The sequence below is a fragment of the Gemmatimonadales bacterium genome, from assembly GCA_035502185.1.
Taxonomy (GTDB): Bacteria; Gemmatimonadota; Gemmatimonadetes; order Gemmatimonadales; family JACORV01; genus Fen-1245.
Genome location: DATJUT010000063.1, coordinates 1 through 55,615, shown reverse-complemented (window position 1 = coordinate 55,615; position 55,615 = coordinate 1). Strand labels below are relative to the sequence as shown.

At 72.2% G+C, this 55,615-nt stretch carries 59 protein-coding genes (1 of these 59 cut by a window edge); 32 read left to right on the top strand and 27 right to left on the bottom strand.

Going from position 1 to position 55,615, the window contains the following annotated elements:
* The 7 genes from VMF70_08540 to VMF70_08510 form a co-directional block, all read left to right on the top strand.
* Window positions 1-1,214 carry the 3' portion of a radical SAM protein gene (locus tag VMF70_08540; GenBank protein HTT68062.1) on the top strand. It extends 181 nt beyond the left edge of the window, so 1,214 of the gene's 1,395 nt are visible here — the last part of the coding sequence; the start codon falls outside the window, past its left edge; it ends in the stop codon at window positions 1,212-1,214.
* A gap of 1 nt (window position 1,215) precedes the next feature.
* Window positions 1,216-2,418 (top strand): FAD-dependent monooxygenase, encoded by a 1,203-nt coding sequence (locus VMF70_08535; GenBank protein HTT68061.1) that lies wholly within the window; start codon window positions 1,216-1,218, stop codon window positions 2,416-2,418.
* 53 nt (window positions 2,419-2,471) lie between these two features.
* Window positions 2,472-2,948: a flavin reductase family protein gene (locus VMF70_08530; GenBank protein ID HTT68060.1), complete on the top strand. Its 477-nt coding sequence runs from the start codon at window positions 2,472-2,474 to the stop codon at window positions 2,946-2,948.
* On the top strand, window positions 2,945-3,682 hold the full coding sequence (locus VMF70_08525) for a methyltransferase domain-containing protein (GenBank protein HTT68059.1): 738 nt from the start codon (window positions 2,945-2,947) through the stop codon (window positions 3,680-3,682). Before VMF70_08530 ends, VMF70_08525 begins: the two co-directional genes overlap by 4 nt.
* Complete coding sequence (locus VMF70_08520; GenBank protein ID HTT68058.1) at window positions 3,679-4,146, top strand: SRPBCC family protein; 468 nt, start codon at window positions 3,679-3,681, stop codon at window positions 4,144-4,146. The genes VMF70_08525 and VMF70_08520 overlap by 4 nt, the downstream gene beginning before the upstream one ends.
* Window positions 4,143-5,387 carry a beta-ketoacyl-ACP synthase II gene (gene fabF, locus VMF70_08515; protein HTT68057.1) on the top strand — a complete coding sequence of 415 codons (1,245 nt, stop codon included), beginning with the start codon at window positions 4,143-4,145 and terminating at the stop codon, window positions 5,385-5,387. The genes VMF70_08520 and fabF overlap by 4 nt, the downstream gene beginning before the upstream one ends.
* 81 nt (window positions 5,388-5,468) lie before the next feature.
* A complete protein-coding gene (locus VMF70_08510) occupies window positions 5,469-6,149 on the top strand; it encodes an aquaporin (protein ID HTT68056.1) in 681 nt (226 codons plus the stop codon).
* Window positions 6,150-6,200: 51 nt separating this feature from the next.
* Here the strand turns inward: VMF70_08510 and VMF70_08505 are convergent, their stop codons facing one another.
* The 6 genes from VMF70_08505 to VMF70_08480 all read right to left on the bottom strand — a co-directional run bounded on the left by VMF70_08505 (window position 6,201) and on the right by VMF70_08480 (window position 9,844).
* The gene (locus VMF70_08505) at window positions 6,201-6,725 is read right to left on the bottom strand and encodes a hypothetical protein (protein ID HTT68055.1); all 525 of its coding nucleotides are present in this window, start codon (window positions 6,723-6,725) and stop codon (window positions 6,201-6,203) included.
* 177 nt (window positions 6,726-6,902) lie between these two features.
* On the bottom strand, window positions 6,903-7,601 hold the full coding sequence (ccsA, locus tag VMF70_08500; GenBank protein ID HTT68054.1) for a cytochrome c biogenesis protein CcsA: 699 nt from the start codon (window positions 7,599-7,601) through the stop codon (window positions 6,903-6,905).
* A complete protein-coding gene (locus VMF70_08495) occupies window positions 7,598-8,278 on the bottom strand; it encodes a heme exporter protein CcmB (protein HTT68053.1) in 681 nt (226 codons plus the stop codon). Before VMF70_08495 ends, ccsA begins: the two co-directional genes overlap by 4 nt.
* Complete coding sequence (gene ccmA / locus VMF70_08490) at window positions 8,271-9,002, bottom strand: heme ABC exporter ATP-binding protein CcmA (GenBank protein HTT68052.1); 732 nt, start codon at window positions 9,000-9,002, stop codon at window positions 8,271-8,273. Before ccmA ends, VMF70_08495 begins: the two co-directional genes overlap by 8 nt.
* Before the next feature lie 93 nt (window positions 9,003-9,095).
* A complete protein-coding gene (locus VMF70_08485) occupies window positions 9,096-9,407 on the bottom strand; it encodes an STAS domain-containing protein (protein ID HTT68051.1) in 312 nt (103 codons plus the stop codon).
* Window positions 9,408-9,637: 230 nt separating this feature from the next.
* Window positions 9,638-9,844, bottom strand: a complete 207-nt coding sequence (locus tag VMF70_08480; protein HTT68050.1) for a cold-shock protein — start codon at window positions 9,842-9,844, stop codon at window positions 9,638-9,640.
* Window positions 9,845-10,011: 167 nt separating this feature from the next.
* Here VMF70_08480 and acs point away from each other — a divergent pair, with 167 nt between their 5' ends.
* Both acs and VMF70_08470 read left to right on the top strand, forming a co-directional pair.
* Complete coding sequence (gene acs / locus VMF70_08475) at window positions 10,012-11,976, top strand: acetate--CoA ligase (protein ID HTT68049.1); 1,965 nt, start codon at window positions 10,012-10,014, stop codon at window positions 11,974-11,976.
* 2 nt (window positions 11,977-11,978) lie between these two features.
* Window positions 11,979-12,401, top strand: a complete 423-nt coding sequence (locus tag VMF70_08470; protein HTT68048.1) for a universal stress protein — start codon at window positions 11,979-11,981, stop codon at window positions 12,399-12,401.
* Here the strand turns inward: VMF70_08470 and VMF70_08465 are convergent.
* The 3 genes from VMF70_08465 to VMF70_08455 are packed head-to-tail and all read right to left on the bottom strand — an operon-like array spanning window position 12,385 to window position 13,813.
* Window positions 12,385-12,816, bottom strand: a complete 432-nt coding sequence (locus VMF70_08465) for a vitamin K epoxide reductase family protein (protein HTT68047.1) — start codon at window positions 12,814-12,816, stop codon at window positions 12,385-12,387. The two genes, VMF70_08470 and VMF70_08465, sit on opposite strands and share 17 nt — an antisense overlap.
* Before the next feature lie 8 nt (window positions 12,817-12,824).
* Window positions 12,825-13,532, bottom strand: a complete 708-nt coding sequence (locus VMF70_08460) for a thioredoxin domain-containing protein (GenBank protein HTT68046.1) — start codon at window positions 13,530-13,532, stop codon at window positions 12,825-12,827.
* Window positions 13,508-13,813 carry a hypothetical protein gene (locus VMF70_08455; GenBank protein ID HTT68045.1) on the bottom strand — a complete coding sequence of 102 codons (306 nt, stop codon included), beginning with the start codon at window positions 13,811-13,813 and terminating at the stop codon, window positions 13,508-13,510. Before VMF70_08455 ends, VMF70_08460 begins: the two co-directional genes overlap by 25 nt.
* Window positions 13,814-13,886: 73 nt before the next feature.
* Between VMF70_08455 and VMF70_08450 the strand changes: the two genes are divergently transcribed.
* Window positions 13,887-15,071, top strand: coding sequence for a phospholipase D-like domain-containing protein (locus tag VMF70_08450; protein HTT68044.1), 1,185 nt, complete (start codon window positions 13,887-13,889; stop codon window positions 15,069-15,071).
* Between the two features lie 72 nt (window positions 15,072-15,143).
* Window positions 15,144-15,416 carry a hypothetical protein gene (locus tag VMF70_08445; GenBank protein ID HTT68043.1) on the top strand — a complete coding sequence of 91 codons (273 nt, stop codon included), beginning with the start codon at window positions 15,144-15,146 and terminating at the stop codon, window positions 15,414-15,416.
* Between the two features lie 41 nt (window positions 15,417-15,457).
* On the opposite strand, the gene VMF70_08440 is transcribed toward VMF70_08445, so the two are convergent.
* Genes VMF70_08440 through VMF70_08425 form a run of 4 tightly spaced genes read right to left on the bottom strand, consistent with a single transcriptional unit; the run spans window position 15,458 to window position 17,359 of the window.
* Complete coding sequence (locus tag VMF70_08440) at window positions 15,458-15,928, bottom strand: hypothetical protein (protein HTT68042.1); 471 nt, start codon at window positions 15,926-15,928, stop codon at window positions 15,458-15,460.
* A complete protein-coding gene (locus VMF70_08435; protein ID HTT68041.1) occupies window positions 15,906-16,319 on the bottom strand; it encodes an OsmC family protein in 414 nt (137 codons plus the stop codon). The genes VMF70_08440 and VMF70_08435 overlap by 23 nt, the downstream gene beginning before the upstream one ends.
* Window positions 16,320-16,856 (bottom strand): hypothetical protein, encoded by a 537-nt coding sequence (locus VMF70_08430; protein HTT68040.1) that lies wholly within the window; start codon window positions 16,854-16,856, stop codon window positions 16,320-16,322.
* Between the two features lie 11 nt (window positions 16,857-16,867).
* Window positions 16,868-17,359 (bottom strand): CDP-alcohol phosphatidyltransferase family protein, encoded by a 492-nt coding sequence (locus VMF70_08425; GenBank protein HTT68039.1) that lies wholly within the window; start codon window positions 17,357-17,359, stop codon window positions 16,868-16,870.
* A gap of 77 nt (window positions 17,360-17,436) precedes the next feature.
* Between VMF70_08425 and VMF70_08420 the strand changes: the two genes are divergently transcribed.
* Complete coding sequence (locus tag VMF70_08420; GenBank protein ID HTT68038.1) at window positions 17,437-17,895, top strand: cyclic nucleotide-binding domain-containing protein; 459 nt, start codon at window positions 17,437-17,439, stop codon at window positions 17,893-17,895.
* 33 nt (window positions 17,896-17,928) lie between these two features.
* Here VMF70_08420 and VMF70_08415 read toward each other — a convergent pair whose 3' ends face one another.
* On the bottom strand, window positions 17,929-20,025 hold the full coding sequence (locus VMF70_08415; protein ID HTT68037.1) for an acetate--CoA ligase family protein: 2,097 nt from the start codon (window positions 20,023-20,025) through the stop codon (window positions 17,929-17,931).
* An 81-nt stretch (window positions 20,026-20,106) separates the two neighbouring features.
* Here VMF70_08415 and VMF70_08410 point away from each other — a divergent pair, with 81 nt between their 5' ends.
* Window positions 20,107-21,198 carry an Ig-like domain-containing protein gene (locus tag VMF70_08410; protein ID HTT68036.1) on the top strand — a complete coding sequence of 364 codons (1,092 nt, stop codon included), beginning with the start codon at window positions 20,107-20,109 and terminating at the stop codon, window positions 21,196-21,198.
* A 77-nt stretch (window positions 21,199-21,275) separates the two neighbouring features.
* Here VMF70_08410 and VMF70_08405 read toward each other — a convergent pair whose 3' ends face one another.
* The 3 genes from VMF70_08405 to VMF70_08395 form a co-directional block, all read right to left on the bottom strand.
* Window positions 21,276-22,397, bottom strand: a complete 1,122-nt coding sequence (locus VMF70_08405; protein HTT68035.1) for a tetratricopeptide repeat protein — start codon at window positions 22,395-22,397, stop codon at window positions 21,276-21,278.
* A gap of 214 nt (window positions 22,398-22,611) precedes the next feature.
* On the bottom strand, window positions 22,612-24,717 hold the full coding sequence (locus tag VMF70_08400; GenBank protein HTT68034.1) for a S46 family peptidase: 2,106 nt from the start codon (window positions 24,715-24,717) through the stop codon (window positions 22,612-22,614).
* 124 nt (window positions 24,718-24,841) lie between these two features.
* Window positions 24,842-26,329, bottom strand: coding sequence for a hypothetical protein (locus tag VMF70_08395; protein HTT68033.1), 1,488 nt, complete (start codon window positions 26,327-26,329; stop codon window positions 24,842-24,844).
* Between the two features lie 25 nt (window positions 26,330-26,354).
* On the opposite strand from VMF70_08395, the gene VMF70_08390 reads away from it, so the two are divergent.
* Window positions 26,355-27,380, top strand: a complete 1,026-nt coding sequence (locus tag VMF70_08390; GenBank protein HTT68032.1) for a zinc-dependent alcohol dehydrogenase family protein — start codon at window positions 26,355-26,357, stop codon at window positions 27,378-27,380.
* A 33-nt stretch (window positions 27,381-27,413) separates the two neighbouring features.
* Here VMF70_08390 and VMF70_08385 read toward each other — a convergent pair whose 3' ends face one another.
* Entirely contained in the window at window positions 27,414-27,794 is a 381-nt protein-coding gene (locus VMF70_08385) for a DUF1634 domain-containing protein (GenBank protein HTT68031.1), read from the bottom strand.
* Window position 27,795: 1 nt separating this feature from the next.
* Complete coding sequence (locus VMF70_08380; GenBank protein HTT68030.1) at window positions 27,796-28,635, bottom strand: sulfite exporter TauE/SafE family protein; 840 nt, start codon at window positions 28,633-28,635, stop codon at window positions 27,796-27,798.
* A 59-nt stretch (window positions 28,636-28,694) separates the two neighbouring features.
* On the opposite strand from VMF70_08380, the gene VMF70_08375 reads away from it, so the two are divergent.
* Both VMF70_08375 and VMF70_08370 read left to right on the top strand, forming a co-directional pair.
* A complete protein-coding gene (locus tag VMF70_08375; protein HTT68029.1) occupies window positions 28,695-29,702 on the top strand; it encodes a YpdA family putative bacillithiol disulfide reductase in 1,008 nt (335 codons plus the stop codon).
* 29 nt (window positions 29,703-29,731) lie between these two features.
* The gene (locus VMF70_08370) at window positions 29,732-30,883 is read left to right on the top strand and encodes a hypothetical protein (protein ID HTT68028.1); all 1,152 of its coding nucleotides are present in this window, start codon (window positions 29,732-29,734) and stop codon (window positions 30,881-30,883) included.
* 18 nt (window positions 30,884-30,901) lie between these two features.
* On the opposite strand, the gene VMF70_08365 is transcribed toward VMF70_08370, so the two are convergent.
* Window positions 30,902-31,309, bottom strand: coding sequence for a hypothetical protein (locus tag VMF70_08365; protein HTT68027.1), 408 nt, complete (start codon window positions 31,307-31,309; stop codon window positions 30,902-30,904).
* 103 nt (window positions 31,310-31,412) lie between these two features.
* Here VMF70_08365 and VMF70_08360 point away from each other — a divergent pair, with 103 nt between their 5' ends.
* From VMF70_08360 to VMF70_08335, 6 genes are read left to right on the top strand one after another with little or no spacing between them, the layout of a single operon-like run.
* A complete protein-coding gene (locus tag VMF70_08360) occupies window positions 31,413-32,351 on the top strand; it encodes an ion channel (GenBank protein HTT68026.1) in 939 nt (312 codons plus the stop codon).
* A gap of 10 nt (window positions 32,352-32,361) precedes the next feature.
* The gene (locus VMF70_08355) at window positions 32,362-33,111 is read left to right on the top strand and encodes a rhomboid family intramembrane serine protease (GenBank protein ID HTT68025.1); all 750 of its coding nucleotides are present in this window, start codon (window positions 32,362-32,364) and stop codon (window positions 33,109-33,111) included.
* Window positions 33,112-33,126: 15 nt separating this feature from the next.
* Window positions 33,127-35,316 carry a transferrin receptor-like dimerization domain-containing protein gene (locus VMF70_08350; protein HTT68024.1) on the top strand — a complete coding sequence of 730 codons (2,190 nt, stop codon included), beginning with the start codon at window positions 33,127-33,129 and terminating at the stop codon, window positions 35,314-35,316.
* A 26-nt stretch (window positions 35,317-35,342) separates the two neighbouring features.
* A complete protein-coding gene (locus VMF70_08345) occupies window positions 35,343-36,935 on the top strand; it encodes an FAD-binding oxidoreductase (protein HTT68023.1) in 1,593 nt (530 codons plus the stop codon).
* A 22-nt stretch (window positions 36,936-36,957) separates the two neighbouring features.
* Window positions 36,958-38,568 (top strand): glycerol-3-phosphate dehydrogenase/oxidase, encoded by a 1,611-nt coding sequence (locus VMF70_08340; GenBank protein HTT68022.1) that lies wholly within the window; start codon window positions 36,958-36,960, stop codon window positions 38,566-38,568.
* A 1-nt stretch (window position 38,569) separates the two neighbouring features.
* Window positions 38,570-39,490 (top strand): proline dehydrogenase family protein, encoded by a 921-nt coding sequence (locus VMF70_08335; GenBank protein ID HTT68021.1) that lies wholly within the window; start codon window positions 38,570-38,572, stop codon window positions 39,488-39,490.
* On the opposite strand, the gene VMF70_08330 is transcribed toward VMF70_08335, so the two are convergent.
* On the bottom strand, window positions 39,487-40,716 hold the full coding sequence (locus VMF70_08330) for an LssY C-terminal domain-containing protein (protein HTT68020.1): 1,230 nt from the start codon (window positions 40,714-40,716) through the stop codon (window positions 39,487-39,489). The two genes, VMF70_08335 and VMF70_08330, sit on opposite strands and share 4 nt — an antisense overlap.
* A gap of 101 nt (window positions 40,717-40,817) precedes the next feature.
* On the opposite strand from VMF70_08330, the gene VMF70_08325 reads away from it, so the two are divergent.
* Window positions 40,818-42,248 (top strand): ATP-binding protein, encoded by a 1,431-nt coding sequence (locus tag VMF70_08325; GenBank protein ID HTT68019.1) that lies wholly within the window; start codon window positions 40,818-40,820, stop codon window positions 42,246-42,248.
* Here the strand turns inward: VMF70_08325 and efp are convergent, their stop codons facing one another.
* The 3 genes from efp to VMF70_08310 all read right to left on the bottom strand — a co-directional run bounded on the left by efp (window position 42,249) and on the right by VMF70_08310 (window position 44,466).
* Window positions 42,249-42,806: an elongation factor P gene (efp, locus tag VMF70_08320; protein HTT68018.1), complete on the bottom strand. Its 558-nt coding sequence runs from the start codon at window positions 42,804-42,806 to the stop codon at window positions 42,249-42,251.
* 127 nt (window positions 42,807-42,933) lie between these two features.
* Window positions 42,934-43,599: a hypothetical protein gene (locus tag VMF70_08315; protein HTT68017.1), complete on the bottom strand. Its 666-nt coding sequence runs from the start codon at window positions 43,597-43,599 to the stop codon at window positions 42,934-42,936.
* A 75-nt stretch (window positions 43,600-43,674) separates the two neighbouring features.
* Window positions 43,675-44,466, bottom strand: a complete 792-nt coding sequence (locus VMF70_08310) for an HD-GYP domain-containing protein (protein HTT68016.1) — start codon at window positions 44,464-44,466, stop codon at window positions 43,675-43,677.
* Between the two features lie 361 nt (window positions 44,467-44,827).
* On the opposite strand from VMF70_08310, the gene VMF70_08305 reads away from it, so the two are divergent.
* The 6 genes from VMF70_08305 to VMF70_08280 all read left to right on the top strand — a co-directional run bounded on the left by VMF70_08305 (window position 44,828) and on the right by VMF70_08280 (window position 49,170).
* Window positions 44,828-45,370, top strand: coding sequence for an RNA polymerase sigma factor (locus VMF70_08305; protein HTT68015.1), 543 nt, complete (start codon window positions 44,828-44,830; stop codon window positions 45,368-45,370).
* Window positions 45,367-45,999 carry a hypothetical protein gene (locus VMF70_08300; protein ID HTT68014.1) on the top strand — a complete coding sequence of 211 codons (633 nt, stop codon included), beginning with the start codon at window positions 45,367-45,369 and terminating at the stop codon, window positions 45,997-45,999. Before VMF70_08305 ends, VMF70_08300 begins: the two co-directional genes overlap by 4 nt.
* Window positions 45,999-47,441, top strand: a complete 1,443-nt coding sequence (locus VMF70_08295; protein HTT68013.1) for a HEAT repeat domain-containing protein — start codon at window positions 45,999-46,001, stop codon at window positions 47,439-47,441. The genes VMF70_08300 and VMF70_08295 overlap by 1 nt, the downstream gene beginning before the upstream one ends.
* Window positions 47,438-48,232, top strand: a complete 795-nt coding sequence (locus VMF70_08290; protein HTT68012.1) for a HEAT repeat domain-containing protein — start codon at window positions 47,438-47,440, stop codon at window positions 48,230-48,232. Before VMF70_08295 ends, VMF70_08290 begins: the two co-directional genes overlap by 4 nt.
* A 204-nt stretch (window positions 48,233-48,436) precedes the next feature.
* A complete protein-coding gene (locus VMF70_08285) occupies window positions 48,437-48,781 on the top strand; it encodes a metalloregulator ArsR/SmtB family transcription factor (protein HTT68011.1) in 345 nt (114 codons plus the stop codon).
* A complete protein-coding gene (locus VMF70_08280) occupies window positions 48,778-49,170 on the top strand; it encodes a VOC family protein (protein ID HTT68010.1) in 393 nt (130 codons plus the stop codon). Before VMF70_08285 ends, VMF70_08280 begins: the two co-directional genes overlap by 4 nt.
* A gap of 60 nt (window positions 49,171-49,230) precedes the next feature.
* Here VMF70_08280 and VMF70_08275 read toward each other — a convergent pair whose 3' ends face one another.
* From VMF70_08275 to VMF70_08265, 3 genes are all read right to left on the bottom strand, one after another.
* The gene (locus VMF70_08275) at window positions 49,231-51,864 is read right to left on the bottom strand and encodes an ABC transporter permease (GenBank protein HTT68009.1); all 2,634 of its coding nucleotides are present in this window, start codon (window positions 51,862-51,864) and stop codon (window positions 49,231-49,233) included.
* Window positions 51,861-52,196 carry a PadR family transcriptional regulator gene (locus VMF70_08270; GenBank protein ID HTT68008.1) on the bottom strand — a complete coding sequence of 112 codons (336 nt, stop codon included), beginning with the start codon at window positions 52,194-52,196 and terminating at the stop codon, window positions 51,861-51,863. Before VMF70_08270 ends, VMF70_08275 begins: the two co-directional genes overlap by 4 nt.
* Window positions 52,197-52,354: 158 nt before the next feature.
* Complete coding sequence (locus VMF70_08265; protein ID HTT68007.1) at window positions 52,355-53,275, bottom strand: LysR family transcriptional regulator; 921 nt, start codon at window positions 53,273-53,275, stop codon at window positions 52,355-52,357.
* A gap of 65 nt (window positions 53,276-53,340) precedes the next feature.
* Between VMF70_08265 and VMF70_08260 the strand changes: the two genes are divergently transcribed.
* The 3 genes from VMF70_08260 to VMF70_08250 form a co-directional block, all read left to right on the top strand.
* On the top strand, window positions 53,341-54,330 hold the full coding sequence (locus VMF70_08260) for an aldo/keto reductase (GenBank protein ID HTT68006.1): 990 nt from the start codon (window positions 53,341-53,343) through the stop codon (window positions 54,328-54,330).
* Window positions 54,330-54,743, top strand: coding sequence for a cupin domain-containing protein (locus VMF70_08255; GenBank protein HTT68005.1), 414 nt, complete (start codon window positions 54,330-54,332; stop codon window positions 54,741-54,743). Before VMF70_08260 ends, VMF70_08255 begins: the two co-directional genes overlap by 1 nt.
* A gap of 28 nt (window positions 54,744-54,771) precedes the next feature.
* Window positions 54,772-55,615, top strand: an 844-nt coding sequence (locus tag VMF70_08250; protein HTT68004.1) for an alcohol dehydrogenase catalytic domain-containing protein, incomplete at its 3' end; no start/stop codon positions are given.

The window sequence follows — 55,615 nt, the reverse complement described above, 5'->3', positions numbered from 1 at the left end:
CGGTCCGCAACATCGACAACTCGGACCTGGTCGCCACGGAGCACTACGTGCCCGCGGCAGCTCGCCTGGTCGAGATCGTGCGACGCGAGGCGACGGCACCGGTCGTGGGCGGCGGCGCCGCGTTCGGCGTCGCGCCGCTGGGCCTGGTGGCGGCGCTCGACCTCGACGCGGGCGTCGCCGGCGACGGCGAGGCCGTGGCGCCGCGGCTGTGCGAGACGGTGGCCGCGGGCCGCGCCGGCGCCCCGCTGCCGGGGGTGGCCTGGCGCGGCGCCGTTCGGCTCGTGCCGCCGGCGCCGCCGGCCGACCTGGACGCGCTGCCGCCGTACGAGCCGTGGCGCTGGACCGACCTGGCGCGCTACGTGCGCCACGGGGCGACGGTGCCCGTCCAGACCAAGCGCGGCTGCGTGTTCGGCTGCGTCTACTGCACCTACCTCAACGTCGAAGGCAAGGGCTACCGGCTGCGGAGCCCGCGGGCCGTGGTGGAGGAGATCGAAGCCCTGGCGCGGCACGGCGTGCGCCGGGTGGACTTCGTGGACTCCACCTTCAACAGCCCGCTGCACCATGCCGTCGCGGTCGCCGAGGAGCTGGCGCGCGCACGGACCGGCGTCGGGGTGGACACGACGAACTTCACGCCCGCCGTCTCGTCGCCCGAGCTGTTCGCCGCGATGCGCCGTGCGGGATTCCGCTGGATCGGCATCACCGCCGAGAGCGCGTCCGACCCCGTGCTGGAGCGCCTCGACAAGGGGTTCGACGCCGCCCGCCTGCGCGCCTGCGCCGCTCGCGCGCAGCAGGCGGGGATCCGCGTGCTGTGGATCTTCCTCGCCGGCGGTCCCGGCGAGACGCCCGGCACGCTCGAGGAGACGCTGCGGTTCGCGGCCGAGCGCCTGGCGCGGGGCGACGCCGTCTACCTGACCGTGGGGCTGCGCATCTACCCGGGCACCCGGCTCGCGGCCATCGCGGCCGCGGAGGGCCTGGTGGCCTCGGACGATCCGCTGCTCGCGCCGCGCTTCTACCTGTCGCCCGCCCTGCCGCTCGGCCCCGCGCTGGCGCGCCTGCGCGCATTCGCCGCCGCCCACCCGCGGTTCCTGTTCTCGGCCGACAGCCGCAACCCGGCGCTGCCGCGGCTGGTGCGGCTCGCCAGCCTGCTGGGCCTGCCGCGCCCGCACTGGCGCTACCTGCACCTGTTCCGCCGCCTCGCGGGCGCGCGGGCCTAGGGTGCGCGACCTGCTGGTCGTGGGGGGCGGACCGGCGGGCGCGGCGACCGCAGCCTGGGCCGCGCGGGCCGGCCTCGACGTGCTGCTGGCCGAGCGGCACGTCTTCCCGCGCGAGAAGGCGTGTTCCGAGTACCTCAGCCCGGAGGCGACGCGGGACCTGGACGCGCTCGGCGTGCTGGACGCGCTCGAGGCGGGCGGTGCCGCACGGCTCACCGGGATGCGGATCGTGGCCGACGACGGCTCGGAGGTCCTGGGCCGGTTCCCGACGGCGCCCGGGCTCCGTCCCTACCGGCCGTACGGGATCGCCCTGCCGCGCTCGCGGCTCGACGCCGCCGTGCTCGGCGCCGCGGCGCGCGCGGGGGCGGGCGTGCTCGAGGGCGTCGCGGTCGAGCAGCTCGTGGTCGAGGACGGGGTCGTGTGCGGCGCCGTGCTTCGGCGCGGCGACCGCCGCTGGGAGGAGCGCAGCCGGGCCCTCGTCGGGGCCGACGGGCTGCACTCGCGGGTCGCGACGCGGCTGGGACTGTCCCGTCGCCGCGGCCCGCGGCGCCTCGCGCTCGTGGCGCACCTCGCCGACGTGGACGGGATGGCCGACTACGGCGAGATGTTCGTGCGCCGCGGCCGCTACGTGGGACTGGCGCCGATCGGCGGCGGCCTGGTGAACGCGGCGGCGGTGGTGCCCGCGGGTGAGGCCGGCGCGATCGCGCGGGACCCGGCCGCGTTCCTCCGTGCGGAGCTGGGTGCCTTTCCCGAGCTGCGGCGGCGCCTGGCCCGCGCGCGGGAGGTGCGGGAGACGATGGCGGCGGGCCCGTTCGCGCGCAGCTCCCGCCGCGCGGTCGCGGACGGCGCCCTGCTCGTGGGCGACGCCGCGGACTTCTTCGATCCCTTCACCGGCGAGGGGATCTTCGCGGCGCTGCGGGGCGGCCGGCTCGCCGCCGAGGCCCTCGCCGCCGCGCTCGCGGCGGGCGCGGCCACGCGCGCGGCGTTGCGCCCGTACCGCCGGGCGAGGCGCCGCACCTTCCTCGGCAAGTGGGCGTTCGAGCGGGTGGCCGCGCTCTCGGCCACGCGGCCGGCCCTGATGCGGCGCTTCGCGCGCCACCTGGCACAGCGACCCGCGGTCGCCGACCTGTGGGTCGGCGTGGCCGGCGATTACGTCTCGCCCGGCGCCCTCCTCGCCCCCCGGGCCCTCGCCGCGCTTATCCTATAGGTAGCGGGATTGCACCGCGGCCCCTTCCATAACTGCGTACCGGGACGACGCCCATGCCGCTCGACGAAGCCGCCTTTCGCCGTACCATGAGCCAGCTGGCGACCGGGGTGACGGTCGTGACCGTGCGGGTGGCGAGGGGACGCGCCGTCGGGATGACGGCCAGCTCCGTGACCTCGCTGTCGCTCGCCCCCCCGATGCTGCTGGTGTGCGTCGGCCGCGACTCCGAGATCCACGACGTGCTGCTCGAGGCCGAGCGGTTCGGCGTGAACGTGCTGGGGGCCGACCAGATCGAGCTCGCGCGCCGCTTCGCGGACCGGGATCGCCAGCTGCTCGAGGAGCGCGAGCTGGTGGCCTCGCCGGGGGGCGCTCCCCTCATCCCGCACTCGCTGGCGCGCATCGAGTGCCGGCGCCGGGGCCAGCTCGATGGCGGCGACCACACCATCGTCACCGGAACGCTGGAGTGGTCGGAGGTGAGCGAGGGAAGACCGTTGTGCTATTTCGGCGGCCGGTACGCCGAGCTGGCCCGGTGAGGGACGCGTCACGCGAGTGGCACGGCGCCGCCCGCCGCTCCGAGCTGCTGGACGATCCGGCGGCCGACGGCGCCACCGTGCTCGCCTCGCTCCGGGACGTGGCGCGCGCCAATCGCTTCCTCGGCGGCACCGCCGCCGTGCTGCGGAGGCTGGACGAGCTGCTCCGCCCCGTGCCGGCGGGCGCGGCGCTCACCCTGCTGGACGTGGGCACCGGCGCCGGCGACATCCCGCGCGCCGCGCGCGCGCGCGCGGCCCGCTTCGGGCTCGGCCTGCGCCTGCTGGCGGTGGAGCGTCACCCGGCGGCGGCACGGCACGCCGCGGCCGGCGGAGACGTGACGGCTCTGCTCGCGGACGCGGCGGCGCTCCCGCTGGCCTCCCGGTCGGTGGACCTGGTGCTCTGCTCGCAGCTGCTGCACCACTACCGGGGCCCCGCGCTGACCGCGATCGTCGCCGAGCTCGGGCGGGTGGCCCGGCTCGGCGTCGTCATCGCCGAGCTCGTCCCGAGCCGGATCGCCGCGCTCGGCCTGTGGCTCGCCTCCTATCCGCTCGGCTTCCGGCCGGTGAGCCGGCGCGACGGGGTGACGAGCGTGCTGAGAGGCTTCACCGGGCCGGCGCTTCGGCAGGCGTGCACGGATGCCGGGGTGGACGCGGAGGTGCGCCTCCATCCCCTGTTCCGGGTCACGGCCGCCTGGAGCGAGCGTGCTGGCGGCGGCGCGGGGCGGGCCGGCCGATGATTCAGGTGGACCGGCGCGAGGTGCGCGCCCCGCTCGCGCGCGTGTTCGACTGCGCGGCCGACGTGGAGCGCTGGCCCGAGTGGCTCGAGCACTACCGCTGGGTGCGCTTCCTGGAGCGTCGCGCCGACGGCGGCGTGGTGGAGATGGCGGCGTGGCGGCGGTTCGGCCCGGTGCGCTGGCCGACGTGGTGGGTGTCCGAGATGCGCATCGATCCCGACGCGCCCGTGGTGCGCTACCGTCACGTGCGCGGCATCACCCGCGGCATGGACGTGGAGTGGAGCTTCGTTCCCGGCGCCGGGGACGGCGTCGCGGTGACCATCACCCACCGCTGGGGCGGGCCGCCGTGGCCGCTGGTGGGGCGGGCCGCGGCGGGTCTCGTGATCGGCCCGGTGTTCATTCACGCCATCGCCCGCCGCACCCTGGCGGGCATCGGCCGCGTGGCCGAGCGCGGAGGCGCGCCGTGAGCGAATCGAGACGCGTGGTGGTAACCGGCGTCGGCTGCGTGACGCCCATCGGGACCGGGGCCGACGGACTGTGGGACGGGCTCCGGGCGCGCCGCTCGGCCGTGCGCACCATCACGCGCTTCGACCCGACCCCGTTCCGCAGCCGCATCGCCGCCGAGATCCCCGACTTCCGCCCGCTCGACTTCCTCGAGCAGCGCCGGGCCCGCCGCCTCGACCGATTCTCGCAGCTGGCGGTGGTGGCGGCCCGCCTCGCGCTCGCCGACGCCGCGCTGGTCCTCGAGCGCGAGGACCGGGACCGCGTGGGCGCGAGCATGGGCTCGGCGCTCGGGGGCGTGGGGTACGCCGAGCAGCAGTTCGCCGCGTTCACCGGCGGCGGGATCCGGGAAGTGGACCCGATGCTGGCGCTGTCGGTGTTCGCGGGCGCGGCGAGCTGCAACATCGCGATCGAGCTGGGCGTGACCGGCCCGAATTCGACCAACGCGATGAGCTGCGCGTCGGGCACCATCGCGGTGGGCGACGCGTTCCGCGCGATCCAGGGCGGGCGCGCCGACGTGATGCTGGCCGGCGGCGCCGAGGCACCGCTGGCGCCGCTGTGCTACGGCGCCTTCGCGGTCATCCGCGCCATGAGCACGCGCAACGAGGAGCCGGCCGAGGCCTGCCGCCCGTTCGACGCGGCGCGCGACGGCTTCGTGATGGGCGAGGGCTCGGCCGTGCTGGTGCTCGAGGAGCGGGGCCGCGCGCTGGCGCGCGGCGCACCGCTGCTGTGCGAGGTGCTCGGCACGGCGGTCACCAACGACGCCTTCCACATGACGGCGCCGCGCCCCGACGGCCGCGAGGCGGCGCGCTGCATCGGCCTCGCGCTGGCGGATGCCGGGGTGGCGCCGCACGAGGTGGACTACGTCAACGCGCACGGCTCGTCGACGCCGCTCAACGACAAGACCGAGACCCTGGCGATCCGCGACGCCTTCGGCGACCACGCCGGGCGGCTGGCGGTGAGCGGCACCAAGGCCTACTACGGCCATCCGCTGGGCGCCTCCGGCGCGATCGAGGCGGGGCTGACCGCCCTGGCGCTGGCGCGCGGATGGCTGCCGCCGACCCTCAACCTCCGCGACCGCGATCCCGAGTGCGACCTGGACTACCTCGCCGGCTCAGGAGCGGAACGCGGCGCGGAGGTGGCGGTGTCCAACTCGTTCGGCTTCGGCGGCATCAATGCGGCGCTGGTGCTCCGGCGCGCCAGCTGAGCGCTTGCGCGTGCGGGAGCGCCCCGGTCATATTGGCGCCGCCGCGCAGTTTCACCACCCACTACGATGCGAGGGACCGAGATGCGCCAGACCCTGCGTCCGCTGATCGCGGAGTTCATCGGCGTCTTCATGCTGACGTTCATCGGCGGCGGGGCGGTGATCGTCAACGCGTACCGGGACGGCACCCTGGGCACGGGCGGCATCGCGGCGGCGTACGGCCTCGCGCTCGCCGTCGCCGTCACGGTGACCATGAGCATCTCGGGCGGCCACATCAACCCCGCCGTCACGGTGGGCCTGTGGTCGGTCGGCCGCATCGACGGCCGAAAGGCCGGCCTGTACGTCGTGGCCCAGCTGCTCGGCGCGATCTTCGCGGCGCTGGTCCTCAAGGGCCTGTTCCCCGCCGGTGCCGCCGAGGTGCAGTACTACGGCGCGCTCAAGCTCGGCCCGGATACCGGACTGCTCGCCGCGATCCTCATCGAGGCGGTGCTCACCTTCTTCCTGGCGCTGGCCGTGATGGGGACCGTGGTGGACCCGGCGGCGCCGAAGGTCGGCGGCTTCGGGATCGGGCTGACGCTGTGGATGTGCGTGCTGGTGGGCGGCCAGCTCACGGGGGCCGCGCTCAATCCGGCGCGCGCCTTCGGGCCGGCGCTCGTTGCCGGTTACTGGCTCGGCCAAATCGCCTACTGGATCGGGCCCATCCTCGGGGCCGTCGTCGCGATGCAGGTCTACGAGAGGTTTCTGCTCAGGAAGGACGCCGCCTAGCCGCGGCGGCTCCGGCGCCCGGCCGGGCGGGCGCCGCGCGGCCCGCGCCGCCTAGCCGGGCGCGGCGTTCAGCGCCACCAGCACGACGTGCAGCCGCCGCTCGTAGCCCTGGAGCGTCTGCACGATCGGATTGCCGATGACCCGCACGTCCCGCCGCATCCCCTTGGCCGGCGCCGAACCCCGCGCCAGCCGCGACAGCCGCGCGGCGCAACCGGCGGCCGTGCGGCTCACCGCCGGTAATCCGACCCGATAGCCGTCGAACGCCGTCTGCACGTTGGGCTGGAAGGCGCAGTGGCGGCACACCTTCCGCACCGCGACGGTCGCCGTCGAGTCCAGGCCCCGGCACGCCCGGCGCAGGTAGTCTCCCATGCTGAGCACCTCGGCATCGGTGCTGTTGAACACCGCCCGCCGGTACACGTCGAGCGCGCTGCGCACGTCGGCCACGCCCTTCGCCACGACGGCGATCGCCGACCGGCTGGTGTCGAAAGCGGCACGGCGCACCTGGAGCGCGCGCTCCCTCGCCGTGGTGGGCTGCTGCAGCGCGGACGCGAATGCGAGCATCGCCAGGATGGACATGGGCGGAACAGTCGAAACGCGGCGGCCGGGAGTCAAGGGCGCTCGGCGCGCCTCGCCCGCGCCGACGGGAAGCTCAGCGGCCCCGGCTCCTCCACAACAACCAGGCGCTGTACGACAGGTAGATGACGGCGGCGGCGACGTACGCCGCGATCATGTAGCCGCCGTTGGCGGGAGGCATCAGGACTCCGCCTGGCTCTGCGCCTGCGCGTCCCGGAGGCGGGCCCACGAGTAGCGGCGGACCAGCAGGGCGACGAAGAAGATCGTGAACACCGTGAACGACAGCAGCAGGGTGAGCAGCATCGAGCCGGGGAGCTGCGGCCGCGAGGTCTGCAGCACCACCGGCTTGGGGTGGAGGGTCCGGAACAGCAGCACGCTGACGTGGATGAACGGCACCAGCAGGGCGCCGAGAATGCCGAGCACCGCCGAATAGCGGGCCCGCCGTCCCGGCTCGTCCACCGCTCCCCGCAGCACCAGGTAGCCGAGGCAGATGAACCACAGGAACAGCGTGAGCGTGAGCCGCGCGTCCCAGGTCCACCACGCGCCCCAGATGGTCTTGCCCCAGATCGGCCCGGTCACCAGCACGGTGGTGAGGAAGACGGTGCCCACCTCCGCCGACGAGGCGGCCAGCAGATCGAGGCGCGCGTCCTTGAGGAACAGGTACAGCAGGCTGCACACACCGACGATGCCGCAGGCCAGGAACGCCACCCATGCGCTCGGCGCGTGGATGTAGAAGATCTTCTGCGCCAGACCCTGGGTGGCCTCCTCGGGCGTGAAGACCAGCGCCCGCACGTACACGCCGGCCACCAGCACCAGGGCCACGGCCATCCACGCGCCGCTCCGGCGCAGGGCGCGCTCGGCCGCGGGGATCGCGGTCATTCCTCGACCGTCGTTTCGAACACGAGGGTGCAGATCACGAAGAAGGTGATGTCGTAGGCCGTCAGCAATTTAAGCCAGGGCGCCCACTCGGCGAAAGGACGGGCCGCGAAGATCTTCGCGCTCATCGAGGCGGCCGCGCTCACCGGGGTCACCAGGAACGGCAGCACCAGCACCAGCAGCATCATCTCGCCGAAGCGGGTGTTCACCGCCATCGAGCTCATCAGCGTGCCGACCGTCACGAAGCCGATCGTGGCCAGGGCGATCACCAGCACCAGCGGCCCGAGCACGCCCAGGAGCGGCACGTTGAAGAACAGCGCGAACAGCGGCAGCGCGATGGCCTCGACGGCCCCGACGAACACCAGGTTCGCCGCGGTCTTGCCCAGGAACAGCGCGGTGCGGCTCGCGGGCGACAGCAGCAGGCCGTCGATCGCCCGGTTCTCCTTCTCGAGGCTGAACGCGCGATTCAGCGCGAGCACGCCCGCGAACGAGAAGGTGATCCACAGGATGCTGGGGGCGAGATCGATGGTCGCGACCGCCGTCGGGTCGCGGGCGAAGTTGAAGATCGCCAGGACCAGCGCCGTGAAGACCAGAGCCGACAGGAAGGCGGTGCGGCTGCGGAACTCGAGCAGCTGGTCCTTGGCGGCGATGGCCCAGGCCTGGGCCAGCAGGCTACGCATCGCGCGAGGTGGCCTCGGCGTAGCGCGCGCGGTAGGCGGCCAGGTCGCCGTCCCGCGCGCCGAGCGACACGAACCTCCCCGCCACCTGGATCGCCACGTGCGACGCCAGCTCGAGCCCCTCGTCGATGTTGTGGGTCACCAGAACCATGGTGCGGTGCTCGGCCCGCAGCCGGGCCAGCAGCGCGCGCAGCGTCGCCGCCGCGCGCTGGTCGAGCCCGCTGAACGGCTCGTCGAGCAGCATCACGTCCGGATCGTGGAGCAGGGCCCGCGCGATGGCGAGCCGCTGCACCATCCCGCGGCTGAACGTCCCCACCAGGTCGCCAGCCCTGACCTCCAGCCCCACGCCCGCCAGCGCGCGCGCCACCGCGGCCCGCGGCTCGGCGAGCGAGTAGAGCCGCGCGTAGAACCGGAGGTTCTCCGCTGCGGTCAGTCCGTCGTACAGCAGGGAGTGATGCGAGATCAGCCCGACGCGGCGCCGATGGGCGGCGTCGCCCCTGACCAGCCGGGCGCCGCCGAAGCTCACGCCGCCGGCGTCCGGCTTCAGCAGGCCGGCGAGCACCCGGAGCAGCGTCGTCTTGCCGGCCCCGTTGGGGCCGAACACCGCCAGCGACTCGCCCGCGCGCAGGGCGAAGTCCACACCCCTGAGGGCCCGCACGTGGCCGAAACGCTTCGCGAGCCCGGCGACCTCCAGCAGCGGCGCGGCGCCGTCAGCCGTCGCCGGCACCGGAATCCGCGGGCAATCGTGTCCGGAGCCGCATCGTGGAGCGCAAATATACTCCTGCGCCCGGTCACGAGCAGCGCGCCACCGCCCGCCCGCTCAGCGCCCCGGCGGCTCGAACTCGAAGCGATCCTCCAACCGGGTCAGCGCGAGGAGGAACCGCAGCTCCTCCGATGCGCCTCGCAGGCACACCGTCCAGCGGCGCTCGGCCGCGTGCTCGCGCACCAGCACCAGCGTGCCCAGGCCGGCGCTGTCCACCTTCCTGGTCCGCTCCAGATCCACCACGATCCGCCGGCTCCCGACGGGCCCGGTCGCCGGATACCTGGACACGGCGGCCAGCGCCTTGCGCCGGAAGGCACGGCGTGATGCGCGGTCGAGGACCGCGGGTGCGCGCACGAGGAGCTCGCTCACGCCACAGCAGAGATGGAGGATTAGTGCCGCGGTGGCGATCTTCTGCCATCTTCATTCGGACAAACGACTTAGGGTGTGATCAGACCGCCAGTTGGGACGCTCTTGCCTGTTGCGGTTCGCAACACTGCTGGACAATGCCATCACCCCGCCTGCACTCCGGGCCGCAGGGGGAAACGCTGAGGGCCCGGGCGGTCGGCCCGGGCCCCCACGCTTCGGCCGGTTCTGGCGACTCAGATCTTGGTGACGTTCGCGGCCTGCAGTCCCTTGGGCCCCTCCCGGACCTCGAACTCCACCTTGTCGTTCTCCTTGAGGGACTTGAATCCCTCCGCCTGAATCGCCGAGTAGTGGACGAAGACGTCCGGGCCACCCTCCCGCTCGATGAACCCGAACCCCTTGGCATCGTTGAACCACTTGACCCGGCCGGTGATGCGAGACATACCTAACTCCTCTGACGGGTGGCGCGAATCACGAATCCCATGCCGCCTGCGAGGAGCGCAGGCTGTCTGAGATCCGTAAATGAGCGCCATACCATAAGACTTTTCCTCCTTTAAGCGCAAGAGTCGTAGACACTTCGGCCCAGAGGCCCAGAAAGGGAGCCCCTGAAATGACGGACGTCCTTCGCATCGACACGTTGCTCGAGGAAACCCGGGTATTCCCGCCGGCGGAGTCGTTCCGAGCCGAGGCGAACTGCTCCAGTCCAACGCTCTACGATTCGGCCTCGCGGGACCCCGAAGGATTCTGGGCGTCGCATGCCGAGCAGCTCGTGTGGTCGCGGCACTGGGACCGGGTCCTGGACTGGGAGCCGCCGCACGCCAAGTGGTTCGTCGGGGGCGAGCTCAACGCGTCGGTCAACTGCCTCGACCGGCACGTGGCGACCGCGCGGCGCAACCAGGCGGCGCTGATCTGGGAGGGCGAGCCCGGGGAGAAGCGCACGATCACCTACTGGGAGCTGTACCGCCAGGTCAACAAGTTCGCCAACGTGCTGAAGAAGCTCGGCGTGCGACGCGGCGACCGGGTGGCGATCTACATGCCGATGATCCCCGAAGTCGTGGTCGCGATGCTCGCCTGCGCGCGCATCGGGGCGCCGCACTCGGTGGTGTTCGGCGGCTTCAGCGCCGAGAGCCTGCGCGACCGGATCAACGACGCCGGGGCGGTGCTGCTGGTCACGGCCGACGGCGGCTTCCGGCGCGGCCAGGTCGTGCCCCTCAAGCGCGCGGCCGACCAGGCCGTCGAGCACTGCCCGACGATCCGGCACGTGGTGGTCTACCAGCGACGGCTCGGCGCCGCCGGCGACGAGGCCTTCGTCCACATGCAGGAGGGCCGGGACCACTGGTGGCACCGGCTGATGCAGGACGTGGCGCCGTACTGCGAGCCGGAGCGGATGGACGCCGAGGACGTGCTGTTCATCCTCTACACCAGCGGCACGACCGGCAAGCCGAAGGGGATCGTCCACACCACCGGCGGCTACCTCACCCAGGTGACGGCGACCACCAAGCTGGTCTTCGACCTCAAGGGCCACGACGTGTTCTGGTGCACCGCGGACGTGGGCTGGGTGACGGGCCACTCCTACGTGGTGTACGGACCGCTGGCGCTGGGGGCGACGCAGGTGATCTACGAGGGCGCGCCGGACTGGCCGGAGCGCGACCGCATCTGGGAGATCGTGGAGCGCTACGGCGTCACGGTGTTCTACACGGCGCCCACCGCCATCCGGGCGTTCATGAAGTGGGGGGCCGAGCTGCCGGCGCGGCACGACCTGTCGACCCTGCGGCTCCTGGGCACGGTGGGCGAGCCGATCAATCCCGAGGCGTGGATGTGGTACCACCACAACATCGGCGGCCAGCGCTGTCCGATCGTGGACACCTGGTGGCAGACCGAGACCGGCGGCATCATGATCACACCGCTGCCCGGCGTGGTCGCGACCAAGCCGGGCTCGGCCACCCGCGCGTTTCCCGGCGTGAGCGCGGAGGTGGTGGACGGCGGTGGCGCGCGGGTCGAAGTGGGCGGCGGTTTCCTGGCGCTGACGGCGCCGTGGCCCGGGATGCTGCGCACCATCTGGGGAGACGACGACCGCTACCGCGAGATCTACTGGTCGAAATGGCCGGGGATGTACTTCGCGGGCGACGGCGCGAAGCGGGACGAGGACGGCTACTTCTGGCTGCTGGGCCGCGTGGACGACGTGCTGAACGTCGCCGGCCATCGCATCGGCACGATGGAAGTCGAGAGCGCGCTGGTGGACCACCCGGCCGTGGCGGAGGCGGCCGTGGTGGGCAAGCACCACGAGCTCAAGGGGCAGGCGGTCGCCGCGTTCGTCACGCTCAAGTCCGGCTTCGAGCCGCACGACGAGCTGAAGGACGACCTGAAGGAGCACGTGGTGACGAAGATCGGCGCGATCGCCCGGCCGGACGACGTCCTGTTCACGGCCGACCTGCCGAAGACGCGCAGCGGCAAGATCATGCGGCGGCTGCTCAGGGACATCGCGGAGGGACGCGCCCTGGGCGACACGACCACGCTCGCCGATCCGGCGGTGGTGCAGAAGCTCAAGAACGACTACGAGGAAGGCGAGGCCTGACGGTGTTTCAGACGATCGTGGTGACCACGGACTTCTCGGCCAACAGCGCGGTGGCGGTCAAGCCCGCGATCGAGCTGGCGCGCCGGTTCGGCGGCCGCATCGTCCTGGTGCACGCGCTGGAGGGCGCGAGTCCCGACCCCCAGGTGGTGGCCGTGGACCTCGCGGCCCTGGCGGCGATGACCCGCGAGCAGCTCCAGGAGTTCGGTGCCCGGGAGATCGGCCGGGAGGTTCCGTGGGCCGCGGAGGTGGTGTACGGCCCCCCCTACCTCGCCATCACCGACGCGGCCGCCCAGCACCACGCGGACCTGATCGTGGTCGCCACGCACGGCCGGACCGGCCTGTTGCACCTGCTGCTGGGCAGCGTGGCCGAGCGCGTCGCGCGCACGGCCGCGTGCCCGGTGCTCACCGTCAGGGTGCCGGGCTAGCCTTCGCCAGCGCCGCCGCCGACACCACGAAGATCGCCACGATCACCAGCCCCGAGACGCTGCACCACAGGCAGACGGCGTGGATGACGAACAGCTCCAGCGCCAGCAGGTAGAGGGAGAACAGCACCCCGAGGGCCGCGAGCGCCGCGAGCCAGCGCGTCGCCTGCGGCAGCGACGCCTGATCCTCCCGCAGCCCGTACAGCGCGACCGCCAGCAGTACGACGTAGCCCGCCACGCCGTAGGCGGCGACCGGAAGGCCGAGCAGGGTCGCGTAGCGGCTGGTATTGACGCGCTCGCAGCCGCCGCTCCCCACGCACTTGAGCGTGCCCACCAGCCCGAGCTTGTAGAGCAGCAGGTAGGCCGACACCAGCAGGCCCACCAGGGCGAGGGCCGCCGCCGCCATCCGATGCCGCATCGCTCCCCCTAGCGGCGTCGGGTCGAAGCCGGCCCCCGCGCGGCCGCCGCGACCGAGTCCACGATCCGGGTGAGGTCGTCGAAAGCCGGCGTGTACGACAGTGCGCGTCCGTTGACGTACACGGTGGGAGTGCCGTTGACCCCGAGCTTCTCGCCCGTGCAGCGGTTCGCCTCGATGGTCGGCCAGTGCCGCCGCTGGGTGAGGCAGACCTGGAAGCTGTCGGGATTCAGGCCCACCGCGCGCGCGTAGGCCAGGAACTTCCGCTCCGGACGCTGGTCGGCGAACCAGTCGTCCTGGTGGTCGTACAGCGCGTACTCCATCTCCCAGAACCTGCCCTGATCCGCGCCGCACGCCGCCGCCACGTGGGCCAGCGGCGAGTTGACGTGCTGCTGCAGCGGAAAGTCCATGAACTGCCAGCGGAGCTTGCCGGTCGGAATCAGCCGCTGCTGGACGTCGGGCATCGTGAGAATGGCGAACCGGGCGCACGACGGGCACTCGAAGTCCGCGTACTCGGTGATCTGCACCGGCGCCGTGTCGGGGCCGAGCGCCTGGCCCGCGGCCGGCACGCCGCCCAGCGGCGGCCCGCCGCAGTCGGCGATCACCAGCGGCGCCCCGGGGCCGCTCGTCGCGGCGCGCACGATCAACGCGATGCCCGCCACGGCGATCACGCCGAGCAGCAGGTAGAACCGCTTCACCGACCGTCCGGCTTCCGCCATGGATCCTCCTCTTCGCCTCCGGGTTCGGCCTCCGGCGACCACCCGCGCGTGGCCTCGTTCACGATTCGCCGGTGCTCCGCCACCTCGGGCGTGTCGAACGTCTGCCGCACCTCGTAGCGGAACAGCTCGGAGCGGATGTCCCCCATCGCGCGCAGCAGCGCCGACGACTCCCCGAGCAGGCCGCCCCGGCGGTCGAGGTCGATGATGCGCAAAGCCAGGGCCCGCAGCATCTCGACCAGCTGCTCGGCGCGCCGGGGATCGTAGGTGTCGTCGGGGGTCATCCCGGGTCTATCATACCCAGGCCACGCACGGTCGCCAACTCGCACCGCGGCGCGCCACGCCCTATCATCCAGCGTGCCCAGGCCGGCGCCATCCTCCCCGTACCTCGCCTCGCCCCGCGCTCTCCTCGAGCTGGCCCGGATCGCCGCCGCCCCGCTGCGCTACGGCCATGCCGTGCGCATCCATCGCGACGGCGCGCGGGCCTTTCCCGCGATGCTGGCGGGCATCCGCGCGGCCCGGAACAGCGTCAGCTTCGAGAACTTCATCGTCGCCGACGACCAGACGGGCCGGGAGTTCGCCACGGGACTCGAGCAGGCGCGGCGGCGCGGGGCCCGCGTGCGCGTGCTCTACGACCCCATCGGCACGCTGATGGTACGGGGCGGCTCGATGGCGCGGCGGCTCAAGGACGCGGCCGTCGAGGCCCGCGCGTTCCGCCCCCTTTCCCCGCTGGCCCCCTGGAGCTGGCTCCGGCTGCGTCACCGCGACCACCGCAAACTGCTGGTGTGCGACGACGTGATCGCCTTCGTGGGCGGCATCTGCATCGCCGACCACTGGGCTCCCTCCGCCCTCGGCGGCGCCGGCTGGCGCGACACGGCGATCTCGGTGCGCGGTCCTGCAGTGGCCGACTTCCAGCTCGCCTTCGAGCGGATGTGGCGCCGGGCCCGCGAGGAGCCCGCCTCCACGGCGCGGCAGGAGCCGACGCCGCGCGAGACGGGGGAGGCGGCCGTGGTGGTGGTCGGCGACCGCCCCGGCCTGGGGCGCGTGGGAGCGATCTACCGGTGGCTCGCCGACCACGCCGAGGAGACGATCGAGCTGACCGACGCCTACTTCGTCGCCCCGCGCGAGGTGCTCGACGCGCTGATCCGCGCCGCGCGCCGCGGGGTCCGCGTCCGCCTGCTCGTGCCGGGCCGCAACAACCACCCGGTGGCCGGCCTGGCGGCCCGGCGCATCTACCAGCCGTTGCTCGACGCGGGGGCGGAGATCCACGAGTGGACGGGCGTGATGCTCCACGCGAAGACCGCGGTCGTGGACGGCCTCGTGACCCTGGTCGGCTCGAGCAACCTGGACCCGCTGTCCCTGCGCCGCAACTTCGAGCTCAACGCCCTCGTGGCCGATCCCCAGACGGGAACCCGGATGAGGGACCTGTTCACCTCCGATCTGACCCAGGCGGCACGGGTCTTGCCTGATGAATGGCGACGGCGGCCGCTCCATGCCAAGGCGGCGGAAGCCGCCGCCAGGATGTTCGCCGATCTGCTGTGAGTTTGCCCGAGCCTCGGCGGCCCCTTATATTTTTCGCACGACGGCGGGATGTCCCGCCCGAATGGAGGTGTGATGTCGAAGCACAGTAACCGCCGCAAAGTGCAAGTGCCGACGGCCTTCGAGTTGGCCCGCGACGAGCTGTTCAGTCATATCCTCCGCTGCGGAGTCCTCGAGGCAGCCGAGGAGCACCGGAAGGACTGGTTCGACGACACGATGGCGTACCTGGGAGAGCGGTACGAGGAGCTGACCCCCGTCCAGGTGCAGGAGCTTCGGACCCTCGGCGAGCGCTATTGCCAGCCGGTGGTATCGAGGCCCGAGTCCGTCGCCACGGCCGGAGTGGTCTGAGCCGACCGAGCGACTGAGCCCGGCATCGTGCGCCCCGGAGCCTAGCGGCCCGGGGCGTTGTGCTTCCGCCACCGGTAACCGATGGCGACCCGGGCTCCCCCGCCGACCCCGATCTCCACGAAGGTGCCGCCGCCGCCGCCCGGTGCCCCCTCCACGCCCAGCACCAGCAGCACGTAGGGCACCACCCGGCCGCGCCTCACGACGACGGAGAGTCCTCCGCCCCCGTACGCGGCGCTGCCCGCGGCCTTGGCGGGATCGACCAGAAAGTGGTACGCAAGATCGGCGCGGAACCCGAGCTTCCCGTCGCCGAAGGAACCCAGCGCCACCGCCGGCGCGATCCGGTCGCGCTGGTCGTCCCTCCAGTCGAGCCCGAACCCCGCCCCGTAGAAGGCCGGCCTCGAGAGCGCCCCGACGCCCCAGACCTGCGCTTCCCTGAGACTCTGGGCCCGCGCCGGAAGGGCGACGAAGGCCGGCAGCAGCAGCAGCGGGCTACGCCTCCAGCACCAGCTCATAGCGGCGCGCGATGTCCGGGGCGAGCGAGTGGGTCACCGAGCAGTACTTCCCGAGCGAGAGGTCGATGGCGTGGCGCACCTGCTCCTCCCGAGCGCCCGCCGCGCGGACCCGGTAGGTCAGCACGATCGACGTGTAGCGCTTGGGATGATCCGGCCGGCGCTCGCCCACCACGTCGACCGTCATCGCCTGCACCGGCAGGCGCATCTTCTCCAGAATCGACACCACGTCGCTGGCCGTGCAGGCCGCCAGCGCCACCAGCAGCGTGTCCATCGGCCCGGGGCCGGTCTTGCCGTCGCCGTCGACCGCGATCGGGGGCTTGCCCTCGGGACCGCCCTCGAACGCCATCCCGTGCTGCCAGCGCAGCGAGATGCGCTTCGTCGGGGCCGCCACTCATGATCCCCCTGGCCCGTGCGCCGACAGGCCGACCAGGAACCGGTGCCGGCCGAGGCGATCCAGTGCGTGGTACTCGATCAGCCAGTTGAAGGCCGGCCGGAAGTGCAGCTCGAAGCCCAGCACCACCGTCGGCCAGAGATCGGTGCAGCCGGTACACCGGGTCATGTGGCCCAGGCCGAGCCCGACGTAGGGGATGGCCGGCGCGTTGTCGGGCTGGAAACGGTAGATGATCTCGCCAGCCCAGTGCAGCCGGGTGGTGTTGCCGTCGGACGAAACCTCGAGCGACGGCCGCAGGCGCACCCGCGGCGACCACATCTCGGCGATGTCCAGCGTGGAGCCGACGACCCACTGCGCCGGCCGCGACACGTCGATGCCCACGCGGGTCGAGAAGCTGAACAGGTCCATCTCGAAGCCGGTGCCCGAGGCGTACCCCTGGCTGCCGCCGGACGGCGGCTGGAACTCCTGCGCCGGGGCACGGGGGGCGGCGCACGCGAGCGGCACCGCGACGAGCATCAGCCGAATCGCTGCCTGCATCCGAAACCTCCTCAGGGGTGCGGCCGCTCCACCTTGCGCACAACCAGTCGGCCGTAGTCGGCGAGCGCGTAGAGCGCCATCGCCGCCGTGGCCCACGCCAGCGGCCTCAGGAACGACGAATCCAGCAGCCAGGCGAACAGGGTCAGCGTCTGGCCCACCGTGACGGCCTTTCCGCCCACGCGGGCCGGGGGCACCCTGAACGGCCGGTGCGCGACCACGCTGGCCAGATACCCGGCAGGTGCGAGGACGTCCCGCAACAGGACCCCGGCGACCTCGAACGGCCCGAGCGCCCCCGAGAGGGCCAGCACTCCGAAGGCGGTGAGCATGAACACCTTGTCGGCCACGGGGTCCATCCAGGCTCCGAGCCGGGAGGGGCCAAGTCGCCGCGCCAGCCACCCGTCCAGCAGGTCGGTGGCCGCCGCCGCCGCGAGCACGCCCAGGCGCACGCCGACCGCCGGGAGATAGACGAACACCAGCGCCAGCGGGACGCGCGAGAACGACACGACGTTGGCCGGCGTAAGTACCTTGCCGGAACCGACTTGCCGCTCTCCGGAACCCGCGGTACCTTCAGCCTTCACCCATGGACCTCGCGCTGCTCAGGCAAGCCGCCATCTTCCACGACCTCGACGAGGGCGAGCTGGCGCGCGTGCTCGAGATCTGCAAGGAGCAGAAGTTCCGGAGCAGCGCAACGGTGTTCAAGGAAGGCGAGCCGAGCAACCGCCTGTACATCATCGCCGAGGGCGAGGTCCGGATCAGCCGGATCGTGCCGGGGAGCGGCGAAGAGGCGTTGGCGGTCCTCAAGGCCGGCACCTGTTTCGGCGAGATGGGCATCTTCGACCGCTCCGAGCGCTCGACCGACGCGATCGCCAACACCGACTGCACGCTGCTGACCATCACGCGCTCCGACTTCGAGCTGCTGCTCGACTTCAACCGGGACGTCGCGTACAAGGTGCTGTGGGCCGTGGTCCGCCTGCTGTCCAGCCGGCTGCGCGTGACCAACGACAACCTCCGTTCGTTCCTCGCGATGTCCATGTTCTGAGCGGTGCGCCGGCGGCCGCGGCCGCCGGCGTGGTCACACCGCAACGCGGAATCGGGCGTCGAGGGCCAGGGCCCGGTCCGGGAACGCCACCAGCGGATTGATGTCCAGGTCGAGGATGGCCTCGTGCTCGCCCGCGAGCTGGGACACGCGCTGGAGGATCTCCTCGAGCGCCACCACGTCCACCGCCGGCTCGCTCCGCACGCCCTCCAGCAGCGGGTAGCCCCGAATCGCCCGGACCATCTCGCGGGCGTCCACGTCCGACAGGGGATGCACCCGGAAGACGACGTCCTTGAGCACCTCCACCGCGACCCCGCCGAGGCCGAACATGATGAGCGGGCCGGTGCGCGGGTCTCGGGCGGAGCCGACGATGGTCTCGCGGCCACCGGGGATCATCCGCTGCACCAGCACCGCGTCGGGCGAGACGCCTGCCCGCTCCCGCACGCGCTGCAGCATCCGGCGGTAGCCCTCGCGGACCTCGCTCTCCGAGCCGAGCCCCACGACGACGCCGCCCACGTCGCTCTTGTGGACGATGGCACCGCTGATGACCTTGAGCACGACGGGGTGGCCCACGTCGCGCGCGGCCGCGACCGCCTCGTCTTCGGTGAGCGCGCGGCGCCACGGCACTGTGGGGATCCCGTAGGCCTCGAGCACCTCCAGCGCCTCCGTCTCGCTCAGCTTCTCCCGCCGCTCGTGCCGTGCCCGGGCGACGATCTCGGTCACCTTCGCGGCGTCGGCCGGGAACCGCTGCACGGTCCCCTCGGGCCGCTCGAGCCACTTCCGGTAACGGTTCATCGCCGCCAGCGCGCGCGCGGCCGACTCGGGGAAGATGTAGCCAGGCATGCCCGCGCGGAGCAGGTTGCGCATCCCCGCCGAAACGCCCTGCCGGCCGAGCAACACGGCCATCACCGGGATGTCGCGCCTGGCGGCGGTGGCCTTCACGATCGCCTCCGCCACGTCGCCCGCCTTGCCCTTCAGGGGCGGCGGGGCCACCGACACGATCACCGCGTCGATGTTGGGGTCCTGCAGCACGAGGCCGAGCACGTTGCCGAAGGTCTCGGCGGTGGCGGAGGCGATGAGGTCGACCGGGTTGCGGACCGCGGCCTCCTCCGGCAGCTGCGCACGGATGGCGCCCTGGGTCTCGGGCGCCAGCTCCGCCACCCTGAGGCCGGCCGACTCGCAGGCGTCCGCGAGGATGATGGCGGGGCCGCCGGCGTTGCTGATGATGGCCACCCGGTCGCCCTTGGGCAGCGGCAGCCGCGGGAACGCCATCGCGTAGTCGAACAGCTCCTCCACGGTCTGCGCGCGCAGAACGCCGCACTGCTCCATGAGCGCGTCGGCCGCCAGGTCCGTCCCGGCCAGCGCCGCCGTATGCGACGAGGCCGCGCGCGCCCCGGCGGCGGTACGGCCCGCCTTGACCACGAAGATCGGCTTGTGGCGCGTGAGCCGCCGCGCGATCTCGTAGAAGCGCCGCGCGTTGCCGAAGCTCTCCAGGTACATCAGGATCACGCGAATCGCCGCGTCGTCGGCCCAGTAGAGCAGCAGGTCGTTCCCCGACACGTCCGCCTTGTTGCCCACCGACACGAACTGGTGGATCCCGATCCCCAGCTCCTCGGCGTAGTCGAGGATGCTGAGGCCCATCGCGCCCGACTGGCTGATGAAGCCCACCGGCCCGTAGGGCGGCATCGTCGGCGCGAAGGTGGCGTTCATCGAGAAATCGGTCGAGCTGTTCAGCACGCCCATGCAGTTGGGACCGACCATCCGCATCCCGTGCCGCCGCACGATCTCGACCAGCCGCCGCTCGCGCTCCGCGCCTTCCCCGCCCACCTCCGCGAACCCCGCCGTGATGACGACCAGGCCCTTCACGCCCTTCTGCCCACACTCCTCCGCTGTCGCGAGCACCAGGTCCTTCGGCACCACGATGACGGCGAGGTCCACCGGGTCCGGGATGGCGGTCACGCTGGGGTAGGCGCGGATCGAGTGGACGACCGGCGCCTTCGGATTGACCGGGTACAGCGGTCCCTGGAAGCCGTAGCGGATCAGGTTGTCGAGGATCTGGTACCCGATGGTGTTCGGGTGCCGGGATGCGCCGACGACCGCGATCGAGCGTGGACGGAGGATCGAGTCGAGCACTGACAGAACCTAGATGCGGGCCGGAGGAGGAACAAGCGTGCGCTTGGCATTCGCGGCGGCCGCGTGTAGACTGGGCCACCGATGGTGCCCCGCGCCCCCAGCATCGCCGCCGCTCTGTCGTGCGCTGCCGCGCTCTTCGCCTGCTCCGGCGGAGGGGGCGGCGAGGGCCCCGGCTACACCGTCACCATCCAGCCGTCCTCCGCCGCCCTGTGCGTCGGCGACAGCCAGGCCTTCACGGCGCAGGTCCTGGACGGCTCGGGCCGGCCCGTGACGGGTGCCGTGCCCGCCTGGAGCTCCGGCACGCCGCAAGTCGCGTCGATCGATCCCTCGCGCGGCGTGGCCCGCGCCCTCACCACCGGCTCGACCGCGATCGCCGCCACCTACGGCGGAGCGCACAGCGCGCCCGCGACGCTCGACGTGCCCTCCGACCTCGTGCCCGAGTTCGTGCCCGACAGCGTGGTGCTCGCACCCGGCGACACGATCACGCTGGGCGCTCGCCTGCGCCGGACCTCCGGCGGGCAGGTGCCGGCCCGCACGCCCGTGATCGCCCCCCTCGACACCACCGCCGCGCAGCTGGACGCGACCGGCCTCGTGACGGCGAAGGCCGTCGGCCGGGCCAGCCTGTCGCTGTCGGCGTGCGGCTTCCAGGGCCGGGGCGCGGCGGACGTGTACAGCCCGTCCGACTCGGTGACCGGCAGCGCGTACCTGTGGCTGTCGGGCCCCAAGGAGGTGCGGGCGCGGCTTCCGGCGCGCGCGATCAACTTCACGCGCACCAACGGGCAGCCCGCCGTCGAGATCGGCGACAGCGGCATCAAGGCGCTCGCGTACGTGGACACGGTGGCCGTGGCCGGAACGGCGATCCTGCCCCTCGACTCGCTGAACTCGAGCGAGCTCGTCGCGAAGCTGCAGTGCCATCCGCCCCGGCCGTTCGCCACCTACTCCGACGCGACCAGCCTGACCCAGCCCACGGCCTTGTTCTCGCTTCAGGGCGGGACGGCGCACGTCACGAGCTACGCCGCTCGCACCGGCTACGCGGTCGTGTCCGGCCGGATGGTGCTCCGCATGCGGGGGATCGTGAACGGACAGCTGGGCTCGGGCGGCGCCCCGGACACCCTCTCGGCCATCTACACCTTCAGCGCGCCGCTGGTGACGTGGGGGAATGCGTGCCCGTGATGCCTACGGGTGGTAGGTGGTAGGTGGTGGGTGGTGGCAACCACGACCTACCACCCACCAGCCACCAACTGCCGTTCCTACCTCAGTATCCTCACCAACCCCGCATCCGCGTAGCCCCGCAGGAACGCTTCGGCGTCCGTGGCCGGCACGCTCACGCCGGTGAGCCGCGTGGCGCGCGCCGCCGCCCCGGCCAGGAACTCCTCGATGGGCCGCCCCGAGTACGCCTGGTCGTCGTCCCTCATCCCGGCGACGATGTCCTCCCAGGTCCCGACGTAGGTGACGCCGTCGCTGGTCGTGACGCGGTGGACCTCGAAGCCGCGCTTCTGCCGGTGCATCGCCTGTAGCTCGGTCACGAGCGTGCCGAACAGCTCCAGTTGCGCGGGATCGCGGGAGCCCGTTCCGTCGGGCCCGGCGGCCTCGATCTCCGCCAGCAGGAGGTCCGTCGCGTCGGCGTCACCGGCCAGGTCCGCGAGCCGCACCAGCCACGGCTTCAGCTCGGGATCGTCCTCGGGAAGCCGGTAGACGCTGCGCTTGAGCTCGATCAGCCGCCAGATCCCGAGCTCGTCCCAGTGGTCGTCGGGCTCGGTGCGCTCGAATTCGGCCAGCGACGGCTCGTACTCGCCGCGATCGTAGAGCAGGTTGGCCAGGTAGATCCGCGCTTCCGTGTGCTTGGGGTCGAGCTCGAGCGCGTGGCGCAGCCAGCGCAGCGCGTCCGTCTCGGCCGAGAGCCGGTGGGCGGCGTAGCCCACGCAGGCAGCCGCCTCCGCGCTCGCCGGATGGGAAAGCAGCGCGATCTCGAAGAAGCGGCGCGCCCCCTCCACCATCCCCTCCCGGAACAGCGCGCGGCCCATCTGCAGCACGATGTCCAGGTCGTCCTTGAAACCCAGCTCCAGGACGCGGTCGAAGCACTTCAGCCCCGCGTCGCGCGCGCCGAGCTTCAGGAGCACCTCGCCGAGCCCTGCCAGCGCGTCTTCGTGATCCGGCTCGACCTTCAGCGACGCCTCGAAGCTCTGCCGCGACCAGGCGTATTCCTCGCGCGCCAGGCGCGCATAGCCCAGGCCGACGAGCAGCTCCAGCGCGTCGGGATAGACCGCCAGACCTTCCTTCAGTACGCCTACCGCTTCGTCGTATCGTCCCTCGTTGTACAGCTGGTGAGCTCGCTCATCGTATTCGTCCGAGCTAAGGAACGGATCGGACATCGAGCAGGACTCCCCCGGGAAGGTTGTGCAATGATAAGAACGCCCGGAATCACGAGCAAGAGTGGAAATGGTTGCCAGACGGCGAGTTGGCCCCCCGGACGGACCCTCTCGGCCGGCGTGCGCGCCCGGCGGGGGACCCCCGGGAGCGCTCCCAAACGAAGCGCCCGGACTCCGCGACGTCGCCGGAGTCCGGGCGCACGAGCGAGCCTGGGCCCTAGCGCTTGCCCGTCATCTCGTCGGCCAGCGCACCGGCGTCGTACACGTGCCGGAGCGCCTCGATGATGCCGCGGGAATCCACCCACACGGCGCGCCCCACCGCCTCCGAGTAGAGGAAGCGGAGCGGCTGGTCCTCGATGTTGCCGTCGAAGACCAACCCGACGATCTCCGCGTTCTTGTTGATCACCGGGCTGCCCGAGTTGCCGCCGATGATGTCGCAGGTCGACACCGCGTCGAACGGGGTGGACAGGTTGAGCGAATCGCGATGCGACACCCAGCGCGGCGTCAGGTCGAACGGCGACTTCTGCCCGAAGCTGTAGAACCGGTCGTACAGGCCGTAGAAGGTCGTGAACGGCGGAGCGACGGTGCCGTTGTACGGATACCCCATCACTTCGCCGTCCTGGATCCGCAGGCTGAACGTGGCATCGGGCGAGACGGTGTTGCCGAACACCGCCAGCAGCGCGCGGGCGATGCGCTCGGACGCCTGCGCGTCGCGGGCGTTGAGGTCGGTCACCTGCTTCGTGATCTGCCGTTCCACCGGGTCGATGAAGGCCGCCAGCCTGATGAACGGGTCGGTCGAGGCCTTCACCGCCGCGGCGCCGCCCTGGATCAGGGCCTGCCGCTGGTCCGCCGTGAGGAGCTGGCTGCCCGTGACCATCTCGCGCGCCGCCACTTCGGGCGTGCGGCCGGCCAGCACCATCCTGACCAGCGGGTCGGCGGCGGGCATGTCCTTCTGCAGCTGCCCGAAGTAGGCGGCCAGCGTCATGATCTCGGACGCCGTGTCCACCGGCGCCGCGACCATTCCCTGCACTCGCTGCTGCATCGAGTCGCGATACATCAGCAGGCGCTCGCTGTCGGGCTTGGCGGCCTCCGCCGGCTGGCGCACGATGTAGGCCGCGAGCTGCAGCAGCCGGGCGCCATAGGCGTCGAACGCGTAGTAGCGCCGCCGCACGGCCAGCTGGCCGAGCTGGTGCCACACGGCCGCGCTCTCGTCCCACGCGCTGCCATACAGCCGCTTCCACTCGGGGTTCGCGTCCACCTTGGCGCGGAAGTTCCGCTCCCACTCCCGCTTGTGCGCCATCATGGCCGGATTGGTGAGGCCGGCCTGGTACCCGTCGATCGCCTTGTAGGAGTTCTCGAGGCCGAAGATCAAGTTGCGCAGGACGCGAGCCCGGCCCTCGCTCAGGTTGGAAAGCTGATGCGCGATCCGGATCCGGTCCGCCAGCTGGCGCAGGTTCGCCGGATACTGCACGTCGCGCAGGTACTCCATCTGGGCCACCGTGTTGAGCCGGCCCGTCCCTCCGGGATTGCCGACCGCGAACACCAGCTCGTGGTCGCTCGAACCGTTCGGGCTCCAGCGGAAGTACTCGGTGTGCGCGGGCTGGCCGTTCACGTACACGCGCACGATGGACATGTCGAGGTCGTAGCGCGGGTAGGTGAAGTTGTCCGGGTCACCCCCGAAGAACCCGGTCTGGCTCTCGACTGCGAACACCAGTCTCAGGTCGGTGTAGTGCCGGAACCGGTACAGCTTGTACTGACCGCCCGCGTACATGGTGACGACCTGGCAGCGGACGTCGGCCGCGCCGCCCTGGCAGCGGTCCTCGAGCCCCTTGATCGCGGCGTCGCGCAGGGTCGCCGCCCGGCCGGCCGGCGTTCCCGCCGGAATGGCCGCGCTGACGCTGTCGGTGACGTCGGTGATGGCGAGCAGCTGGTCGAGGGACATCCCCGGACACGGCCGCTCATCGTCGCGCGTCCTGGCGTAGAAGCCGTCCCGCAGCAGATCCTCACCGGGCTTGGTCACGGCGTCGATGCAGCCGCGGCCGCAGTGGTGGTTGCTCATCACCAGGCCGTCGGGCGAGACGAACGACGCCGAGCAGCCCGGCAGCCGGCCGGCCGACAGGCGCACGTGATCGAGCCAGTCCTGGCTGGGGCGGAAGTTGTAGCGATGGGCCCAGTAGTCCAGCGGCGGCGCGTCGAAGGTCCACATCTTCCCGGTCTCGATCCCCGGGTACTCGGCCGTCGCCGGCTGCTGCGCGCGGAGGGCCGCGGCGGCACCCAGGCTGAGGGCCAGGAACATCACAGGAGCGATGCGCACTCGATGCATGGGAACTCTCCGTTGAAGGCGGGATCTGAAGCAACGCCTGCGGCCGTCGCAAATTCTATACGAGCCCGCGCCAGCCGGCGTTGCAGTGGCCACCCGGGCCGGCGTCGCGCCGCGTCGCGGCCCTTCACCGCCGCCGCCGGCCCTCGGCGCCCGGGCCCCACACCACGCCGTCCGGGAACCGGGCCATCTCCCTGAGCCCCAGGCGGTTGGCGAGCGAATCGGGCGGCGCGCCGCTCCTGAGGTCGAAGGGGAAGCGAACCAGCAGCCCGTTCCGCCGACGGAGCACCTGCCCGAACGCCGCCACGGAATCCGCGTCGAGCGTCTCGGGCACGTCGCGCGTCGGCCGGCCCGTCACGAAGTACGCGGTGGCCGTGTTGTTGGAGAAGATCGCCGCGTCGCGCCCCTCGGTGCGCAGCCACTCGCCCAGCCTCGAGCCACGCCACTCGTCGCTCGCATATCCCCAGCCGCCGTCGAGCGCGTCGCCGACCGCCAGGATCGTGGCGCGCGCCGAGCCCGCGAGCCAGAGCAGCCACAGCAGCGCGACCGCGACGCGCGCGCCGCGCTTCCACTGCCGCCACGCCGCGCCGAACGCCGTGACCACGGCGAGCTGCGCCAGGACGATGAACGGTGACAGCAGCCGCTCATCGAACGGGATCGTGCGGTCCACGAACAGACGGGAGAACACGACCAGCCCCGCATAGCACGCCGCCAGCAGGCCCGCCGCCCCCACCACCCGGCGCGGCGCGACCGCCGGCTCCGGGCCCGCGCGAGCCACCCGCACCATCATGGCCAGTCCGAATCCGCCCACGGCCACCGCGACCGACGCCGCCAGCCACCCGAGCGGGACGGACGGCGCGAGCCACGCGCCAAGGGTGCCCGCCAGCTCGCGGAGCGTCGGCCCCCACCCGCCCCGCAGGCCGAAGCTCCGCACCTCGCCCGACTCCGCCGCGGTCCGCAGCCACCAGGCGAACTGCAGCGCGATGGAGGGGGCCGCCGCCACGACGGCCCGGCGCAGCCGCTCCGCCCGGCTGCCGGAGAGGCCCCAGGCCCACAGCACCACCGCCCCGGTGCTGGCGAACGCCGCGTAGCGCACCATCCCCGCGGCGGCCGCGGTGAGGCCGTAGGTCCAGGGCCGCTCCGAGATCGTCATCAGCACCAGCGTGGCCAGCAGCAGGGCCAGGCACAGCGGCTCGCTCACCACCTGCCAGTGGTCGAAGGCGAAGCTGGGCGTCACCAGGAACACGGCCCCGGCCAGGAGCCCGGCGCCCGGACCGGCCGCGGCGCCGACGAGCCACGCCGCCAACGCGACCGTCGCGAACGCCGCCGCGGCCTCGACGCCGCGGGCCGCCTGCACCGGCGGCGCCCCCAGCGCGACGGGAACCGCGATGGCGACCGGGAAGCCCGGGGGGAAGTGCCCGAGCGCCGCGGTGCTGTCGGCCGCGGACCACGGCCCCGCGGGAACGCGCAGCGTATGGTGCCGGGCCAGCGACTCGGCGGCGCCGACGTAGGACATGGTGTCGGGATCGAGTCCGGGCCCCGGAGGCTCCGTCACCGCGAGCACGCCGACGCACGCCAGGGCCCCGGACAGCACGGTCACGAGGGTGCGGCGCACGGCCACGAATGTACTATACAGACGGATGCGCGCGATGCTCCTCGAGGCGGCGGGCCGGCCGCTCGTCGCGGCCGATCTCGGGGACCCCGTGCCGGGGCCCGGTCAGCTGCTGCTGCGGGTGCTGGCATGCGGCGTGTGCCGGACCGACCTCCACGTGCTCGACGGCGAGCTGCCGAAGCCGAAGCTCCCCCTCGTGCTGGGCCACGAGATCGTGGCCGAAGTGGTCGCCGGCGGCCCGCTCGCCACCCGCTTCGCCGCCGGCGACCGCGTCGGAGTGCCGTGGCTCGGTTGGACCTGCGGCGAGTGCCCGCAGTGCCGCGCCGGCCGCGAGAACCTCTGCGCCAGGGCGCGGTTCACCGGCTACGACATCGACGGCGGCTACGCCGAGTACGCGATCGCCGACGAGCGCTACTGCTTCGCCCTGCCCGACGCCGATCCGGCCGAGACCGCACCGCTGCTGTGCGCCGGCCTCATCGGCTACCGCTCGCTTTTGGCCGCGGGCGATGCGGCCGAGCGCCTCGGCATCTACGGGTTCGGCGCCGCCGCCCACATCGTCGCGCAGCTCGCGCGCGCGCAGGGACGCCGCGTCTTCGCGTTCACGCGCCCGGGCGACGAGGAAGCCGCCCGCTTCGCGCGGCAGCTCGGGGCGGCGTGGACCGGCTCCTCCGGCGACCAGCCCCCCGAACCGCTCGACGCCGCGATCATCTACGCTCCCGTCGGCGCCCTCGTCCCGGCCGCCCTGAAGGCGGTGGATCGCGGCGGCACGGTGGTCTGCGCGGGCATTCACATGAGCGACATCCCGGCGTTTCCCTACGAGCTGCTCTGGGGGGAGCGCGTGGTGCGCTCCGTGGCGAACCTCACCCGGCAGGACGGCGAGCAGTTCCTCGCCCTCGCCCCGCGCGTCCCCGTGCGCACCTCCGTTCAGCCCTTTCCGCTCGAGCGGGCCGGCGAGGCGCTCGACCTGCTGCGCGCGGGCCGGGTCCGGGGCGCCGCGGTTCTCGTCCCCGCCCTGGCGCCACCAGCGCCGGCGCCGGCGCGCCCGCACGCCTGATCCCGCGGCGGGCGCCGACGAGCCCGGGATCCGTCAGCCGGCGAGGCTCTTGAGAAGCAGCACCAGCACCAGCAGGGCGACGAGCGTGTAGGTGCGGTCCCGCTCGAAGGCGAAGGCGACGGCCGTGAACGCCACCCGCGCCACCGGCGTCGCCACGAGGACCAGCAGCCCGAGCTGGATGATGCCGCGGCCGCCGCCCGAAGCCGCGTCGTGCAGGATGGCGCCGAGGTGGTCGAGGTAGACCGGCTCGCCGCGGAACACGTGGTAGTCCGCCGCCGCCCCGCCGTGGCGCCACAGGAAGATCGCGCCGCCCGCGAGCACGACCGCCGCGGCCAGGAGGACCCCCGCGCGCAGCAGGTTGCCCACCGCCTGCTGTACGTCGGCGTCCTTCACGTCGCGCCACGGCACGCGCATGCTACCGGCCTCCCGCCGCGCCCTTGTAGATCATCTCCAGGGCGACCGCGACGAGCGCGGCCGCGAACAGCAGCCTGAGCCGCGTGGTCTTTGCTCCGAACAGGAGCCGGGCGCCGACCACGGACCCCGCCAGCACGCCCAGCGTCACCGGCATCGCGAGGGCGGGGTCCACGAACCCGTGGCGCAGGTAGATGCCGGCGCTGGCCGCCGCCGTCACGCCGATCATGAAGTTGCTCGTGGCCGTGGAGACCTTGAACGGGAGGTACATCACCTGGTCCATCGCCAACACCTTCACGGCCCCGGAGCCGATGCCGAGCAGCCCCGACAGCACCCCCGCGACCCACATGAGCACGAAGCCCCCGGGGACGTGGCGCACGCGGTAGCGCAGCGGCCCCGCGGGCGTGGGGTACTCCGAGTCGAGCCGCAACCGGGACGCGAGGCGATCGGGCGGCAGGCCGGCCGTGAGGTGCTCGGCGTGCGGCCGGGTGGTGAGATAGGCCGAGGCCAGCAGCACCAGCCCGAACACGACGAACAGCGCGCGCGTCGGGAGCGCCGTGACCAGGGATGCGCCCACCAGCGCGCCGGTCACGGTGGCGATCTCGAGCAGCATCCCCACGCGGAGGTTGGTGAACCCCTCCTTCACGTAGGCGGCCGCCGCCCCCGAGCTCGTGGCGATGATCGACACGAGCGAGGCCCCGATGGCGTAGCGGATGTCGGCGCCGAACAGGATCGTGAGCACCGGCGTGACGATGAACCCGCCCCCCAGGCCCGTGAGGGAGCCCAGGAAGCCGGCGCAGAAGGCTGCCGCGGCGAGGGTCGCGCTGAAGGCGAGGGTGTTCAAACTCGAAGGCCTGGAGTGTACTGTAACCTGTCCGCCCGGCGAACACACAAGGGGTAGCGATGGACGTGGAACGACCCGTCGAGGACGTGCTGATCGCAGGCGCAGGCCCCATCGGGCTCGCCTGCGCCGTCTCCGCCAAGCACCACGGCGCCGACCCGCTGGTGATCGACGCCGGCGCGGTCGTCAACTCGATCGTGCATTACCCCATCGGGATGACGTTCTTCACGACTCCGGATCTGCTCGAGATCGGCGGCCACCCGCTGGCGTGTGCCGGCCAGAAGCCGACCCGCGAGGAGGCCCTCAAGTACTACCGCGGCGTGGTGCGGGCGGAAGGCCTGCGGGTCCGGCCCTACACCACCCTCGCGGCGGTCACACGGGAACAGACGCTCCTCCGCTGCGACCTGCGGGACCGGCGCGGCTCCAGGGCCGTGGGGTGCCGCCGGCTGGTGCTCGCCACCGGATACTACGACCACCCCAACCTGATGGGCGTGGAGGGCGAGCAGCTGCCGCACGTCAGCCACCGCTTCGACGAGGCGCACCGCTCGTTCGGTCTCGACGTGGTCGTGATCGGCGGCAAGAACTCGGCGATCGAGGCGGCGCTGGAGCTGTTTCGCGCCGGGGCCCGGGTCACGCTCGTCTACCGCCGCAAGGAGCTGAAGCCCACCGTGAAGTACTGGCTGAAGCCCGACTTCGAAAACCGTCTCAAGGCGGGAGAGATCGCCGCGCGGCTCGGTGCCGAGGTGCTGCGCATCGACGAGAGCGCGGTCGTCATCCGGGACGCCGACGGCCGCGAGGAGCGCCTGGCCGCCGCGCGGGTCTACGCGCTCACCGGATATCACCCCGACTTCGACCTGTTCCGGCGGATCGGGATCCGGCTCGACGAAGCGACCGGCCGTCCCGAGTGCGACGGCGAGACCCTCGAGACCAACGTCCCCGGGGTCTACATGGCCGGCAGCATCACGGCCGGACGCGCGACGTCCGAGGTCTTCATCGAGAACGGACGCTTCGACGGCGAGCGCATCTTCGCCGCCGCCGGGAGCCGAAACCCCGGAGGCCCGGGAGCGTAGGGCGAAGCGGAGGAAGCCCCGGGGGAGAGATGAGTCCGGTCGTCCGTTCGCTGATCGCCAGCGTCGCCCTCGCCGTCGCTCCGCGGGTTTTGGTCGCGCAGGTCGAAGCCGACACGGGCGCGGCGACGGGCCACTGGAGCCTCGACCTGCCCTTCCACGCAGTCGGCATCTCGTTCGGAAACTCCGCCAGGTTCACCGGCCTCCGGTTCAACCTCAGCGACGCCGGCCTCGACCGCATCAACGGCATCAACGTCACCTTCTGGAAGCCGGGCAAGCCCGTGACCGGCAGCGTCAACGGGCTCGCGTTCGGCCTCGCCGCGCCCGCGGCAGCCGAGCTCAACGGCATCTCGATCGGCCTGGGGGGAGTGGTCGCCGACGTGCGGGCACGCGGCATCGCGATCGGCGGCCTGGGCGTGGTCTCGCAGGGCTCGCTCGAAGGCCTGAGCCTCGCCGGCCTGGGCGTCGTCACCCAGGGTGAGATGCGGGGCATCAACGTCTCCGGGCTCGGCGTCGTCTCCCAGGGCGGGATGGCCGGCGCCAGCGTGTCAGGACTCGGCGTCGTCTCGCAAGGATCGATGGCGGGCTTCTCGGTGGCCGGCCTGGGCCTCGTGTCGCAGGGCAGCATGGCCGGCGTCTTCGTCTCCGGCCTGGGGACCGTGGCGCAGGGTCACCTGGGCGGTGCCAGCCTGAGCGGTCTCGCCGCCGTCTCGCAGGGGAGCATGTGGGGCGCCCACGTCGCCGGACTCGCCCTCGTCTCTCAGGGCGACGTCGCCGGCATCACCGTCAGCGGCCTCGCCACCGTCGCGCAGGGCGACCTCAGCGGCCTGTCGCTGAGCGGCATCGCGCTCGTGGCCCAGGGTCGCGCCCGCGGCCTGTCGGTCGGCGGCCTCGCGGTGGTGAGCCAGGGCGGCGTCGGCGGCCTCACGATCGCCGCCTACCAGGTGCGCACCTCGCGCGCCTCCGGCATCACCGTCGCGGGCCTCAACCTGAGGACCTACGCGATGACCGGTGTGTCGGTCAGCGCGTTCAACCAGATCCGCCGGGTGCAGACGGGAATCAGCATCGGGCTGGTGAACTACGCGCGCGAGCTGCACGGCGTCCAAGTGGGCCTGCTCAACATCGCCCGCAACAACGCGTCGCCGTTCCGCGTGTTGCCCCTGCTCAACCTGCACCTGCGCTGACGCGCCGCGCGGCCGACCCTAGAACAGGCGGCCCAGCAGGCGCAGCAGCCAGGTCAGGCCCATCACCGGGATCGGCAGCAGCGTCAGGCCCACGGCGAAGCTCAACCCCTGGCGGAACAGCGCGGGCCCCGCGTCGGGCGCCTGCTCCTTCCACAGCGCCCGCATCGCCAGCTCGGCCACCCAGCCCAGGGAATAGCCGAGATTCGCCACTACCGCGTAAACTACGACGCCGCGCCACACGAGCACGGGCCCCGGCAATCCCGGCGGCAGGACGCTGAACAGCACCAGGAAGCCGAGGGTCACCAGACCGGCGCCGCCCACGGCGACGTTGTAGGTGAGCCGCCGCGACTCCCACCAGCGGAGCAGCGTCCACGGCGTCCGCCGGTAGTCCGGCAGCGGGAAGAGGATCCGGGTCAGGGCCGACATGCGAGCCTCGCGGCGTGTCCGCCGGAAAAATGCCCGCTGGACTCTGAATTGACAAGTACTTTGTAGTGCCAAGTACAGCCGCGGGGCGGCGGAGGGACGGCGGGTGGCGCGACCTGGTCTGGTGAACGCGGAGGAGGGCCGGGACCTCGGCTTCGGCGCGGTCGTCGCGCGGGAGAGCCGGCGGCGGCTGCTCAACCGCGACGGGTCGTTCAACGTGGAGCGGCGCGGGCTCCGGCTCGGCTCCTCGCTCAGCCTCTACCACCTGCTGCTGACGACCTCCTGGCCGCGGTTCATGGCGATCGTCGCCGGCTCGTACCTGCTGGTGAACGCGCTGTTCGCCGCGGCGTACCTGCTGTGCGGCGCGGGCGCGCTGGTCGGGGCCGGCGAGCCGGGGTTCGGCCGGGCGTTCTTCTTCAGCGTCGAGACGTTCTCCACCATCGGCTACGGGAGCGTGGTGCCGGCCGGGGCGGCGGCGAACCTGGTGATGACGGCGGAGGCGCTGGCGGGCCTGTTGTGGCTGGCGCTGGCGACCGGGCTCCTGTTCGCGAGGTTCTCGCGCCCCACCGCGCGGGTGCTGTTCAGCCGCACGGCGGTGATCGCGCCCTACCGGGGGATCACGGCGTTCGAGTTCCGGATCGCGAACGCGCGCAGCAGTCAGCTGCTGGAGGTCGAGGCGACGGTGATCTTCGCGCGGATCGAGGAGCACGGCGGGCGGCCGCTGCGCCGCTTCTACCCGCTGACGCTGGAGCGCGACTCGGTCGTCTTCTTCCCGCTTTCGTGGACCGTGGTGCATCCCATCGACGAGTCCAGCCCGCTGCGGGGGTTGACGCGCGACGACCTGCGCCGCGCGGACGGCGAGTTCCTGGTGCTGCTCACCGGCGTCGACGAGACGTTCTCGCAGCGGGTGCACGCGCGCAGCTCGTACAAGTGGGACGAGATCGTGTGGGGCGCGAAGTTCAGCGACATCTACCGCCACCCGACCGGCGACGAGCCCATGACCATCGACGTGGGCCGGCTCCACGGCATCGAGCCCGCGGCCTAGGGCGCCCGCCATGACCCCCTGGGTGACGCTGCTCATCTTCGCCAACGTGGCGATGCTGCTCCTCGAGCAGAGTGCGCCCGGGGTCGCCGGCCTGTTCGTCCTGGTGCCCGCGTGGATCCCGCTGCGCCCGTGGACCGTCGTCAGCTACATGTTCCTGCACGCCGGCTTCTCGCACCTCTTCTTCAACATGCTGGCGTTGTACTTCTTCGGCCCGCGGCTCGAGGCGCGGCTCGGCGGACGCCGGTTCATCGGCCTGTATCTCGCGAGCGGCGTGGCCGGCGCCCTGGCGTCGCTGCTCACGCCCTACGCGCGCATCGTGGGTGCGTCGGGAGCGGTCTTCGGTGTCATGCTGGGCTACGCGCACTTCTGGCCGCGCGACCCCATCTACCTGTTCTTCGTCCTGCGGCTCGAGGCGCGCCTGCTGGTGGTGCTGATGACGGCGATGGCCCTGTTCGGGGGACTGACCGGGCAGGCGGGCATCGCGAACTTCGCCCACCTCGGGGGCTTCGCGGGCGGGTTCCTGTACCTGCGCTGGATCGAGCTGCGCTCGCCCGCCGTGCAGTTCCGGGCGCGAGTCGCCGCGGGCGCCCCCCGGAGCTCGGCCGCGGATCTCGAGCGCTGGAGACGAATCCGGCCCGACGCGCTGCACCCCGTCAACCGCGAGGAGTACGAGCGGGTCATGACCAAGGTGGCGATGGCGGGCGCCGCCAGCCTCACGCCCGACGAGCGGGCGTTTCTCGAGAGGTTCAGCGCTCAATAGACGGAGGAGAAGCTGATGATCGCCTTCGGACGCACGCTGTGGGGATTGGGACTGGCGTCGCTGGCCGCCGCTGGCGGGCTCGCGGGCCAGGCCGCGCCCGACCGGGCGGTGCGCGGCTTTCCCGGTACGATGCTGGCGGCCGAGCGCGCGCACGAGGAGACGCTGCGCGCCGCGCCGAGCCGCGACACGCTCCGCGCCCAGCTGGTCGCCTTGAGTGCGTTTCCCCACGAGGCGGGCACCGAGCGCTCGCACCGGGTGGCGGCCGCGATCCTCGCCAAGTTCCGCTCGTTCGGCCTGGACGCCTCCATCGAGCAGTTCGAGGCCCTGATGCCGCGACCGCTGAGCCGCTCGCTCGAGTTGCTCGCGCCGACCCCCTACACGGCGGCGCTGCGGGAGCCGCCGGTGCCCGGCGATCCGACGTCGGGACAAGCGGATCAGCTGCCGACCTTCAACGCCTACTCGCCCGACGGCGACGTCACCGGCGACCTCGTCTACGTGAACTACGGCGTGCCGGACGACTACCGGACGCTGGACAGTCTCGGCATCAGCGTGCGGGGGAAGATCGTGGTCGCGCGCTACGGCCGATCCTGGCGCGGCATCAAGCCCAAGGTGGCGGCCGAGCACGGCGCGATCGGATGCGTGATCTACTCCGATCCGCGCGACGACGGGTTCTTCCAGGGCGACACCTGGCCACGGGGCCCGATGCGTCCCCCGCAGGGCGTGCAGCGGGGCAGCGTGATGGACATGCCCGTCTACCCGGGCGATCCGCTCTCGCCGGGCTGGGCCTCCGAGCCCGGCTCCCGGCGTCTGCCGATCAGCGCCGCCCAGACCCTGGCCGCCATCCCCGTCCTGCCCATCTCCTACGGCGACGCGCTCCCGCTGCTGAGGAGTCTCGAGGGGCCGGTGGCGCCCCCGTCGTGGCGGGGCGCGCTGCCCCTCACGTACCACGTCGGCCCCGGACCTGGGCGCGCGCGGCTGGCCGTGCGCTTCGAGTGGAAGACCCGGCCGCTCTACGACGTGGTCGCGGTGATCCGCGGCGCGACTCGTCCCGACGAGTGGGTCCTGTACGGGAACCACCACGACGCCTGGGTCAACGGCGCGGCCGACCCGATCTCCGGCCAGGTCTCCCTCGACGAAACCGCTCGCGCGCTCGGCGTGCTCCTCAGGACCGGCTGGCGGCCCGCGCGCACCATCGTGCTCGCGGCGTGGGATGGCGAGGAGTGGGGGTTGCTGGGCTCCACCGAGTGGGCGGAGAAACACGCCGACGAGCTGGCGGACAAGGCCGTGGTCTACTTCAACGGCGACGTGAACGAGCAGGGGTGGCTCGGGGCCTCGGGGTCGCCGTCGCTGGAGCAGTTCCTCTTCGAGGTCGCCCGCGACGTGCCCGCCCCCACCGACAGCGGCCGGAGCGCGCTCGAGGCCGCCCGCCAGCACCGGCGCGAGGAACGCGCCCGCGATTCGGCGCGCGTCGACGCCGACACGGCCTTCTCCGTCGGCGCCCTGGGCTCCGGCTCCGACTACACGGCGTTCATCGACCACCTGGGCGTGGCCTCGCTCGACGTGCGCTACGGCGGCGCGACCGAGGACGGCATCTACCACTCGATCTACGACGACTACACGTTCTACCTCCGCTTCCTGGACACCTCGCTCACCGCCGAGGTGGCGCAGGCGCGCACCGTGGGCACCGCCATCCTGCGGATGGCCGACGCGCCGGTCCTGCCCTTCGAGTTCGGGGGAGCGGCACGGAAGTTCGACGGTTACGTGGGCGAGCTGGCGCGCCTCGCCGCGGCCCGCGACAGCTCCCGGAAGCTGGACCTGGGTCCGCTGCGCCAGGCGGTGGCGCACCTGGCGGCCGCGGCAACCCGCTACGACAGCGCCCTGACCCGTCTCGACGGACTCTCGGCGGCCGAGGTCGCCGCGCGCGCCGACGCGCTGGACCGCGTGAACCGGATGCTGTATCGCACCGAGCGCGCCCTGGCGGACACGGCCGGCCTCCCGGCCCGGCCCTGGTTCCGGAACCTGATCTACGCGCCGGGCCTCTACACCGGCTACGGCGTCAAGACGATGCCGGGGATCCGCGAGGCGCTGGAACTCGGTAGGCCGGACGAGGCGGTGACCCAGGCCGCGCGCGTCACGGCGGCGGTCGGGCGCCTGGCCGACGAGGTCGACCGGGCGGCCGACGCGCTCGGAGCGGCGCTGCACTAGCGAGACCGGGACACGGGGGCCGCACCATGCGACGCTGGAACGGCTGGGGAGACGAGGCGACCGGGTACCCCGTGCCGCCCGCCGCCGTCCGCCTGCTCGAGCAACGGCTCGGCCCGGGCCTCACGATCGCGCCGGCGCGATTGGCCGACGTGGTCGCCGCGGCTCCCCCTTCCCGGCTCGCGCCGCACGCCCTGATCGACCGCTCGCCGGAGCTGCGCGTGCGCCACGCCCGCGGGCAGAGCCTGCCCGACTGGGTGGCTACTCGAAGCGGCCGTCTGGGCCGGGCTCCCGACGGCGTCGCGCAGCCGAGCACCCCCGATGGCGTGCGGGCGCTGCTCGGCTACGGCGCGCGGACCGGCGCGCGGCTCATTCCGTACGGCGGAGGCACCAGCGTCGTGGGGCACGTCAACCCGGTCGACGGGGACGCACCGGTGCTCACCGTCAGTCTCGCTCGGATGAACGGCCTCCAGCGCTTCGACGACGTCAGCCAGCTCGCCGCCTTCGGCGCGGGCGTCGCGGGCCCCGACCTCGAGGCGCAGCTGCGGGCCCGCGGCTTCACGCTCGGTCACTTCCCGCAGTCGTTCGAGTACTCCACGCTCGGCGGCTGGATCGCCACGCGATCCAGCGGCCAGCAGTCGCTGGGCTACGGGCGCATCGAGCGCCTGTTCGCCGGCGGCCGCGTGGAGGCGCCCGCCGGCACCCTGGAGCTGCCGCCTCATCCGGCATCCGCAGCGGGCCCCGACCTGCGCGAGATCGTCCTCGGCTGCGAGGGGCGGCTGGGCATCATCACCGAGGCCACCGTCCGCGTCTCGCCGCTGCCGGAGCGCGAACGCTTCTATGCCGTCTTCCTGTCCACCTTCGACGACGGCGTGGCGGCCGTGCGCGAACTGGTGCAGGCGCGCCTGCCGCTCAGCATGCTGCGCCTCAGCACCGCGGTCGAGACCGAAACCACCCTCCGCCTTGCCGGGCACGAGCGCCTGATCCAGGCGCTCGAGGGCGTGTTGTCGCTGCGGGGCGCCGGAACGGAGAAGTGCATGCTGCTGCTCGGATTCACCGGCCGCCGGTCGATCGTGACGGTCGCCCGGAAGGACGCGATCGGCATGGCGCTCGCGCATCGTGGCGTCCGGGTCGGCGGCGCGGTCGTGGGGAAGCAATGGCAGCGGAGCCGGTTCCGCGTGCCGTATCTGCGCAATTCGCTGTGGGAGGCCGGGTACGCCGTCGACACGCTCGAGACCGCGACCCGCTGGAGCCAGGTGCCGACGCTGGTGCAGGCGCTCGAGGCGGCCCTCGAGGGGGCGCTGCTCCCGCTGGGCGAGCGGGTCCACGTTTTCACGCACCTGTCGCACTTCTACCCGGACGGCGCCAGCCTCTACACGACGTACCTGTTCCGCCTCGCCGCCGACCCGGACGAGACGCTCGACCGGTGGCGCACGCTCAAGGCCGCGGCGAGCGGCGCCATCGTCGCCCACGGGGCCACGATCTCCCACCATCACGGGGTCGGACTCGACAACGCGCCCTGGCTCGCCGCCGAGAAGGGCGAGCTGGGCATGCAGGTGCTTCGGGACCTGTGGGCGCGATTCGATCCCCACGGCATGATGAACCCCGGCAAGCTGGTCTGACCGGCGGCAGGAGAAGCCGACGATGTGGCGGACGGGATGGCGCGAGACCGTGTGGGCCGCTCTGGGCGGGCCCTGGGACCTGCTGGTGATCGGTGGCGGCATCACCGGTGCCGGGATCCTGCGCGAGGCGGCGCGCCGCGGCCTGCGGGCGCTGCTGGTCGAGCAGCGCGACTTCGCGTGGGGCACGTCCAGCCGCTCGTCCAAGCTGGTGCACGGCGGCCTCCGGTACCTGAAGGAGGGCAAACTCCGTCTCACGCGGGCGAGCGTCACGGAGCGCGAGCGGCTCGTAGCCGAGGCGCCCGGCCTGGTGGAGCGTCTGGGTTTCCTGCTCGCCACGTACGACGGCGTGCGACCGGGATCGCTGACCTACCGGGCGGGACTCAGCCTCTACGACCTGCTGGCCGTGCGTTGGAGCCACCAGCACTACGACGCCGAGGACTTCCGGATGCTCGCCCCGCACATCGCCCAGCGGGGCCTCAAGGGTGGATTCCGTTACGGGGACGCGCAGACCGACGACGCGCGCCTGGTGGTGCGCGTGCTCAAGGAGGCCGTCGCGGCGGGCGCGGTGGCGCTGAACTACGCGGCGGCGGAGGGCCTGATCCGGGAGGACGGCATCGTCACCGGAGTGCGGCTCCGGGACCGCGAGCGGGCTCGCTCCGCCGAGGTGCGGGCCACGGTGGTCATCAACGCCACCGGCGCGTGGGCGGACCGGCTTCGCGCTCAATTGGGCGCGCCGGCGCGGATCCGCCCGCTGCGGGGCAGCCACATCACCTTCCCCGCCTGGCGGTTCCCGCTGGCGCAGGCGCTGACGGTCTCGCATCCCCACGACGGCCGCCCGGTGTTCTTCATGCCGTGGGAGGGGGCGACCCTGATCGGAACGACCGACGTCGATCACGCCCTCCCGCTCGACGCCGAGCCCGCGATGACGACGGACGAGCTCCGCTACCTCTTCACCGCCATCGACGCGGAATTCCCGTCGCTGGGCGTCGGACCCGCCGACGTGATGGCCAGCTTCTCCGGCGTGCGGCCGGTGATCAACACGGGCAAGGCCGACCCCTCGCGGGAGTCGCGTGACCACGCGGTCTGGGACGAGGAGGGCCTGCTGACGGTGACCGGAGGGAAGCTCACGACCTTCCGGCTGATGGCGCTCGACGCCCTGAGAGCGGCGCGGCGTCGGCTTCCGGCCCTCAAGGGGCTGCGTGCCCGCACGCGGGTGATCGACCCGGTCGACGCACGCGTCCCCCCCGGCGCGGAAGCGCTCGACGAGGAGGCGCGCCGGCGGCTGCTGGGCCGTTACGGGATGGAGGCCGCGGGCCTGGCCTCCGCCGCGCAGCCGGGCGAGCTCGCGGCCATTCCCGGGACGCGGAGCCTCTGGGCGGAGCTGCGCTGGGCGGCGCGCGCCGAGGGCGTCGTTCACCTCGACGACCTGCTGCTGCGCCGGGTGAGACTCGGCCTGCTGCTGCCCGAGGGTGCGCGCGCCCTGCTGCCCGACGCGAAGCGGATCTGCCAGGCCGAGCTGGGATGGGACGACGCGCGGTGGGAACGGGAGGTCGACGCCTATCTCGGTCTGTGGCGCACCTGCTACCACGTGCCGGCCGAGTCGCTGGCCGGCCGGCAGCCGGGAGGGCGGTGACGTGTCCCTCGCCCGCAGCCTCCTGCTGCGCGCCTCGCGCAGCCCCTTCCTCGCCGGCGTGCTGCGGCGTCGCCGCTTCGTCGGCCGCGCCGTCCGGAGGTTCATGCCGGGAGAGGAGCTGTCGGATGCCCTCGATGCCGCTCGCACGCTCTCCCTGCGGGGCATCGGCACGGTCCTGACCAAGCTCGGCGAGAACGTCACGACCCTCGCCGAGGCGGAGGACGTGGCGCGTGACTACGGCGACGCGCTCGCACGGATCGAGCGGGCGGAGCTGCCGACGCAGCTCTCGATCAAGCTCACTCAGCTCGGCCTCGACGCCGACCCGGGCGCGTGCGAGCGCGCCGTACGCGCGCTCGCCGCCCGCACTCCGAGCGGCTCGACCCTGTGGATCGACATGGAGGACGGCCGTTACACCGAGGCCACGCTCGACCTGTACCGGCGGATCCGGGCCGACCGGTTGGACGTCGGCGTCTGCCTCCAGGCGTACCTGCGGCGGACACCGCGCGACCTCGAGGCCCTGCTACCGCTGGAGCCTGCCATTCGGCTGGTGAAGGGTGCGTACGCCGAAGCGCCATCCGCGGCCTTCCCGAAGAAGCGCGAGGTCGATGCCGCCTACTATGCCCTGGCCATCCGGCTCCTCGAGCGCGCGGCGGCGGGGAAAGCCCGGCCGGTCTTCGGCACCCACGACATGCGCCTCGTGACCCGGATTCGCGCCCGCGCGGCGGAGATGGGCGTCCCGCCGCGCCGGTGCGAGTTCCACATGCTCTACGGGATCAGGGAGAGGGACCAGCTGGCGCTGGCCTCGGCCGGGGAGACGGTGCGGGTGCTGATCAGTTACGGGAGTGCGTGGTTTGCCTGGTACCTGCGGCGCCTGGCCGAGCGCCCCGCCAACGTCTGGTTCGTGCTGAAGAATCTGGTCTAGGGAAGGCCGCTTCCCTTGCGGCCTGAGGTCGCGCAGCGCGAGGCGCGGAGGACGGCCGCCCGCGCGTCGGTCACGTACGGCTGGTGCGCCACGCTGGTACCGGCGTGCTTCGCGCCCGGGAGCGTGGCGTAGCCCTCGAGCACCACGCAGCCACCCGCCAGCAGATCCCCGACCAGCAGGTCGCGCTCACGGTCGATGTCCGCCGCGATGCGGTGGGTGACGGTGCGACGTCGCGCGCTCACCAGCACGCCGATGTCCTCGGTGGCCGCGGCCGCCCACAGGGTGTCGGACGCGTCCGCCCGCCACAGACGCGCGTGGTGCCGCGCCCGGGCCGACAGGCTCGCGCGCTCGTACCGCAGATCCTCCACGCGCCCCAGATAGTACTCGTGGCTCATCGGCGCGGCGGTGTCGCTCCGCTGCAGCACGATTGCCTCGGTCTCGACGGCCAGTGCGCCGAACGTCGACCGCTTCGCCGCGGTCCAGCCCGCCCGCTCGAACGCCGTATCCAGCTCCGCACGCGTGCCGCGAAACAGCAGATTGATGGGATCCGCGGTGGTGGTGCCGCGCTTGTCCGTCGCCTGCGGCGGCAGGGCCGGGACGGCCGGCACGGCGGCGCTCACCCAGGGACTGACCGCCGGCTCGCACCGCGCCGGTGCCGGCACCTCCAGCGGTGCCGAGAGCCGCAGCCAGCCGCGCTGTCCAGCCAGGATGTGGGCCTGTCCACCTCGCAGCGCGAGGTTGACTCCCGTCAGGACGAACACGGGCACCACGCCGACTCCGGTCGCAGCGCCCGCCAGCCCCACGGCGCCGGCGGTCCCCACCACGCCGCGGAGCGAGCGCGGCCGCTCCACCAGCTCCCCCTGGCGGGTGAGCGTCCCTCGCGCGGCCCACTCGAGTGAATCGAGCACCGCGGCGAGCGGCACCCAGGCCCGGCCGGCCGCCAACGAGTCGAAGCGCAGCTCGAGCCGGCCCCTGCGGCCGAACGATCTCGCCGGGCGCGAGACGAGCACGGTGGCTGCGACCCGCGCGAACGCCGGGACCACCGCGCATCCCAGGGCCGCGAGCGGTCCCGTGGTCTGGAGCAGGACCACGGTGCCCACTTTCTCGCGTCCCCCCTCGATGGACTCCGGGAACCGGATGGGGATCGCGGTCCCGGCCGGCAGCACCGAGGCCTGTCGGGGCCCCTGTGCCAGGAGGAGGATCGCTGCCAGCAGGGCGGGCGTCATGAGGGTGTAACCTAGCAGCGGGACGGCCCCCCGCGGAGAACCGCGGGCCGCCCCCGGGGCGCACCCTTTCTCGCCGGGCGCGGCGGCGCTAGCCTTTCGGCGTGCATCGCATCCTGGCCCGCGCGCTGATGCAGTCTCCCCGGACGACGCCCCCCGGCCGCGCGGGACTGATCGGTCGCGCCGCCAACGCACCCCCGGGCGCCCCGCCGCCGGACCGCAACGCCGTCACCCGCCTCGCCGTGGCCTTCAAGGAAGCGGTCCTGCGGCTGTTCTCGCCCCACACGACGTCCGAGCAGCTGATGGAGGTGTTGCACCGGGTCGAGGGGATTCGCACCGCCGCCGAGGCGGCGGAGCGCCGCTGGCTCGAGGCCCAGCTGCGGCAGGCGCAGAAGCTCGAGACCATCGGCCAGCTGGCCGGCGGCATCGCGCACGACTTCAACAACATCCTCGCGGTGATCCTCGCCAACAGCGAGCTGCTGGCCTCGGCGATCCCGCCCGACCGCACCGACCTCCTGATCAGCGTGCGGAAGGTCCAGGACGCCGCGCGCGGTGGCGCCAGCATGGTCAAGGGGCTGCTTGGCTTCAGCCGGCGCGCCGACCTCAACTTCAAGACGCTCGACCTGCGCGAGGTCGTGGCCGACCTGTCCCAGATGGTGCGGCCCATCCTCCCGGACAACGTCGAGATGCGCATCGTCCCGCCGCCGGAGCCGTGCCCGGTGTGGGCCGACAGCGGCGCGCTGCAGCAGGTGCTGCTCAACCTCGTCACCAACGCGCGGGACGCGATGGCTCAGGGTGGCACGCTCACCATCGAGGTTTCCGCCGCACCGACGCGCGGAGCGTACCCCGAGACCGCGTCGTGGGGGGAGGCGCAGTCCTACTACTGCGTCGCGGTGAACGACACCGGCGTCGGCATGGATCCGGCGACCGTCGAGCGGGTCTTCGAGCCCTTCTTCACGACCAAGGCACCCGGCACGGGGACCGGGCTGGGCATGGCGATGGTCTACGGTCTCACCAAGCAGCACGGCGGTTTTGTGCACGTGTACAGCGAGCCGGGGATCGGGACGGCCGTCAAGGTCTACCTGCCGGTGTCCCCCGAGGCCGCGGCCGTCGATGCCGCGGCGACCGCCAAGCGCGACGAGCTGGTCGGAGGGAACGAGACGATCCTGCTGGTCGAGGACAAGGAGGAGCTGCGCAGCACCACCCGGCGGGTCCTCGAGCGCCTCGGCTACACGGTCATGGAGGCGGCCGACGGCGAGGAGGCCCTCGGGCTGCACCGCGACCACCGCGACCACATCGACTTGATCCTCTCCGACGTGTTGATGCCCAAGGTGGGCGGGCCCGCGCTCTACCAGGCCGTGCGCGCCACCGACCCCGCGACTCGCTTCCTGTTCACCAGCGGCTACACCGAGAGCGACATCGGGCAGCGCTCGCTGCTCGAGCCGGGCGTGCTGTTCGTGGCGAAGCCGTGGACCATCAGCGACCTGGCGCGCCAGGTTCGGAGAGCGCTCGACCGGCCGACGACGCCGGCGTAGCTACTTCGCCCGCTCCAGGTAGGTCCCGGTTCGCGGATCCACCCGCACCCGCACGCCGCTGTCCAGAAACTCCGGCACCTGGATGGTCATGCCGTTGCTGAGCTTGGCCGGCTTCGTGCTGGCCGTCTTCGTCGCGCTCTTCATCACCGGTGCGGTATCGGCGATCGTGTACTCCATCGCCGCCGGCAGCTGCAGTCCGACCACCTGCCCGTCGAGCATCTCCGCCTGGAGGTGGATCTCCGGCTCGAGCCAGGGCGCCGCCTCGCCCACGACGTCGTTGGCGAGCGTGTATTGCTCGAAGCTGTTGGCGTCCATCACGTGCACGCCCTGGTCGTCGCGGTAGAGCACCTGAAACTCCTTGGTGTCGAGCCGCGCCTCGTCCACGTACTCGGTCGCGATGTATCGGGTGTCGAACGTGTTTCCGCTCACCAGGTTCCGCATCCGGACCTGCACGAACGCGCGCAGGTTCCCGGGCGTGCGGTGCTGGAAATCCAGGACCCGGCACGGCTGGCCGTCAACGATCAGGACGTGCCCCTTGCGTACGTCTGAAGCCTTCATGACTCCCTGCTGCTGCAAAGGTTGAACCAAGGGGCGCCGCAGGAGGCCGACTCTGCCGGCCGCGTTGCGGCGCCCCCAGAACCGGGCGGGAACCTAACCGCCGCGCCCGGTGCGCGCCACCCGCGCCTCAGGGAGCCGGAGACGGCGAAGCCTCGCGATGACGATCGATCCAGGCCCCCAGGCCCAGCAGCACCACCATCAAGAGAACCCCGACCAGCGCGAACGCGGCCGGTGACGGCGGCGGGGTGGGCGCGAGCGATGCCACGTACAGCACGACGAGCAGCGCGACCAGGGCCCACAGTCCGAAGCGCCCTACCGCGTCCCTCGCGCGCGTCGCGCTTGCGTAGAGCGCCACGCCACCGACGAACAGCACGCCCTCGACGACGATCGTGCCCGGGACCGACGCCCACAGCTCCAACCCCACCTTGGGGCCGCCGGGCCACAGCGGCATGTCCGGCCGGTGCGTGACGAAATCCAGCACCCAGTGGCTCACCACCAGCAGCCCGACCACGACGGCGCCCCGATCGTACCGGGTGCGCAGGCGATAGAGCGCCGCGAACAGCACGCCCCACGCGACGAGGGTGAGCAGGCCGTGCGAGAGCGGGTACTGGTCGAGCGTGATCGACAGGAACGGGTTGGTGCCGCCGGCGAACGCCACCTTCTCCCATCCCAGGAGCACGAACAGCGGGAAGAGGATGTCCGCGAACTCGGGAGCCGCGAACAGGGTGCCCAGCGACGTCCTGGGAGCGAGGCGCTTGGCGGCGAAGCCCAGCGCGAAGTGCCCGACGAACACGAGGCCTCCGGACCGGTTGGGAGCTCCCAAGCTACAGGCGGAGCGCCGCGGCTTCCACCGCGGCCGGCGGAGGCTCTAGGCGGCGGCGGGACTCCCGGTGCGCACCCGCCCCGCGACACCGCCGCGGGCCATGGCGCGGACCGTGGGCCTGAACGTGGGCAGGGCTTCGGCGCTCAGGAACGCGTCGTAGACCTCCGGCCTCCACCAGCTCCGGCGCGAGCCCATCTCGCGCAGGGCGTCGGCCGGCGACATCGCCGGCCGGTAGCTGCGGGCGCTGGTGAGCGCGTCGTACACGTCCACGATGCCGATGATGGAGGCGCACAACGGGATCTCGTCCCCCTTCAGGCCGTCGGGGTACCCCGAGCCGTCGCGCTTCTCGTGATGCCAGCGGATGATGGACCTGACGTCGAACGGGAACTCCACACCTTCGAGCAGCTCGAGGCCCCAGACCGCGTGCATCTTCATCACGTCGAACTCGGCCGGGGTCAGGCGCCCGGCCTTGTTGAGGATCTCGTACGGCACGCGGATCTTGCCGACGTCGTGCAGATAGGCGCCGACCCGGACCGCGTCGATCTCGACCTCGGCCATGCCCAAGGCCCCGGCCACCTGCGAGGCGTAGCGCGCCACCCGCTCGCTGTGCCCGTACGTGTAGCCGTCGGACGATTCGATCGACAGCCTGAAGCCGCGGACGACCGCGAGGCCCCTCGCGTCGAGCGACGGGCGCAGGCGACCGGCGTCCCTCTCACGGCGCGCGCCGGCGTCCGCGTGGATCGGGCCGTCGTTCAGCGCGAACCACTGCCTCCGTCCCGCGCCCGCCCAGGCGTCCCCCTGCATCAGCTGCGAGTTCCAGCTTGCCACGCAGCGCATCGCGCCTCCCATTACAGCACAGCTACGGTCGAATCCCGGGTCCGGAAGACGCGCGAGCCCCGCCGGCGGGGGCCCGCGCGGTCGCGTCCCGGTGGCTTACAGGGACAGGGCGACCCCTGCAAAGGTGACGGCGCCCGCGCCGTGGAAGTGACGCCACCCGCCGTTCGGGCCGAGGGCCGGGCAGGCGAGGCGCGGTGGCAATCCGCCGCACCGGCGCCGGCCCCGGCATTCCTGGCCGGATCACCATCCCCGAGGGGGCCGCGCGAGTGAGCCCGACGACCACGGCCGGCCGAACCTCGCTTCGACGCAACCCTTTCCCGGCACCCTGTGTCGGACGTGTGACCGTCACTGCCGGAGTCCCGTGCACGAAGCCGAGCTGATCGCCCGAGCGCGCACCGGTGAGCCGGCGGCGGAGCGGGCGCTGTACGAGGCGCACGTCGACCGGGTGTACCGGCTGGTGTTCCGGCTCGCCGGCGACGCCGACCTGGCGCGGGACTTCACTCAGGACACGTTCGTCCGCGCGTTCGAGCACCTGCACGAGTTCCGTGGTGGATCGCTGTTCTCCACCTGGCTCCATGCAGTCGCCGTGTCGGTCGCGCTCAACGGCTTGCGCAAGGTCAAGCGGCTGCGCCGGCGCGAGACCGGCCTGGAGGACGGTCACGACGTGGCGTGGACGGGCCGCGAAGCCGAGCCCGACCTGAAGCGGCGGCTGGCGGAGGCGATCGATGCGCTGCCAGAGGGATATCGCACCGTGTTCGTGATGCACGACGTGGAAGGCTACACGCACGATGAGATCGGCGCGGCGCTCGGCATCGAGGCCGGCACGTCCAAGGGCCAGCTGTCGCGGGCTCGCGCCAAGCTGCGGGATGCCCTGGCCGACTTCGAGGGAGAGTGGATCCCATGACGACCGAACCCGACGACGCGTTGCCCGAGAGACTGCGGGAAGCGGCCCGGGCGTACCACGCTCCGCCGACCGCTCCGCGCCAGGAGATGTGGGCCGCGATCGCCGCCGAGCTGGAGCGCCGTCGTGCGGCCCGGCGCAACCTGAGGCGGCTCCGCTGGGGCCTGGCGCTCGCGGCCACGCTGGTCCTGGGGATCGGGCTCGGAAGGCTCGGCTGGATGGCGGCTCCGCGGACGGGCGCGTCCACGGCCGCGGCTCCCGGTACGTTTTCCGCTCCCTACCGCCTGGCGGCCGCGCAGTATCTCGCCCGCACCGAGGTCCTGCTCACCGGCTTTCGCGCCGAGAGCCGGGGGCGCCGGCTGGATCCGCAGTTCGTCGCCTCGGCGCGCGATCTCCTCACCACCACGCGCCTGATGCTCGATTCCCCCGTCGGCCGCGATGCCGAGCTGCGGTCCCTGCTGCAGGATCTCGAGCTGGTTCTGGCGCAGATCACCCAGCTGCGGGGCGAGGCCGGGCGTCAGGACGACATCGACTTGATCAACGAGGGACTGACCCAACACAGCGTGCTGACCCGGCTCCGGGCCGCGACTCCCGCGGCCGCCGGGGCTGCGCGCACCCAAGGAGCACTGTGATGTCCAGCAAGCTCTCGCTGCTCGCCGCCGTCGCGCTCGCCCTGCAGACCGCCCCCGCCTCCGCGCCGGCGCCGCGCGCCGCCGGTGCCGCCGGATGGCCGTCCCTCGGCGCGCAGGCGCCGGCGCCCGGGGCCATCGCCGCTCCCGACGGTCGCCTCTTCGCCTCCGAGCCGCCTGCGGCATGGGCTCCCGACGATCCCGGCGATTCCCTGTATCGCGCCGCGCGCCAGCTCCTGAACCGGGGTCGCTACGCCGACGCCGCGACCGCGTTCCGCGACCTGATCCGGCGGTATCCGCGGTCGGAGTACGTGCCGGATGCACACTACTGGGCGGCCTTCGCGCTCTACCGGACGGGCGACGACGCCAATCTCCGCGTCGCCACCACCCTGCTCGAGTACCAGGCCGCGCACTTCCCGCGTGCCGCGACGCGCGGCGACGGCGACGCCCTGCTGGCCCGCGTCTACGGCGAGCTGGCGCGCCGCGGCGACCCCCGGGCCGGCGAGTGGATCCAGGCCCACGCCGGCGCCACCGGTGCCGACACGGGCCAGGCCACCCAGCGCGCGTGCTCCGACGACGATGACGACCCCCGCGTGGCGGCGATGAACGCGTTGATGCAGATGGACGCGGTGAACGCGGTGCCGGTCCTGAAGCAGGTGCTGGCCCGCCGCGACCCGTGCTCCGCCGGCCTGCGGCGGCGGGCCGTCTTCGTCTTGTCGCAGAAGCGCACGCCGGAGACCGAGGACGTGCTGCTCTCGGTCGCGCGCGACGACCCGGACGGCGACGTGCGGGAGCAGGCGGTGTTCTGGCTCTCGCAGGTGGGCAGCGAGCGCGCGGTCACCGCCCTGGACTCGATCCTGCGGACCTCGACCGACGAGGACCTGCGCGAGAAGGCCGTGTTCGCCCTGTCGCAGATCCGGGATCCCCGCGCGGAGCAGATGCTCCGGGCTTACGCCGGACGCGAGGACGCGCCGGAGGAGACGCGCGAGAAGGCGGTCTTCTGGCTGGGCCAGCAGCACGAGGCGGACAACGGGTCGTTCCTGCGCGACCTGTATGCGCGGGTGTCCTCCTCGGACCTCAAGGAGAAGATCATCTTCTCGCTCTCCCAGATGCACTCGGAGGAGAACACCCGCTGGCTGATGGATCTCGCGGTGAATTCGCGCGAGGACGTCGACCTCAGGAAGAAGGCGCTGTTCTGGGCCGGCCAGACCGGGGCCGGCATCGCCGACCTGACGCAGCTGTACGACCGCATCAGCGACGTCGATCTGAAGGAGCAGCTGATCTTCGTGTATTCCCAGCGCCACGAGCCGCAGGCGCTGGACAAGATCATCGACATCGCACGGCACGAGACGAACCCGGACCTGCGCAAGAAGGCGCTGTTCTGGCTGGGCCAGTCCCACGACCCGCGCGCGGCGCAGGTCCTCCTGGAGATCGTCAACCAATGACCCGGGCGTTCCTCGTCTTCACGGCGGCGCTCGGCGCCGCGCTGCCGGTGCGGGCCCAGTCCCTTGCACAGCGCGTCGCGCGCGCCCCGGACGGCGCGGTCCGGCTGACGTACGCCGCGCGGCCGGGCGTATGCGGCAACGGCGCCGGCAACATCTCGTTCGACTGCGCCGGCGGGTACTGTGGACGGCACCGGGTCAACTCCAGCGCCGACTGGGACGACGACGAATGTCCCTGCGACTCGGGCCCCGTGCGCCTGGTTCTCCAGGTGGAGGGCGGCGTGGTCACCCACCTGCGGACCTACGTCGGCGGCCGCTGGAAGCCGGCCAGCGGCGTGACGGACCTGGGAACGGTCCCGGCCGCCGAGGCGGCGCGCTTCCTCGTGGACCTGGCACGCCGCGCGGACGTGCCGGCCGCGCACGACGCCGTCTTCCCTGCGACCCTCGCGGACTCCGCGAGCGTCTGGCCCGATCTCGTCCGGCTCGCGCGCGACGGCGTCGCGCCCCGCCGCTCTCGCGAGCAGGCGGTGTTCTGGCTGGGTGAGGCGGCGGGCGTGGCCGCGACCGCGGACCTCACCGCCATGGCGGGCGACGACTCGCTGGATCGCGACGTACGCGAGCAGGCCGTCTTCGCCCTGTCGCAGCAGCCACGGGACGTCGGCGTCCCGGCCCTGATTCGGATCGCCCGCTCCAACCGCGACCCGGACGTCCGCCGCAAGGCTTTCTTCTGGCTCGGCCAGACCGGCGACCCACGTGCCGTCGCCTTGTTCGAGGAGGTGCTGACCCGGCACTGATCGGATCGCGCAACGCCGGGGGCGCGCGCGGCGACGACCGCGCGGGATGCGTGCCCCTACGAGTATTCCTGCTTCGCTCCATCGCCGTGTCCGGCGCCGGGGAGTTGTCCGGGAACGGACGTCCTGGGCGCGATTGCCGGCGTTTGCCCATTCATAAACCAGTTGGCTATCGTTGGTTCATGACCAAAAGGCTGTCCGTTTCCTGTGCATACGGCACCTGACGCCGTCCTCGGGTCCCTTGCCGATCCGACGTGCCGGGCGCTGTGCGAGCGCCTGAGCCGCGAGGGCGAGCGGACCGTGCGGATGCTGATCGGCCACGCGGACGTCTCCCAGCCCGCGGTCTCGAAGCACCTGGGCGTGCTGAAGCACGCGGGGCTGGTGCGGGCCAGGCGCAAGGGACGCCAGACGCACTACAGCGCCCGGCCGCGAGGGCTCGCACCCCTGGTGGACTGGATGAGCTTCTTCGGCGCCTTCTGGCGCGGGCGCCTCGATCGCCTCGAAGGCCTGCTGGGTCAGAATGGACCAATGACCGGGGAGGGGAACCGATGAGGATCAAGCTGGTCAGCGTATACGTCGACGACCAGGACAAGGCGCTGCGGTTCTACACCGAGGTGCTGGGCTTCACCAAGAAGGCCGATTTCCGTCAGGGGCCGTTTCGGTGGCTGACGGTGGCCTCGGCGGAGGAGCCGGACGGCACCCAGCTGCAGCTGGCGCTGAACGACGACCCGGCGGCCAGGGCTTACCAGCAGGCCAGGTTCCAGGCCAACCAGCCCGCGGCCATGTTCTTCACCGACGACGTCAAGGCCGACTACGCGCGGATCAAGGGTCGCGGCGCCGAGTTCACCATGCCCCCAACCGAGGTGACCGGCTCGACCATTGCCATGCTCAAGGACACCTGCGGCAACTTGGTTCAGATCACGCAGCTGGCACGCTGGTAGGACCGGCGGTCATCTGGATCGCTCCAGAGGACTGGACTGACGATGATGTAGACGAGCGCGCTACTCACTCCGCAGCGCCACCACCGGGTCCACCCGCCCCGCCCGCCGCGCCGGTACGTAGGTGGCCGCCAACGCCACCAGCCCGAGCGCGAACGCCGCCCCGCCGAACGTCACGAGATCCGTGCTCGTTACCCCATAGAGCAACGAGCGCAGCGCGCGCGTGGCGCCGAACGCCGCCGCGAGTCCGATGGCGAGACCGATCCCGACCAGCACCACCGTCTCGCTCAACAGGAGGCCGAGGACGTCGATCGTTCGCGCGCCCATGGCGATGCGAATCCCCAGCTCCCGCGTGCGCTGCGACACCGCGTAGGCGGTCACGCCGGCGATCCCGATGACCGCCAGCACGAGCGCGAGTCCCGCGAAGAGCGTGATGAGCGCGGTGATGAGCCTGAGGCTCGCGTAGCGCTGCTGGATGATCTGATCGTAGGTCGTGATCTCCGCGATCGGCTGGGCGGCGTCCTCGGCGTGCACCGCCTGCCGCAGCTCGGGCACGACGCGCAGCGGATGCGCCGAGCGGAGCACGACCCACATCTCGTCGTAGTTCCGGCTCCGCGACTGCGTGAGCGGGACGTAGACGGTGGGCCTCCCCTCGCGCTCGAGCGATTCGCCGCGCACGTCGCCCGCGACGCCCACGACCGCGGCGTTGCCGTCGGCGCCCATCCCGCCCTGGCCGATCGGGTTCTGATGCGGCCAGAGTCGGTGCGCGAGCGCCTGGCTCACCACGCAGACCTCCTTCGAGCCCTCGCGGTCCTCGGCGGTGATCGCACGACCCTGGAGGATGGGGACGTGCATGGTCGAGAAGTAGGCCGGCCCGACGCTCACCGCGGCGATCTCGAGGAACTGATCCAGGTCGTCGGGGCGTATGGCGTGCGGATTCATCCCCACCGTATTGACCTCGGCGAGCGGCAGCCCGTCGGCGATCGTGATCGCGCCGACGCCCGGCCGCCCCCGGAGGCGCTGGAGGAGGTCGTCGAAGAAGGCGCGCTTCTGACTCGCCGCGGAGTACGTCGCCGGCGTGAGACGGATCCGCGCCGCCACGAGCCCCTGCGGGTCGAATCCGGGATCGACCGCGTTCAGGCTGATGAAGCTCCGGACCAGGAGGGCCGAGCCCACGAGCAGCACCAGCGCCAGCGCCACCTCGCTCACCACGAGCACGTCGCGCGCGCGGCGGCGCTGCCGTCCGACGGTGCCGCCCGCGCTGTCGCGCAGGGACTGCTCGAGCGCCGGGGCCGAGGCGCGCAGCGCGGGCACGATGCCGAAGCCCAGGCCGGTCGCCACGGCGAGGAGCACGGTGAAGCCGAGCACCGCGCCGTCGAGGCCGACCACGTACCCGTGCGGGAGCTGGGCGGCGAGGAGATGGAGGCCCAGGGCCGCGAGCAGCAGCCCCACCACGGCGGCGCCCAGCGCGAGGAGCACGCTCTCGACCAGCAGCTGGCGGACGATCGTCCAGCGACCCGCGCCGATGGCGCGCCGCACGGCGAACTCCTTCTCGCGGGTGTTCGCGCGCGCGACGAGGAGGTTCGCCGCGTTGACGCACGCGATGAGCAGCACCAGCGCCACCGCGCCGAAGAGAATCAGGAGCGGCTGCCGCGCGTCGCCCACGACCTGATCGCGCAGCAGGTGGGCCACGAAGGTCTCCCCGCTCCCGACCTTCGAGATCGGCTGCCCCGAGGCCGAGATGCGGCTGGCGAGGAGATCGAGATCGCTCCGGAGCCTGCCCAGCGAAGCCCCCGGCCCGAGGCGCGCCACCGTCGAGAACGCGCGGTACATCCGCATCTCGGCCATGGCCGGGTCGGCGAGGGCGAAGCCGATCGGAATCCAGACGTCGGTGCGCGCGTCGGGGAACGCGAAGCCGGCCGGCATTACCCCGGCGATGGTGAAGCTCGTGTCGTCCAGCGTGATCAGGCGCCCCAGCGCGCTCGCGTCCCGGTTGAAGCTGGAGAGCCAGAGCGCGTGGGAGATGATCGCGACCGGGGCGTGCGTGTCGCCTGCGTTGAACGCGCGCCCGATGGCCGGCGACACACCGAGGACCGAGAAGAGATCGGCGGAGGCCCGGGTGACCTGCAATTCGCGCGGCTCGTCGGTGTTCGTGAAGTTGTAGCGGTCGCTGGAGTATGCGGCGATGCCGGAGACGGCATCGTTCAGCTTCCGGATGTCCCGATAGTCCGGATACGACAGCGCCATGGCCGCGTTCGTCTCCCCGCCCAGCGCGACGCTCGATCCGATCGTCACCAGCCGGTCCGCCTCGCGGTAGGGCAGCGGTCGCAGGAGCACCCCGTCCACGACGCTGAAGATGGCGGTGTTGGCGCCGATGCCGAGGGCCAGGGTCAGCACGGCGACGAGCGCAAAGCCCGGGTTGCGGCGAACGGCGCGGAGTGCGCAACGGACGTCCTGTTGCGCGTGATCGAGCCACGAGATGGACCACCGCTCCCGCGCCTCTTCCCGCACCAGGGTCGCGTTCCCGAGCCGGCGCCGGGCCGCGTACGCCGCCTCTTCCGTGCTCGCGCCGCCCGCGACCGCGTCCCGCTCGAGGTGCTCCCGATGGAACTGCAGTTCTTCCGCGAGCTCCCGGTCGAGCGCGCCGCGCCGGCGCCAGTCACGCGCTCTCGCCACCCACTCGCGGAGGAAGATCATGCGGGCCGCATCACCAGGCCGACCGCAGCCATCAGCTCCGAGAAGCCGGCCTCCTCGGCGTTCAGCTGGCGCCGGCCCGCCGGGGTGACGGTGTAGTAGCGCGCCCGCTGGTTGTTGGGCGTCTGCCGCCACTCGGCCTTGATCCAGCCCTTCTGCCGCATCCGCTGGAGCGCCGGATAGAGCGACCCCTCCTCCACCTGGAGCACTTCGCGCGACATCCGGTGGAGGTGCTGCGCGATGCCGTAACCGTGCATGGGCTGCACGGTCAGCGTCTTGAGGATGAGCATGTCGAGCAGTCCCGGGAGCAGCTCGCGCTTCGCCGGACGGTTCACGAAGTGGCCATGGGTGGTCTATGGGATAGACAGTCTATGGCCGTGACCGGGCGGATGCAAGCGTGGGCACTGACGCTCCAGAGCCCGGTTGCGAGCGCAACCGCGTCCGTACCGCGCATGGCGCCGCTCATCACCCAGCCGCCGCCGCGCCAATGCCACTACAGACGCAGGGTCTCGATGAGCGCGGAGAGCGCCGCCGGCAGCTGCCGCCGGCTGGGGTAGTACAGGTAGAAGCCGGGGAATGGCGGGCACCAGTCCCCGAGCGCCCGGAGGAGCTTCCCACTCGCGAGTTGCTCTCCGGCGTGCTCCACCGTCGTGTACGCGAGCCCCGCGCCGTCCACCGCCGCCCGAAGCATGACGTCGACGTCGTCCACGATGAGCGGACCGCTGACCGCCACGGTGAGGGACTCGCTCCCCTTGTCGAACTCCCATCGGTACACCGGGCCGGATCCGTGCCGGAAGTTGATGCACCGGTGACTCGTGAGGTCACGCGGGGACGCCGGCTTCGGATGCGACTTGAAGTAGCCAGGCGAGCCGACGATGGCCGGCGTGAGTTCGCGGGACACGCGGATCGCGATCATGTCCCGTTCGATGAACTCGCCGAGGTGGATTCCCGCGTCGAAGCGCCCGGCGACGAGATCGATGCGGTTCTCGTCAGTCGTGACGTCCAGCACCACATCGGGGTACTCGCGCGCGAACCGCCCGAGCTTCGGCGCGAGCACCGTCATCGCGGCGATGGGGGCTACCAGGAGCCGCACACGCCCCGCGGGCCGGTCGCGATGGCCAGAGAGCAGCTCCAGTGCCCCCCGTATGTCACCGAGTGCCGGGCGAAGCCGAGCGAGGAACTCCTCCCCCGCTTCCGTCGGGGCGACGCTGCGCGTCGTGCGCGCAAGCAGGCGTACTCCGACCCGTTCTTCCAGCGCCCGAATCGCGTGGCTCAGGGCCGAGGGCGACACATCCAGCTGCTTTGCCGCCCGCGTGAAGCTGCGCTCCTCCGCCACCAAGAGGAACGCCGACAACACGTTGAGATCGTCGCGAGCCATTTGTGAACAATATTCATAGACCCATGCCGATTCCACCAGCTATTCGGCGGACCAGGTTGCGGGGTACTGTGAGTTCGGTAATCGCCACAGCGGGAGGAGCGATGCAGAAGCGCACACTGGGAAGAAGTGGTCTCGAGGTCTCGGCCCTCGGCCTCGGCTGCATGGGGATGAGCTTCGCGTACCCTCCGTATCCGGACCGGAAGGAGATGATCTCCCTCATTCGGTCAGCGGTGGAGCGCGGCGTCACCTTCTTCGACACGGCGGAAGCGTACGGGCCGTTCGCGAATGAGGAGCTCGTCGGCGAGGCTCTTGCGCCGTTCAAGAGCCAAGTGGTCATCGCAACCAAGTTCGGCTTCGAGTTCGGACCGGACGGTGGACAGAGTGGGACCAACAGCCGGCCCGACCACGTCAAGGCGGTCGCGGACGCCTCGCTCAAGCGCCTCAAGGTCGGTACGATCGACCTGTTCTACCAGCATCGCGTGGACCCCGCCGTGCCGATCGAGGACGTGGCCGGTGCCGTGAAGGACCTGATCAGGGCCGGCAAGGTCCGTCACTTCGGAATGTCGGAGGCCGGCCCAAAGACCATTCGCCGCGCCCACGCGGTTCAGCCGGTCACCGCCCTGCAGAGCGAGTACTCGTTGTGGTGGCGGAAGCCGGAAGACGAGATCATTCCGACCCTCGAAGAGCTGGGCATCGGGTTCGTGCCGTTCAGCCCGCTGGGGAAGGGCTTCCTCACGGGGAAGATCGACGAGAAGACGGCGTTCGGCAGCACCGATTTCCGGAACATCGTGCCCCGCTTCACGCCGGAGGCCCGGAAGGCGAACCAAGGCCTGGTGGACCTGTTGCGGCGGATCGCCCGGCAAAAGAGGGCGACGCCGGCGCAGATCGCGCTCGCCTGGCTGCTCGCGCAGAAGCCGTGGATTGCGCCGATCCCGGGCACGACCAAGCTCACCCGACTCGAGGAGAACATCGGCGGCGCAGACGTCGAATTGACGCCGGACGACCTGCGGGAGATCGATGGCGCCGCCGCGAACATCACGATCCAGGGGGCGCGCTATCCGGAGCACCTGGAGAAAAGGACTGGCCTCTGATGGAGATCACACGCACTGGGCTTCAGCCTTCCAGCAAGGGCCCGGATGACTGGTTCACCGGCACGGTACGGATCGACCCGTTGTTTCAGGCGCGCGCTCCTGCGCGCGCAGCCGGCAACGCCGTGACGTTCGAGCCCGGTGCGCGGACCGCATGGCACACGCACCCGCTGGGGCAGATTCTCATCGTCACCTTCGGCTGGGGTTGGGTCCAGCGCCAGGGCGGGCCGATCGAACAGGTCCGTCCGGGGGACGTGGTCTGGTTCGAGCCGGGCGAGAAGCACTGGCATGGGGCTTCGCCGACCACGGCAATGACGCACATCGCCATCCAGGAGGCGCTCGACGGCAAGGCGGTCGAGTGGATGGAGAAGGTGCGCGACGACGAATACCAGCGCGGGCCCCAGGCCCGGCGCTGACCCGGTTCACGGAGCAGGAGCAGTCAGGATGCGCGCGACCATCATGTACGGCGCGGGCGACGTTCGCGTCGAGAACGTCCCGGACGCCCGCATCAGGGAGCCGACCGACGCCCTCGTGCGCGTGACGCGGGCGTGCATCTGCGGCAGCGACCTCTGGCCTTACAAGGAGATGGAGCCGAGCGCCACGGGCGTGCGCATGGGCCACGAGTTCATCGGCATCGTGGAGGACGTCGGCGCCGAGGTGTGCACGGTGAAGCGCGGCGACGTGGTCGTGGCGCCCTTCGCCATCTCGGACGGCACGTGCGAGTTCTGCCGGGAGGGGCTTCAGACGTCGTGTCTCCACGGCGGCTGGTGGGGCGGCACCGAGCAGGACGGCGGCCAGGGTGAGGCGGTTCGCGCGCCGCATGCCGACGGGACGCTGGTCAAGCTCCCGGTGGGGCAGGACGACGGTCTGATGCCGTCGCTGCTCACGCTTTCGGACGTGATGGGCACCGGCCACCACGCGGCGCGAGCCGCGCGCGTGGGCCCCGGGAAGACGGCGGCGGTGATCGGCGACGGGGCGGTCGGACTCTGCGGCGTCATCGCGGCCCGCCGCCTGGGCGCCGAGTCGGTCATCCTGTTGGGCAGTCACCTCGACCGCATCGCGCTGGCCCGGGAATTCGGTGCAACGGAGATCGTGAGCGAGCGCGGCGACGCGGGCACCGAGCGGGTGCGCGAGCTGACGCGGGGCCTGGGCGCCCACAGCGTTCTCGAGTGCGTGGGCTCGGAGCCAGCCATGCTGACGGCGATGCGCATCGCGCGCCCCGGCGGGGCGGTCGGCCGCGTCGGCGTACCGCACTACGGGGCGACGCCGTGGGCGCAGGAGAGCTTCT

Coding starts and splice junctions, on each gene's coding strand:
- acs (HTT68049.1), top strand. CDS start 10,012: ATGACGGACGTCCTTCGCATCGACACGTTGCTCGAGGAAACCCGGGTA.
- VMF70_08420 (HTT68038.1), top strand. CDS start 17,437: ATGGACCTCGCGCTGCTCAGGCAAGCCGCCATCTTCCACGACCTCGAC.
- VMF70_08505 (HTT68055.1), bottom strand. CDS start 6,725: ATGTCCATCCTGGCGATGCTCGCATTCGCGTCCGCGCTGCAGCAGCCC.
- VMF70_08290 (HTT68012.1), top strand. CDS start 47,438: ATGACCCGGGCGTTCCTCGTCTTCACGGCGGCGCTCGGCGCCGCGCTG.
- VMF70_08350 (HTT68024.1), top strand. CDS start 33,127: ATGATCGCCTTCGGACGCACGCTGTGGGGATTGGGACTGGCGTCGCTG.
- VMF70_08410 (HTT68036.1), top strand. CDS start 20,107: ATGGTGCCCCGCGCCCCCAGCATCGCCGCCGCTCTGTCGTGCGCTGCC.
- VMF70_08370 (HTT68028.1), top strand. CDS start 29,732: ATGAGTCCGGTCGTCCGTTCGCTGATCGCCAGCGTCGCCCTCGCCGTC.
- VMF70_08440 (HTT68042.1), bottom strand. CDS start 15,928: ATGAGCTGGTGCTGGAGGCGTAGCCCGCTGCTGCTGCTGCCGGCCTTC.
- VMF70_08330 (HTT68020.1), bottom strand. CDS start 40,716: ATGACGCCCGCCCTGCTGGCAGCGATCCTCCTCCTGGCACAGGGGCCC.
- VMF70_08400 (HTT68034.1), bottom strand. CDS start 24,717: ATGCATCGAGTGCGCATCGCTCCTGTGATGTTCCTGGCCCTCAGCCTG.
- VMF70_08465 (HTT68047.1), bottom strand. CDS start 12,816: ATGCGGCATCGGATGGCGGCGGCGGCCCTCGCCCTGGTGGGCCTGCTG.
- VMF70_08460 (HTT68046.1), bottom strand. CDS start 13,532: ATGGCGGAAGCCGGACGGTCGGTGAAGCGGTTCTACCTGCTGCTCGGC.
- VMF70_08340 (HTT68022.1), top strand. CDS start 36,958: ATGTGGCGGACGGGATGGCGCGAGACCGTGTGGGCCGCTCTGGGCGGG.
- VMF70_08345 (HTT68023.1), top strand. CDS start 35,343: ATGCGACGCTGGAACGGCTGGGGAGACGAGGCGACCGGGTACCCCGTG.
- VMF70_08495 (HTT68053.1), bottom strand. CDS start 8,278: ATGCGTAGCCTGCTGGCCCAGGCCTGGGCCATCGCCGCCAAGGACCAG.
- VMF70_08365 (HTT68027.1), bottom strand. CDS start 31,309: ATGTCGGCCCTGACCCGGATCCTCTTCCCGCTGCCGGACTACCGGCGG.
- VMF70_08390 (HTT68032.1), top strand. CDS start 26,355: ATGCGCGCGATGCTCCTCGAGGCGGCGGGCCGGCCGCTCGTCGCGGCC.
- VMF70_08295 (HTT68013.1), top strand. CDS start 45,999: ATGTCCAGCAAGCTCTCGCTGCTCGCCGCCGTCGCGCTCGCCCTGCAG.
- VMF70_08260 (HTT68006.1), top strand. CDS start 53,341: ATGCAGAAGCGCACACTGGGAAGAAGTGGTCTCGAGGTCTCGGCCCTC.
- VMF70_08300 (HTT68014.1), top strand. CDS start 45,367: ATGACGACCGAACCCGACGACGCGTTGCCCGAGAGACTGCGGGAAGCG.
- VMF70_08310 (HTT68016.1), bottom strand. CDS start 44,466: ATGCGCTGCGTGGCAAGCTGGAACTCGCAGCTGATGCAGGGGGACGCC.
- VMF70_08275 (HTT68009.1), bottom strand. CDS start 51,864: ATGATCTTCCTCCGCGAGTGGGTGGCGAGAGCGCGTGACTGGCGCCGG.
- VMF70_08445 (HTT68043.1), top strand. CDS start 15,144: ATGTCGAAGCACAGTAACCGCCGCAAAGTGCAAGTGCCGACGGCCTTC.
- efp (HTT68018.1), bottom strand. CDS start 42,806: ATGAAGGCTTCAGACGTACGCAAGGGGCACGTCCTGATCGTTGACGGC.
- VMF70_08520 (HTT68058.1), top strand. CDS start 3,679: ATGATTCAGGTGGACCGGCGCGAGGTGCGCGCCCCGCTCGCGCGCGTG.
- VMF70_08510 (HTT68056.1), top strand. CDS start 5,469: ATGCGCCAGACCCTGCGTCCGCTGATCGCGGAGTTCATCGGCGTCTTC.
- VMF70_08375 (HTT68029.1), top strand. CDS start 28,695: ATGGACGTGGAACGACCCGTCGAGGACGTGCTGATCGCAGGCGCAGGC.
- VMF70_08355 (HTT68025.1), top strand. CDS start 32,362: ATGACCCCCTGGGTGACGCTGCTCATCTTCGCCAACGTGGCGATGCTG.
- VMF70_08530 (HTT68060.1), top strand. CDS start 2,472: ATGCCGCTCGACGAAGCCGCCTTTCGCCGTACCATGAGCCAGCTGGCG.
- VMF70_08480 (HTT68050.1), bottom strand. CDS start 9,844: ATGTCTCGCATCACCGGCCGGGTCAAGTGGTTCAACGATGCCAAGGGG.
- VMF70_08280 (HTT68010.1), top strand. CDS start 48,778: ATGAGGATCAAGCTGGTCAGCGTATACGTCGACGACCAGGACAAGGCG.
- VMF70_08255 (HTT68005.1), top strand. CDS start 54,330: ATGGAGATCACACGCACTGGGCTTCAGCCTTCCAGCAAGGGCCCGGAT.
- VMF70_08405 (HTT68035.1), bottom strand. CDS start 22,397: ATGTCCGATCCGTTCCTTAGCTCGGACGAATACGATGAGCGAGCTCAC.
- ccsA (HTT68054.1), bottom strand. CDS start 7,601: ATGACCGCGATCCCCGCGGCCGAGCGCGCCCTGCGCCGGAGCGGCGCG.
- VMF70_08455 (HTT68045.1), bottom strand. CDS start 13,813: ATGACCCCCGACGACACCTACGATCCCCGGCGCGCCGAGCAGCTGGTC.
- VMF70_08430 (HTT68040.1), bottom strand. CDS start 16,856: ATGCAGGCAGCGATTCGGCTGATGCTCGTCGCGGTGCCGCTCGCGTGC.
- VMF70_08385 (HTT68031.1), bottom strand. CDS start 27,794: ATGCGCGTGCCGTGGCGCGACGTGAAGGACGCCGACGTACAGCAGGCG.